The 57671-nt window shown below is 47.1% G+C and carries 51 protein-coding genes and 1 rRNA gene (1 of these 52 running past the window's edge); 29 read left to right on the forward strand and 23 right to left on the reverse strand.

Translation table 11 applies throughout. The features are described from left to right. Positions 1–175 precede the first annotated feature (175 nt). The 11 genes from rrf (at position 176) to BLU47_RS11275 (ending at position 13856) form a co-directional block, all read left to right on the forward strand. Positions 176–288 (forward strand): 5S ribosomal RNA (rrf, locus tag BLU47_RS11220). 185 nt (positions 289–473) lie between these two features. Continuing rightward, a complete protein-coding gene (locus BLU47_RS11225; protein WP_091962619.1) occupies positions 474–2090 on the forward strand; it encodes a hypothetical protein in 1617 nt (538 codons plus the stop codon). A gap of 158 nt (positions 2091–2248) precedes the next feature. Then, positions 2249–2605: a hypothetical protein gene (locus BLU47_RS11230; RefSeq protein WP_091962622.1), complete on the forward strand. Its 357-nt coding sequence runs from the start codon at positions 2249–2251 to the stop codon at positions 2603–2605. Between the two features lie 33 nt (positions 2606–2638). Next, on the forward strand, positions 2639–3796 hold the full coding sequence (locus tag BLU47_RS11235; protein WP_091962625.1) for a hypothetical protein: 1158 nt from the start codon (positions 2639–2641) through the stop codon (positions 3794–3796). A 9-nt stretch (positions 3797–3805) separates the two neighbouring features. Beyond that, positions 3806–6985 carry a hypothetical protein gene (locus BLU47_RS11240; RefSeq protein ID WP_091962627.1) on the forward strand — a complete coding sequence of 1060 codons (3180 nt, stop codon included), beginning with the start codon at positions 3806–3808 and terminating at the stop codon, positions 6983–6985. Continuing rightward, complete coding sequence (locus tag BLU47_RS11245; RefSeq protein WP_091962630.1) at positions 6982–10200, forward strand: DUF6443 domain-containing protein; 3219 nt, start codon at positions 6982–6984, stop codon at positions 10198–10200. Before BLU47_RS11240 ends, BLU47_RS11245 begins: the two co-directional genes overlap by 4 nt. After that, positions 10190–10540 (forward strand): hypothetical protein, encoded by a 351-nt coding sequence (locus BLU47_RS11250; RefSeq protein ID WP_091962633.1) that lies wholly within the window; start codon positions 10190–10192, stop codon positions 10538–10540. Before BLU47_RS11245 ends, BLU47_RS11250 begins: the two co-directional genes overlap by 11 nt. After that, positions 10537–10854: a hypothetical protein gene (locus tag BLU47_RS11255; RefSeq protein WP_091962635.1), complete on the forward strand. Its 318-nt coding sequence runs from the start codon at positions 10537–10539 to the stop codon at positions 10852–10854. The genes BLU47_RS11250 and BLU47_RS11255 overlap by 4 nt, the downstream gene beginning before the upstream one ends. A gap of 567 nt (positions 10855–11421) precedes the next feature. Then, a complete protein-coding gene (locus BLU47_RS11265) occupies positions 11422–12138 on the forward strand; it encodes a transposase (protein WP_176780565.1) in 717 nt (238 codons plus the stop codon). A gap of 160 nt (positions 12139–12298) precedes the next feature. Further along, the gene (locus BLU47_RS11270) at positions 12299–12814 is read left to right on the forward strand and encodes an NTF2 fold immunity protein (RefSeq protein WP_176780566.1); all 516 of its coding nucleotides are present in this window, start codon (positions 12299–12301) and stop codon (positions 12812–12814) included. A gap of 454 nt (positions 12815–13268) precedes the next feature. Then, positions 13269–13856 (forward strand): hypothetical protein, encoded by a 588-nt coding sequence (locus BLU47_RS11275; RefSeq protein WP_091962646.1) that lies wholly within the window; start codon positions 13269–13271, stop codon positions 13854–13856. 115 nt (positions 13857–13971) lie between these two features. Here BLU47_RS11275 and BLU47_RS11280 read toward each other — a convergent pair whose 3' ends face one another. Then, on the reverse strand, positions 13972–14475 hold the full coding sequence (locus tag BLU47_RS11280) for an LPD3 domain-containing protein (protein WP_091962648.1): 504 nt from the start codon (positions 14473–14475) through the stop codon (positions 13972–13974). 72 nt (positions 14476–14547) lie between these two features. Between BLU47_RS11280 and BLU47_RS11285 the strand changes: the two genes are divergently transcribed. The 5 genes from BLU47_RS11285 to BLU47_RS11305 all read left to right on the forward strand — a co-directional run bounded on the left by BLU47_RS11285 (position 14548) and on the right by BLU47_RS11305 (position 20552). Beyond that, positions 14548–15831: a VapE domain-containing protein gene (locus BLU47_RS11285; RefSeq protein WP_091962651.1), complete on the forward strand. Its 1284-nt coding sequence runs from the start codon at positions 14548–14550 to the stop codon at positions 15829–15831. Positions 15832–15945: 114 nt separating this feature from the next. After that, a complete protein-coding gene (locus BLU47_RS11290; protein ID WP_176780567.1) occupies positions 15946–16161 on the forward strand; it encodes a DUF4248 domain-containing protein in 216 nt (71 codons plus the stop codon). Positions 16162–16369: 208 nt separating this feature from the next. Then, complete coding sequence (locus BLU47_RS11295) at positions 16370–16687, forward strand: N-acetylmuramoyl-L-alanine amidase (RefSeq protein WP_091962656.1); 318 nt, start codon at positions 16370–16372, stop codon at positions 16685–16687. Positions 16688–17020: 333 nt separating this feature from the next. Further along, complete coding sequence (locus tag BLU47_RS11300; protein ID WP_255402172.1) at positions 17021–18283, forward strand: aldo/keto reductase; 1263 nt, start codon at positions 17021–17023, stop codon at positions 18281–18283. 64 nt (positions 18284–18347) lie between these two features. Beyond that, complete coding sequence (locus BLU47_RS11305) at positions 18348–20552, forward strand: S9 family peptidase (protein WP_091962661.1); 2205 nt, start codon at positions 18348–18350, stop codon at positions 20550–20552. A 17-nt stretch (positions 20553–20569) separates the two neighbouring features. Here the strand turns inward: BLU47_RS11305 and BLU47_RS11310 are convergent, their stop codons facing one another. Continuing rightward, positions 20570–23647, reverse strand: a complete 3078-nt coding sequence (locus BLU47_RS11310; RefSeq protein WP_091962664.1) for an ATP-binding protein — start codon at positions 23645–23647, stop codon at positions 20570–20572. A 10-nt stretch (positions 23648–23657) separates the two neighbouring features. After that, positions 23658–24608, reverse strand: a complete 951-nt coding sequence (locus BLU47_RS11315; RefSeq protein WP_091962666.1) for an ABC transporter substrate-binding protein — start codon at positions 24606–24608, stop codon at positions 23658–23660. 233 nt (positions 24609–24841) lie between these two features. On the opposite strand from BLU47_RS11315, the gene BLU47_RS11320 reads away from it, so the two are divergent. Beyond that, entirely contained in the window at positions 24842–25924 is a 1083-nt protein-coding gene (locus tag BLU47_RS11320; protein ID WP_218131545.1) for a helix-turn-helix transcriptional regulator, read from the forward strand. A gap of 86 nt (positions 25925–26010) precedes the next feature. Here the strand turns inward: BLU47_RS11320 and rbr are convergent, their stop codons facing one another. Both rbr and BLU47_RS11330 read right to left on the reverse strand, forming a co-directional pair. Beyond that, positions 26011–26553 (reverse strand): rubrerythrin, encoded by a 543-nt coding sequence (gene rbr, locus BLU47_RS11325; protein WP_091962673.1) that lies wholly within the window; start codon positions 26551–26553, stop codon positions 26011–26013. A gap of 42 nt (positions 26554–26595) precedes the next feature. Then, positions 26596–27630: an asparaginase gene (locus tag BLU47_RS11330; protein WP_091962677.1), complete on the reverse strand. Its 1035-nt coding sequence runs from the start codon at positions 27628–27630 to the stop codon at positions 26596–26598. Between the two features lie 143 nt (positions 27631–27773). On the opposite strand from BLU47_RS11330, the gene uxaC reads away from it, so the two are divergent. The 6 genes from uxaC (at position 27774) to BLU47_RS11360 (ending at position 38531) form a co-directional block, all read left to right on the forward strand. Beyond that, positions 27774–29180: a glucuronate isomerase gene (gene uxaC, locus BLU47_RS11335; RefSeq protein ID WP_091962681.1), complete on the forward strand. Its 1407-nt coding sequence runs from the start codon at positions 27774–27776 to the stop codon at positions 29178–29180. Between the two features lie 94 nt (positions 29181–29274). Further along, the gene (gene glmS, locus BLU47_RS11340) at positions 29275–31119 is read left to right on the forward strand and encodes a glutamine--fructose-6-phosphate transaminase (isomerizing) (RefSeq protein ID WP_091962685.1); all 1845 of its coding nucleotides are present in this window, start codon (positions 29275–29277) and stop codon (positions 31117–31119) included. Positions 31120–31170: 51 nt separating this feature from the next. Then, positions 31171–32988 carry an amidophosphoribosyltransferase gene (locus tag BLU47_RS11345; protein WP_091962688.1) on the forward strand — a complete coding sequence of 606 codons (1818 nt, stop codon included), beginning with the start codon at positions 31171–31173 and terminating at the stop codon, positions 32986–32988. Positions 32989–32997: 9 nt separating this feature from the next. Continuing rightward, positions 32998–34074 (forward strand): glutamine-hydrolyzing carbamoyl-phosphate synthase small subunit, encoded by a 1077-nt coding sequence (carA, locus tag BLU47_RS11350; protein ID WP_091962691.1) that lies wholly within the window; start codon positions 32998–33000, stop codon positions 34072–34074. 1 nt (position 34075) lies between these two features. Beyond that, positions 34076–37303: a carbamoyl-phosphate synthase (glutamine-hydrolyzing) large subunit gene (carB, locus tag BLU47_RS11355; protein ID WP_091962694.1), complete on the forward strand. Its 3228-nt coding sequence runs from the start codon at positions 34076–34078 to the stop codon at positions 37301–37303. 79 nt (positions 37304–37382) lie between these two features. After that, positions 37383–38531: a hybrid sensor histidine kinase/response regulator gene (locus BLU47_RS11360; RefSeq protein ID WP_091962698.1), complete on the forward strand. Its 1149-nt coding sequence runs from the start codon at positions 37383–37385 to the stop codon at positions 38529–38531. A 32-nt stretch (positions 38532–38563) separates the two neighbouring features. Here BLU47_RS11360 and BLU47_RS11365 read toward each other — a convergent pair whose 3' ends face one another. From BLU47_RS11365 to BLU47_RS11380, 4 genes are read right to left on the reverse strand one after another with little or no spacing between them, the layout of a single operon-like run. Then, positions 38564–39517, reverse strand: coding sequence for an SPFH domain-containing protein (locus BLU47_RS11365; RefSeq protein WP_091962701.1), 954 nt, complete (start codon positions 39515–39517; stop codon positions 38564–38566). Positions 39518–39550: 33 nt separating this feature from the next. Continuing rightward, positions 39551–40156: a DUF975 family protein gene (locus BLU47_RS11370; RefSeq protein WP_091962706.1), complete on the reverse strand. Its 606-nt coding sequence runs from the start codon at positions 40154–40156 to the stop codon at positions 39551–39553. Between the two features lie 40 nt (positions 40157–40196). Further along, entirely contained in the window at positions 40197–40643 is a 447-nt protein-coding gene (locus BLU47_RS11375) for an NfeD family protein (protein WP_091962709.1), read from the reverse strand. Positions 40644–40677: 34 nt separating this feature from the next. Continuing rightward, positions 40678–41199 carry a hypothetical protein gene (locus BLU47_RS11380; protein ID WP_091962713.1) on the reverse strand — a complete coding sequence of 174 codons (522 nt, stop codon included), beginning with the start codon at positions 41197–41199 and terminating at the stop codon, positions 40678–40680. A 164-nt stretch (positions 41200–41363) separates the two neighbouring features. On the opposite strand from BLU47_RS11380, the gene BLU47_RS11385 reads away from it, so the two are divergent. Further along, positions 41364–41954, forward strand: coding sequence for a hypothetical protein (locus BLU47_RS11385; RefSeq protein ID WP_091962716.1), 591 nt, complete (start codon positions 41364–41366; stop codon positions 41952–41954). Between the two features lie 14 nt (positions 41955–41968). Continuing rightward, positions 41969–43060, forward strand: coding sequence for a tryptophan--tRNA ligase (gene trpS, locus BLU47_RS11390; RefSeq protein ID WP_091962718.1), 1092 nt, complete (start codon positions 41969–41971; stop codon positions 43058–43060). Between the two features lie 918 nt (positions 43061–43978). Here trpS and BLU47_RS11395 read toward each other — a convergent pair. Genes BLU47_RS11395 through BLU47_RS14835 form a run of 8 tightly spaced genes read right to left on the reverse strand, consistent with a single transcriptional unit; the run spans position 43979 to position 47052 of the window. Beyond that, positions 43979–44215 (reverse strand): hypothetical protein, encoded by a 237-nt coding sequence (locus BLU47_RS11395; RefSeq protein WP_091962721.1) that lies wholly within the window; start codon positions 44213–44215, stop codon positions 43979–43981. Then, entirely contained in the window at positions 44212–44538 is a 327-nt protein-coding gene (locus BLU47_RS11400) for a thioredoxin family protein (RefSeq protein WP_091962722.1), read from the reverse strand. Before BLU47_RS11400 ends, BLU47_RS11395 begins: the two co-directional genes overlap by 4 nt. 23 nt (positions 44539–44561) lie before the next feature. Continuing rightward, the gene (locus tag BLU47_RS11405; protein WP_091962725.1) at positions 44562–45086 is read right to left on the reverse strand and encodes a P-loop nucleotide/nucleoside kinase family protein; all 525 of its coding nucleotides are present in this window, start codon (positions 45084–45086) and stop codon (positions 44562–44564) included. A 10-nt stretch (positions 45087–45096) separates the two neighbouring features. Then, the gene (locus BLU47_RS11410; RefSeq protein WP_176780569.1) at positions 45097–45744 is read right to left on the reverse strand and encodes a Vat family streptogramin A O-acetyltransferase; all 648 of its coding nucleotides are present in this window, start codon (positions 45742–45744) and stop codon (positions 45097–45099) included. A 10-nt stretch (positions 45745–45754) separates the two neighbouring features. Continuing rightward, positions 45755–46093: a hypothetical protein gene (locus tag BLU47_RS11415; protein ID WP_091962727.1), complete on the reverse strand. Its 339-nt coding sequence runs from the start codon at positions 46091–46093 to the stop codon at positions 45755–45757. Beyond that, complete coding sequence (locus tag BLU47_RS11420) at positions 46090–46488, reverse strand: FKBP-type peptidyl-prolyl cis-trans isomerase (protein ID WP_091962729.1); 399 nt, start codon at positions 46486–46488, stop codon at positions 46090–46092. Before BLU47_RS11420 ends, BLU47_RS11415 begins: the two co-directional genes overlap by 4 nt. 1 nt (position 46489) lies before the next feature. Then, a complete protein-coding gene (locus tag BLU47_RS11425; protein WP_091962732.1) occupies positions 46490–46903 on the reverse strand; it encodes a secondary thiamine-phosphate synthase enzyme YjbQ in 414 nt (137 codons plus the stop codon). 5 nt (positions 46904–46908) lie between these two features. Next, positions 46909–47052: a hypothetical protein gene (locus tag BLU47_RS14835; RefSeq protein ID WP_176780570.1), complete on the reverse strand. Its 144-nt coding sequence runs from the start codon at positions 47050–47052 to the stop codon at positions 46909–46911. A 568-nt stretch (positions 47053–47620) separates the two neighbouring features. On the opposite strand from BLU47_RS14835, the gene BLU47_RS11430 reads away from it, so the two are divergent. The 3 genes from BLU47_RS11430 to BLU47_RS11440 all read left to right on the forward strand — a co-directional run bounded on the left by BLU47_RS11430 (position 47621) and on the right by BLU47_RS11440 (position 50192). Next, positions 47621–48103, forward strand: a complete 483-nt coding sequence (locus BLU47_RS11430; protein WP_091962734.1) for an RNA polymerase sigma factor — start codon at positions 47621–47623, stop codon at positions 48101–48103. 13 nt (positions 48104–48116) lie between these two features. After that, positions 48117–48779, forward strand: a complete 663-nt coding sequence (locus BLU47_RS11435; protein ID WP_091962737.1) for a hypothetical protein — start codon at positions 48117–48119, stop codon at positions 48777–48779. A gap of 87 nt (positions 48780–48866) precedes the next feature. Continuing rightward, positions 48867–50192 (forward strand): anaerobic C4-dicarboxylate transporter family protein, encoded by a 1326-nt coding sequence (locus BLU47_RS11440; RefSeq protein WP_091962740.1) that lies wholly within the window; start codon positions 48867–48869, stop codon positions 50190–50192. A 72-nt stretch (positions 50193–50264) separates the two neighbouring features. Here the strand turns inward: BLU47_RS11440 and BLU47_RS11445 are convergent, their stop codons facing one another. Genes BLU47_RS11445 through BLU47_RS11470 form a run of 6 tightly spaced genes read right to left on the reverse strand, consistent with a single transcriptional unit; the run spans position 50265 to position 57338 of the window. Further along, positions 50265–51761, reverse strand: a complete 1497-nt coding sequence (locus BLU47_RS11445; protein WP_091962743.1) for an L-fucose/L-arabinose isomerase family protein — start codon at positions 51759–51761, stop codon at positions 50265–50267. 53 nt (positions 51762–51814) lie between these two features. Further along, the gene (locus BLU47_RS11450; protein ID WP_091962745.1) at positions 51815–52306 is read right to left on the reverse strand and encodes a hypothetical protein; all 492 of its coding nucleotides are present in this window, start codon (positions 52304–52306) and stop codon (positions 51815–51817) included. Position 52307: 1 nt separating this feature from the next. Continuing rightward, positions 52308–53591, reverse strand: coding sequence for an O-acetylhomoserine aminocarboxypropyltransferase/cysteine synthase family protein (locus BLU47_RS11455; protein WP_091962748.1), 1284 nt, complete (start codon positions 53589–53591; stop codon positions 52308–52310). After that, positions 53588–55594: an NAD-dependent DNA ligase LigA gene (ligA, locus tag BLU47_RS11460; RefSeq protein WP_255402174.1), complete on the reverse strand. Its 2007-nt coding sequence runs from the start codon at positions 55592–55594 to the stop codon at positions 53588–53590. Before ligA ends, BLU47_RS11455 begins: the two co-directional genes overlap by 4 nt. 5 nt (positions 55595–55599) lie before the next feature. Continuing rightward, complete coding sequence (gene hisB / locus BLU47_RS11465) at positions 55600–56658, reverse strand: bifunctional histidinol-phosphatase/imidazoleglycerol-phosphate dehydratase HisB (protein ID WP_091962750.1); 1059 nt, start codon at positions 56656–56658, stop codon at positions 55600–55602. Next, positions 56655–57338, reverse strand: a complete 684-nt coding sequence (locus BLU47_RS11470) for a hypothetical protein (RefSeq protein WP_091962754.1) — start codon at positions 57336–57338, stop codon at positions 56655–56657. Before BLU47_RS11470 ends, hisB begins: the two co-directional genes overlap by 4 nt. A gap of 80 nt (positions 57339–57418) precedes the next feature. Here BLU47_RS11470 and BLU47_RS11475 point away from each other — a divergent pair, with 80 nt between their 5' ends. After that, positions 57419–57671 carry the 5' portion of a Gfo/Idh/MocA family protein gene (locus BLU47_RS11475; protein ID WP_091962757.1) on the forward strand. The gene runs 731 nt beyond the window's last position, so the window shows 253 of its 984 coding nt (coding positions 1–253); the start codon lies at positions 57419–57421; its stop codon lies beyond the right edge, outside the window.

A 57671-nucleotide genomic window follows, 5' to 3' on the forward strand; every position in this document is an offset into this window, starting at 1 on the left:
CCTTACTAATTGCCCGATAGCTTTTGCCGCAGTCATCTTTTCAGGTGTTGGTAACGAATCGACATCTCTGGCTTGCTTGTGAAGATTGTCACCTATACGGTTAGGAGGACATGTGATGGGATTGGGTAATCATAATTACTCATTACTCATTACTAATTCCTAATTCGAAGATTTATCAGGTGGTTATTGCGGCGGGGTCCCACCTCTTCCCATTCCGAACAGAGAAGTTAAGCCCGCTTGCGCCGATGGTACTGCAATGCAATGCGGGAGAGTAGGAGGCCGCCACTTTTTTCCTTGAGCACCCTGTTTCAGCAATGAGACAGGGTGCTTTCTTGTTTCCATGCCCTAACTGTCGGGGATGTCGTAATAATTTCGTACCTTTGACATCTGTGATATCGAAGTTACTGCGTCTCGGCAATAAAAACAAGTAAATTTGTTTTGTATTGCTCTCGACTTTTTGTAACTTTGCATCCATGAGACGGTTGGTAGTATATCTATTTGGATTGCTGTTGGTGCTGATGGGATGCACCACGGCAGGCGAGCGGGCGCGGATGCGTGCAGGGCTCGACAGTATTAATGTACTCAACCGTACCGACCAGCCCTTTACCATGCAGGACGTGGAACCCCTCGTGCATTTCTTCGACGACCACGGCACCCCTAACGACCAGGTGTTAGCCCACTATCTCCTTGGCCGTGCCTACTATAAGCATGGCGAGGCTCCCATGGCTCTAAAGTGCTATCAGGATGCAGTGGAATTGGCCGATACCACCGCTGCTGACTGCGATTATAATCAGTTGAGTAGAGTCTATGGGCAGATGGCGAATATTTTCTATTATCAGGGATTATATAGACAGCAGATAGTCCATAGTAAACATGCTGAGAAGTTTGCTTGGAAAGGGAAAGACACGCTTGCTGCACTAATGTGTTACGAACAACAACGTTTTGCATATCAGAGATTGGAGATTATTGACTCTGCCATATTTATTACAGAAAATGTAGCACATCAATACAAAAAATATGGGTATTATAATCGCGCAGCAGTAGCACTTGGAACCAATGTCAGAGATTTGATAGAGAAAGGAGAATTTGCAAAAGCTAAGAGTTACATGAATCAATATGAGTCTAAGTCTGGCTATTTTGATTCTATGGGAAATATCGTACCTGGTCGTGAAATCTATTATAAGTCTAAAGGCCTTTACTATTTAAATACGAACGCCTTGGATTCTGCTGAATATTATTTCCGCAAGGAACTGCATGACGGTCGTGATTTTAACAACCAGAATGCGGCTGCAAAAGGATTAACAATGTTATATCAAAAGCGATATCGTCCAGATTCCATAGCTAAATATGCCGTTTATGCCTATGACATGAGTGACTCTTTATATGCTCAAAAAAACGTGAAAGAGGTTAAACGAATCCAGGCGATGTATGACTATAGCCGCCAACAAGAAATAGCCCGACAAGAAACAGAGAAGACCACCCAAGCAAATAGGATGCTCTTATTTAGCCTTATTGCCCTTTTAACCATATCTCTGATAGCATCATGGCTTTACTTCGCACGCGTACAATTAATAAAAAAACTTCAGCAGGTTTCTATAGAATTAACTGCTGCCAGAGAGGAATTGGCAGAACTCCAGCAAGACAGTTCAGTCAATCATCAGTCTATCATGGAGAAAGAAGAGAGAATAAAACAACTGGAACGTAAATTAGGCAAGTACGGCAAAATAGTCTATTTTGGAGCTGAAAAGATAGAAAACGACTTGCAATTATCTCCCAACTATCAAAAGATAAAAGATTTAGCTTATAAAGGACGAGAACTGCAACAACATGATTGGGATATTATATACCAACTGATAAACGAATATCTCCCAGGCTATCATGACTTTTTAACTTCAAAACTCAAGATAAATACTGCAGACTATCAAGTCTGCTTGTTACTTCGTCTACATTTCAAAGCTGGAGAGATTGCCAACATGCTCGGTGTGAGTCCTCCTTACATATCCAAAATTTGCACAACCATTTTTGCCGTTCTCTTCAACAAAAAGGGAAGTTCAAGAGAACTGGCAAAAGAATTAGCCAAAATAAATTAGGCACTTTGTGCTTAAGCCTTTCTAAATTTATAGCGGAAACATTCTGATTGTCAGCCACTTATATTTGGTTAACTTTTGGTTAATTCTTAATTCTGCTTTTTATTCCCTGTTTCACTTTTTTCTCATAATTTTGCCGTTACAATTTTATTTAATGAATTATGAGAAAAGTATTGTTTTTATTTTTATGTGCTTTCATGATGAGCACAAGTGTCTATGCGTGGGACATTATTCCTTTCACAGTAAGTATTGATGATGACGACATGCCAATAGGGAATGGCTACCCCAAAGCTCCTATGCAGGCACCTACTGTTTACATTGAGGATTATTCTCTTTCTTTTGTGGCAGATCATCCAGAGTATATCCTTAATATAAAGGATGAAGATGGTGAGGTGGTTTACTCTACTGTGGTTTATTCTACTTTGACACAGGTTACGTTGCCGTCAATTCTCTCTGGTGAATATGTCATCGAACTTAGAATGGGTTACTGGTTGTTCACTGGTTGGATAGAATTATAATCAATTATAACAACCCGATTCCGTGGAACGAATATGGCAAAGGATTTAATAACGGGTTTGGCATTGGCGGTTATAAGCATAACTGCCAATGCTCAGAATATCCAAGGTTCATACCAGCCGAAAGCTGACGGGCAGGTAAAGAAGCAGCAAGTGGAATACCTTGACACGAAGGTTACTGGTGAGAACATGGTATGGGACATCAGTACGATAGAGCTGCCAGATGCTGACTACACAGTGAGATATGAATTGGCAGTGCCAGATAGTAGCAGCGATATTGTGGCTGGCACGGAACAGCGTACCCGTTCCTATTATCGTTCAACAGTGGATTCCATCATGCTGTGCGGATACGAGAACAACCTGACCAAAGTACAATATGACCGTCCTGAATTGCTTTTGCACCTACCATTGAGGTTTGGTAACCGTCACGAAGGACTATTTCACGGAATTATGACCTATTGCGAGAAGATGTTCATGCGCATCTATGGCTCGTACCTGGTAGAGGTGGATGGAACGGGCGATTTGATTCTGCCTTCTGGTGATACTCTTCGTCACGTCAGCAGAGTACACATCCGTAAACTGACTGTACAACACCTCTATCCGCAAATCCAGACCGAGAAAGAACTGAAAATGTATGTGGACAGCGTAGCCCCATTTACCACGGACAGCATCCGTCAGCATCTGATTACAGACTCTTTGCAGACGGTGACCAACACCTACCGTTGGTATGCTACAGGCTACCGTCATCCTATATTGGAATGCACCTCCACCAGCCTGAAGGGCAGCAAGCCCTACTATTCAGCAACCTACTATTGCAGTCCGGAAGAGCAGAACCTGGTTAGTGACGAGGAAAACGAGCAAATACGCCATCTCTTAGCGGAAGCTGACAAAGCAGGAGACAACGGAAATCGGCAGGGTAACGGAAATGGCAGTCATGGCAATTTTTCCATTCAAAACTTAGACATCAACGTGAACGGCTCTTCCGTTATAGTCAACTATGATTTGGCGGAAGACGCAACGGTAAAAGCACTGGTGTGCAGTGTATCGGGTATAGTCTTTCGCCACAATGCCCAGTCAGGGCAGAAAGGCCAGATGCAGCAACTTACGGTTGATTGCAATGGTCTGCATCATGGTCAGTACGTGCTTTACCTGAATGTCAACGGACAGGTTTCCAGTCAAGTCATCAATCTATAAAGAACAAATATGAAGACACATCGTTTTTTATATTTTCTCATTCTCTTTCTGTTCTTATCACTCAACGGCAGAGCTCAGACGAGTCAGAAGGACACTATAACGGCAGATACACCTATAGATACACTGCCGGAAACTAGGTTAAGCCCCAATATTCCAATCGTAGCACCTTCAATCCCGACCTCTCCCCAGGCTCAGGCTTTCCAGCGGCTGGGTGATTTCACGGTAGAGAATGCGTATGGTATCCCCGACATCAGCATACCCTTATTTGAGATCAACCATCACGGCTACAAGATACCCATTGCGATGCGTTATGAGGCAAGACCGCTCAAGCAGGGATATAACTATGACGTCTATGGTCATGGCTGGGCATTGACAGGAAGCTCCTGTATCTCCAGGACTACCGAAACCGCCCCAGATGAACGGACAAACTTCCAGCTCAGCACCAATATGTTCGATTATCTGTATGATAGTAATGTGGCAAGTTCATTGTATCTTCACAATTTTCAGCACGACAGGTTTTCTGCCACGTTGCCCGACGGCTCCTCATTTACATTCTTTATCGATAACGACCAGTATCAGGGTTTCCGCTATATTGTCTCAGACGGCAGACAGGTGAAGATTACCTGTAACTATAACAGCAGTGACATCTACGGCTTTACCGTGATTGACGAGGCGGGTGTTAAATATGTTTTCGATGTCGCTGACCAAGCGATGGTGAGTGCTGTCAATCCGTTCAATATGTATAACGTAGCTTGGTATCTTGGGAGCATTACTCTCCCCAATTCCACCACTCCGATATATTTTTCCTACGGACCAACTATTGCCCAGTATAATACCGTGGGAATAAAGGAACCGCGTGTGAGCCTTATCCGTACGTATTATGCTGATGCTTCTTATTATACCACCAACCCTTTGTATGTGGATCTTAAGGAGAGCGACCCCCACACCAATTATAAAATGAAGTTACTTTCTGCCATCCATGCCGGAGGAACAACTGTCTATTTTGATTATGATAATAATAGCGGAGAGTCAGAGTATAACCATCTAAAACGGCTTACGCTCAGCGGAGGTCCTAGCCGTGAGTATAGTTTTTCTTATAATGAGCACTCAGTCAACGGCAATCCTGTATATAATCTGAAAAAGATGATTGTCAAAGGGGGTGCTAACTCGTCGGACTCTCTGGTGTATAAATTTGAGAATTACTCTGTTAGCAGTAACATGCAAGGTACCGACCATTGGGGCAATTGTAATTTTGACGGTCATAGCTACCCAAACTGTGCAAATATCAATTTCTATATAGAATGCGATGATGACATGACCGATAATGCCCTGAATCCCTCCGGCTTATTTAAACACATTGCCAAAGACCCGGGTGAACTCAATCCTTACCGTAAAATAAAGATGCAAGGACAGAACACCGTGTCTGAAATTCGTCAAGCTACAAGTCCTAACTACCATGGTGTCCTGAAATCGATAACCTATCCTAATGGTGGCAAGACCACTTTCTCGTTCGAGAATCACCGATTTGTCACTGCCACGGATGCCAATGGCAACTATGTAAAGGCAAAGAGACTGCGCAGAGTGATTGAAGGCGGCGGGTTCCGCATCAGGAGCATTACCAACTACACCGCAGACGGACAGGTTGCCGATGTCAAGGAATACCGTTACGGTCCCACTTTTCGTGAAGCCAATATCAATCAGCTGAACCTTCCAAACCTGACAAATAACAATTCGCTACAGCATATTGGCTTTGGCGAACCCGTTGTCGATCCCAACGTTCAGACCTATGCCGGCTATTCCAACTCCCAGTCTATCCCCAGTGATATCAGGCAAATGTTTTTAGGGGAACATCCCTATGGACAAAACACGTCATTTAATAATCCTTTTGAATCAGCGGGTTCATTAAGTTCGGCATGGCATTGGGAACTGCACTTCAGTCCATTGACATTCCGTAACCTTCTGCATGGCCGTGAGGCAGTCATCTATCCAGAGATTACCGTCTATCACGGTGACATTGGCTATTATGACGATCAGCCCGAGAATACTACAGGCAAGACTGTCTATAAGTTTGACATATACAGTCATCCGGATGGAGACTCGTGCTATGTTGAGCCTCTCAGATGGTATCAGAACGTGTATCTTTGTGAGGAAAGTCTGTACAAAAAAGACCTGCCAACCTCAAAAACTGTCTATGCCGCACAAGACGTTGCACCGGACGTACATTGGAAGAGCAAGAACCAAGAAACCTATAGTTATAATAAGGTATCTTCCTATATGTCTGACTATTTCTATCATGAGGCCTATTCACCAGGGTGGGAACCCGCCTATACTCATGTTTCAGAATACTATCTGAGTAAGGGGATGTCGATCTGTGATAAACGACAGTCTTCCAAGTATGTCTATACCTATACGGATAACGGAACCCACAATGAATATGAGTTGCTGACCTTTAATAACCGGCGTCAGGTGGTCACTCGTCAAGTCAGCAGTGACAGAAATAATGTTACGACTTACACGTATCCTGAGGTCAGTGGTGATTCCACTGACGTCGCAAGCCAGATGGCCTTGAACAACATGATTTCTCCTGTCCTGACCTGCAGAACCCAAGTCAATGACGTGATACAGCGTGATGCCGAGGGCTATAAGGTTGACTACAAAGAATATGAGTTTGGTAATCGGACACTCTTCCTCCCTTCCCGTATCTACGAACTGTCTTCCGGTTCTGTTCATACAGGCTTTGTACCGACCGATAGCGTTCTTGTGTATTCCTCTAACGGCAATCCGATTGAAGTCATGGACAGAAGTGGTGAGCATACTGTCTATCTCTGGGGTAACGGTGACAATCATGTGATAGCGGAAATCAAGAACACCACATTGAGTCAGGTGGAGAGTGCTGTCAATGCGGTATTCGGATGCAGCATACAGTCGCTGGCAAACATATATCCGACCCTCTCACAGCTTAACAGCCTGCGCCAGCATGCCAGTCTGGCCGGATCGCTCATATCCACATGGACCTATAGGACAAATGTGGGCATCACTTCTGCCACAGACCCTTCTGGTAAGACAATCTGCTACAGCTATGATGACCTTGACCGTCTGTGCGAGAAATACTATTATGAAGGCAATGTCGTTTCATCTGGGAATAAAAGGATTTTGGAACAATACACCTATCAAACCATTACACAATGAACATGAACATACATTATAGACTGTCTTATCTCCTGCTGACGCTTCTGTCCGTCAGCATACATGCACAGGATGCCAACTGGAGCTATGTCAAGACACGGACGATGACGAACGCGGTCGGTACTGCCTATCTTGACCGCATCAGCTACGACAACGGGCTGGGACAGGTTTATCAGGACGTACAGGCCGGTATCACCCCATCCCATAAGAACCTGGTGACGCTGCATGAGTACGATGCCTTCCGCCGTCCGGAGTATGTCTGGCTGCCAGGCATCTCCGAGTCCGCTTCCTGTCAGACAGTATCTGTCCTCAAGACCTCAAGCCGCTCGGTCAATGCCGACAACGACCCCTATACCCGCCATACCTACGAGCCCTCCCCGCTGGACTTCGCCACTAAGGAGGAGCTGCCCGGCACGGCCTGGCGACAGCAGTCGAAGAGCGTACGCCACTACCTGAACTCCAACCAGACCTCCGGCGACTATGGCGTGAAGCACACGCTGGGACTTGTCCCGCCGGGATCGGCCTGTTTCGTAAATGCAACCTATAATGCCAATGCCATGCTGGTCAACGAGATGGTTGACGAGGACGGCCTGCGCCATCTGTCGTTTGTCAACAAGGACGGACAAATCATCGCCGAGCGCAGGATAAAGGGGACTGAGAGACTGACTACCAACTATGCCTACGATCATGCGGGGAATCTTGTCATGGTGCTCCCTCCCGCGCTGTCGGACATGGTGGAAGGCAACTATTACCTTGCCCCCTCAGATGAAGAAGTAAAGCAGTATGGCTACGAATACCGCTATGACGGTCTGCACCACTGTATCTACAAGCGTCTGCCGGGGTGCGAGCCCGTCTATTATATCTACGACAAGGCAGGACGGCTCATCCTGTCGCAGGATGGTGTACAGCGCAGCAACAGCAGCAACCTGTGGAGCTTCAGCATCCCCGACGCCTTCGGGCGCACCGTGCTGACGGGGGAATGCAGCTATTCGGGCAACTACAGCACGGAGCCGCTCTTCAATACGGTGGTGAAGGCCACGCGGACTACGACGGGAGGCACCTATGGCTATACCGTCAGCGGCATCCAGCTCAGCAATGCCGTGGTGCATACCGTCAGCTACTACGATGACTACAGTTTCATCGGAACCAACAACATCCCCTCGGCACTTTCCTATGCCACACCGCCGGACAATGACTGCGGTACGCAGGGACTGGCTTCGCCCAAAGGGCTGCTGACAGGCAGCGTCACGGCACGGCTGACACCGGCGGGAGTCGTTGGCTATAATTACTCAGCCCTGTACTATGACGACCGCGGACGGGTGATACAGACCCGCAGCACTAACCATCTGGGTGGCTACGACTGCGTGTATACGGGCTATGACTTCACAGACCATGTGGTCAAGGAGTGCCACACCCATCAGGGAAATAACAATACCGTGACGACGGAGACCGTCACCAGCACCTACGACCATGCGGGACGGCTGCTGACCAAGACGCACAGGCTTAATAACGGCAGCGTGATAACCCTGCAGGCTAACCAGTATGACGAACTGGGACGGCTGGAGCACTGTACCCGCAACGGCAGCAATACGCTGAAGACGGACTATACCTACAACGTGCGCAGCTGGATGACAAGTATAGACAGTCCGCTGTTCAAGGAATACCTGTATTATCATACGTCGCACAACGGAAGTACGGCACAGTATGGTGGCAACATCTCGGCCATGGACTGGCAGACGGGCAGCCTGCTTCGGGGCTACACCTTCCAGTATGACAGTTTCTCCCGTCTGACACAGGCCAGCTACAAGGAGGGCGGTAATGCCAGCACGAAGTACGGCACCGCCTACAGCTATGACCGGATGGGCAATATGCTGACGATGGAACGCAGTGGCAGGCAGGACAACGGCAACTATGGGCTCATTGACGACGTCACCTTCACCTACGACGGCAACCAGATTGACAAGGCGGACGACGATTCCACGGACCCGACATACGCCGGAGCCTTCCACTTCCGGGACGGAGCCGATGAGGATACAGAGTACGAATACGACGAAAATGGCAACATGACGAAAGATTTAAATAAGAATATTTCGTCAATTCAATATAATTCGCTAAATTTGCCGACGAGTATCACATACTCCGACGGCAGGAGTGCCGCGTATATCTATGGTGCCGGTGGCAAGAAGCTGAGAGTCAGCTACAAGACGTCGCCTGTATCCACGGAGGTTCCGACGGACTACTGTGGCAACGTGATATACGAGAACAACGTATTGAAACAGATTCTTGTCGATGGCGGATATGTCACGTTCAGTGGCAGTACACCCGTGTACCATTTCTACCTGAAAGACCACCTTGGCAACAACCGCATCGTAGCCAGTGCCAGCGGTACGGCGGAGCAGGTGAACCACTACTATCCCTTCGGTGGCCTGATGGGAGAGAGCACCAATGGCGACACCCAGCGATTCAAGTACAACGGCAAGGAGCTCGACCGCATGCACGGCCTCGACTGGTACGACTATGGGGCAAGGCACTATGACGCTGCAAGGGGGTCCTTCACGAGCATCGACCCGCTGGCGGAGAAAGACTACAACATCAGTCCGTATACGTATTGCACGAATAACCCGATTAATGCATTTGATCCTGATGGTAGGAATCCTTTTATTGGCTTTGTCGTTGGAGCAGGTGTTGATTATGCAGCTCAAGTAATAGGTAATATTGCAAGTGGTAACACCTCATTTACCGAAGCATTTACCCATGATATTGATATGGGGAGTATTGCAGCAAGTGGCATGGTAGGTGCTGTATCTGGCGGAGCATCCTCTTTAAAAACAATAACAACAACTGCGAAAACATTCTCCACAATGATTAAAGTGGGAACTGACAAAAAAGGAAATTTAGATGTTCATGTAAGAGGAGGAAAGGAACTTGTTACTAATGCTACAGGAAATTTGGTGGGAAAAGGTGCCAATAGAATGTTAAATAAGATACCATCTCCTAAGATATCGTATGTTACAAAAAACCAAGTAAAAGCACAACTAAGAGCAGAAGGAGTTAAGAACGGTGGTATTAATTCAAAAGCAAGAAGTGTTGCTGCCCAGAAAAATTTAAGAGCAGACAAAGTAAATAAGCAAGTTGAAGCATCATTAAAGAAAACAAACGAATTGACATCCAAATCATTCGAAAATTATATTGTTAAGGAGAAAGATAATGGAAATTAAGAATGTCGCAATAGCCAAATTAATATATTTAATAGAGATTCTATTAGCAATCTCTGCTCCTATATTAATCTATAAAAACTGTGGTAAAACTTTACTGCTGAATAGTTCTTATGCAAAGGAGGTTCCTGCGAGAATCACAAAAAAAGTTGAGTCGACAAAACTATGGTCTAATAAAGGATACTATTGTTATGAATTCATACTTAGCAACAGGAGTTATGAAGGAACGACCTCCTTTACTTATGTCAACTGTGGTGATAGTGTTATCGTTAGATATTGGACATTTATGCCTTCTGTGAATGAATTGTATAACCCATTTATAAAAGACGATAGAAAGAGATGATAAATAAAAGAATAAGAGACATCATATTAATGGGTGTAGCTGCTATTCTATTCCCATGGTTCATTCTCTTTAATGTTACAAGTTGTATCAGATGGATTATCTTGGCAAATGCACATACAGAAAAGACGGAAGCCGTTATAGTTGGGTATGTTGCATACCCCAGAGCAGGCGGTTACGATCCGTATATGTTTGAGCTTAATGGCCATATTTATACGGGAAAAAAATTTAATGGACCTTCCGAGGTTGGCGATACTATTATCGTTGAATATTGGCCATTTATGCCAGAAGTGAATGCCGTATGGGGAACCCGATAAATGACGATGACATAGACATGAAACGACTTTTTTTTTATTTTTATAAGTTCCTGGAGACAAAGGGTATCAAGAATCCCTTTGGACTAAGCATCTCCTACCTGACGAGCCTATTCGTTGTCCCCTGGGTTTTGACGGCTGGTTTTATCAAGGAATGGAAGGGGCTAAGCGTTATGCAGACGGAAGTGCTTCTGCTGGGGGGTGTCGCATGCGGATTTGCAGGGCTGTATTATATGTTCAAGAAGAATGAAACGTATCTTATTAGATATAAATATAAGCACCGCAAACTTCTGACTGGCTGGAAAAAGGACTTGATACTGGCATCATTAGTCTGTTCTCTTTGTGTTGGCGCTTTCTTTTGTGTCCTTATTCACAAAGATGTCTTTCTAGACTTTTTTATCTATTGTTTCAGAATATCAACAATCTATTATTTTGGAGCATAATATGAAATTGTTAACAGAACAACGGATCATGGGGTCGGTTCTACTGATCATTTTTAGAGGATCAAATTTGTAAGTACGAAATATGTTATTACCTTTGCCTGTACAAAACAGCATAACAGAAACAGGAATGGCACGACAGATAAGAAAGAAGAGCGGAACGGGAATCTACCACGTGATGTTGCGTGGTATCAATCGACAAGACATCTTTGAGGATGAACGGGATTATCAACAGATGGTTTCCATACTCAGAGGGTTGATAGACAGGTGTGACGAACACAAGGTTCAGCTTCCGTCTCTTTGTACGTTCTATGCATATTGCCTGATGAGCAACCATGTTCATCTGTTGATACAGGAACGTGAAGAGAATATAAGCGATGTAGTAAAGATAATAGGAGTGACATATGCTCATTACTTCAACAAGAAGTACGAACGAAACGGCCATTTGTTCCAGGACCGATTCAGAAGTGAGCCAGTTAACACTATAGAATATTTCGTCACCCTACTCAGATATATTCACCAAAACCCATTGAAAGCGGGTATGGTGGAGAAGATAGAAGATTATCCCTGGAGCAGTTGGAGGGAGTATATTACTGAAAGCAGTACAGATACTTTCTGTTCAACAAAAGCGGTGTTTTCCAGAATCCCCCGTGAGGATCTGAAAGAATTGGTGTGTATGCCCTTAGAGGAATGTGATCAGATTTTGGATATTGACGCTGACGACTGCAAGTCTGTCAGTGACAGTGATGCGGATCATGGGGTCGGTTCTATTGATCACACGATGATATATCTTCTGCTAATGAAAGAGGAATTGACTCGTATCTTGTCACTCCCAATGGGAATTTAAAAAAATATGATCCCAAAACAGGAAAAATAAAGACGATTAGCAGTGATATTCCAAGTGATAAAAATGCTGGTGATAGAAGAGCAAATAATATAGATCCAGAAAAAGAGAGTGAACTCATTCAGTTTATTAATCGCATATTGTCTTATTTAAAATGATTTTTATGAAACGTTATCTGATAATAGCATTTCTGTTTATACTGTTCGTGTTTTCTATATACATATCTTTTTGGGTAGGCTATTGCTATGCAGGTCTATATCCAGAAGAAATAGTCCCTAAGGAGGAAAACCCTTTCTGTTGTCACACCATAACAGAGGATGATATAGTTTCGCTTTCAACAGCTAAACAGTTTTCTGGAAGGATGATGTATTCCTGTAATTATGATCCAAGTGATAGAGTTGTCATTCCCAATGAAACTCTTGCTGTAAAGATGGGCATGTTACTGTTAGAATCCCTATACGGTAAGGATGTATATGAAGAAAAACCTTATTACGTTGCATTATTGGATAGTGTATGGGTTGTGGAAACCTCTATACCAATTCCACCACCTCCCTCAAAAGAAGATAGTGTGAAATTGGGAACAGATATGGAATTTGCACCCTTGAGATTTGGAGGTGTGGGGCATGTCGAGATTAACAAACACAATGGAAAAGTATATACCATATATCATACTAAATAAAAAAAAACAATCAGTCAACAACGGATCATGGGCGGATCATGGGGTCGGTTCTACTGATCATTTTAGAGAATAAAATTTGTAAATATCGAAATATGTTATTATCTTTTACAAAAACAATATGAGCCCTTAAGATAATTTGCAAAAAGTGTCGGGATGTGAAGGAAAATAAGTATCTTTGCAACCGACAACATATAAAAAGAAAAAGCAACCGCAGCTTTTGTTAGTCTCCCGAACGGCAAATTCAATTAGACTTCATAGAAGCGATGGCTGCCTGCTCACGACTCCTACAACGGAGACGTGGGCTTTTGGCAGTAGCAGCATCTATGAAAGGTTTGCCTACCTGGGAGCTTGCTGTGACCCCAAATTAACCCGCCCACGTCTTCCGTTGTTTTCTCTCTCGCCTTACGGCGTATTATATGTGTTTACTATCAATAATTAAACGGAAAACGTAAATATGGAATTCAACGACGACGAAATAGTCGCATTACTAAACCGTCTGCCTGAGAAGCTGCACCAGGCAGACAGTAACAACCAAGGCAGCACAGTCATCAATATCTATGGAAAAGGCAGTCTCCACGTGGATCATGTGGACAACCAGAACTTCTATGGCGACGCATGTCCCAAAGCGAAGAAAGAGAAAAGGAACGAAGACACACCCACCCTACCATTATCCTCGGAACTGAGTACACTTGAAGCAATAAAGCAAAGCATTATATTGCTCATGGAAGAACGTTATGAGGATAAACTACTATTCAATCGGCAAGCCCATTGGCAAGCAATCTACCGTATATTGGTGGATAAGGGCTATTGTCGGGAATCAGACTTTGACGGCTTCGATGCCTTCATTCGGCGGGTGATGCCTGAGGAGGTGAACAAACCGTATAAGAAGGAGTCGGTGAAACAAATTAGCAAGACAGATTTCGCCCTTCCATTTGACCGTTGGCATTATGACCCGCAGACCTCTACGACTCGCAAACCGTACGATCGTATGGTAGCAGTTACCGGTCGCTTTAAAGAGATTTTGGAACAAAAAGGACTGTAAAGAACAAAAAAAGACCTATTTATTTGGAAGTTTCAAAAATAATGTCTATCTTTGCAGTAGAAAAACAACAGGGCTTCAGAATACCGCGTCGGATTGCAGTTTCGGAGGGAAGGGTTCAGAGGTCCTGTTCTTTGTTTACATAAGGTATGTTGTCTGATATGCTGTGAACTAGATACTCTCCCCAAATACTTTCGTTTATAATAATCCAACTGTCACTGTCTGCTATTATTGTCTTGAAAAGGTGACTGGCCATAATGTAGTCTCTTCCTTTGGGGTCGGGAACAGCATCAATATACTCTGCATCATTTAGTAGTTCGGGAAGTCTCAACAAAGCTTCATTCTTTTCCGAATAATGCCTATGAGGTTGATTCAACCATTCTTTGATACCTGACATATTGATATATATATCATGAGGGAAATAAGGATGCGAAAGCACTTGTCCTACTAATAGAGTTTTTGCTTCCTCTTTTATTTCCTTTCTGCGTTTCTTCATTTCCGCAGTTATCAATATGTTTGTTTTTTCCATACAGCCTGCAAAATTACTAAAAACTATCTGAATAGACAAATATTTTTCCCTCACGTTTTCCCCCACGCTTTCACTTTCCCCCCACGTTTTCATTCAACACTGATTGTTTTGCAAAATACTAGTGAATTGTCTATCTTTGCGCCGCAAAACCTAAGGATTAAACTTATGGAGGAAGAAACGCCCAAGAAGACGAAAAAGGACACGAAAGGTCCTAAGGAACACAAGAAGAACTGGCAGGAACAGATGGCGACGGTGGCTGACATCCGGGCATTTCTGGACGAGCGCATCCTGCTGCGCCATAATGTGGTGACAGGGCGCGTGGAGTGCTGTTGGCCGACGGAGTATCCCGACGACCCTCCGTCGGCATGGGAGCCGATTACCGACCGGGCGGTGAACTCGCTGTGGTCGGAGATGTCGAAACAAAAAACGGTGCGTGTGCAGGACATGCAGCGCGTGATAGAGTCGGACTATGTTGCCGACTTCGACCCATTCCGCTTCTACCTGACGCGCCTGCCGCCGTGGAACGACGACAAGGACGACTATATCATGGAACTGGCGATGTCGGTCGTGGTGAAGGGTGGTGCGGAGGAACAGCTGCTGTTCTGCCAGTGTCTGAAGAAATGGCTGGTGGGTATGGTGGCAGGGTGGATTGACGCACAGGTGGTGAACAACGTGATACTGGTCTTAATCGGTGCGCAGGGCTTGTACAAGACGACGTGGTTCTCCTACCTGTTGCCGCCCGAGCTGCGCCCTTACTTCCGCATCAAGACGAACGCCAGCCGCATGACGAAAGACGACCTGCTGTCGCTGACACAGTACGGGCTGCTATGCTATGAGGAGCTGGACACCATGACGTCGCGCGAGCTGAACGAGTTGAAGTCGGTGGTGACGATGCCCTCTGTCGACGAGCGCCCTGCCTACGGCCGCTACCATGAGCACCGACGGCACCTTGCCTCGTTCTGCGGCACGGGCAATAACATGCAGTTTCTCTCCGACGCCACGGGAAACCGGCGGTGGCTGCCCTTTGAAGTGGACAGCATCTCCAGTCCGCGCCAGTTCCCCCTGAACTATGCCGGCATCTATGCTCAGGCATACCGCCTGTATCGTGACGGTTTCCAATATTGGTTCTCACAGGCAGAGATCCAGCGGCTCAGCACGCACAATGAGCAGTTTGAGACGCCGCGCCTGGAGACGGAGCTGGTAGACATCTATTTCCGCAAGCCCCATGAGCATGAATCAGGAGAGTTCATGCCGACCAGCCGTGCCCTGCAGCTAATCGGTGGCAACACGACGCAGAAGCTAAGCCCCGTCATGGTGGGGCGTGCCTTTGTCGAGCTGGGCTTTACGCCCCGGCGCTTAGCCCATACGCGCGGCTACGTGGTGGTGCAGCGGTCAGGCATGGAAATCAAGGAGCGTATGCAGGCATTAGCCGTGACGGATGACAGATGACGGATGGGAAACGGGAAACTCCATGCGTACCGCGCGCATGCGGTACGCGTAATAATTCCAATTATCTATCTGTCATCCGTCATCTGTCATCTTAAAGGTAAAAAAGTAAAAAGCATGATAGAAGAACGTAGATATAGCAAACGGGAGCTGGCGCGCCTCTACTGGCCAGAGACGCAGAACATCAAGTCGGCGCTGAAGAACCTGCGCCAAGACATCAAGGGCTGTCCTGAACTGGTGGAGGCGCTGTCGCACACCCATTGGAACATCAACCGCCATTCTTATTCTGCGGAGCAAGTACGGTTGATTGTGAAGTTTCTTTGTGAGCCGTAGGGGGGGCGGATTGCAGCCATTAATACTTACATTTGCGGAGATTAATACTTACACTTGCGCCCATTAATACTTACACTTGCGGAGATTAATACTTGCAAAAAGGGCTTCCTCAGACGACAGAACTAACTTATTATTAACTTTTTAAAAACAACAGTTATGGCAATTAAAGTGATCTGACAGCCATCAGTTCAACGGTGTTGGTACAGTCATGCGCACAATAACCCTCATCGTGATTCATTGTTCGGCAGTAAAGCCCGACCAGCAGTCGTCAGCCGCCCAGATAGATACGTGGCATCGCCAGCGAGGTTTCCACCTCGGCATCGGCTACCACTACGTCATCCGTCGTAACGGAGTCATTGAGGCAGGCAGACCAGAATGGATGGTGGGTGCCCACTGCCAACATCACAACCAGCACTCGATAGGCATCTGCTACGAGGGAGGGCTGGACATCCGAGGAGCTTCGTTTATTTCTACTGTTAGATTTCTTAAAATTTACACACCTAATTCTGAGATATTAAACAACTAACACGTATTTTTTACACTAAATATAGAGATGATTTTTTAATTTTGCACTCAGAAATCAAATGAAGACGCATATATATTATTCAACGCATAAACCATTAAATGAGGAGAAGAATTCTCCAGAACAGTCAACGCAGAAATTAAATAATCTGCGTTGATGTTTTTTATAATTGTTTTGTTATTTGAAGAATAATAATTATCTTTGCATGCGTTAGTACCATACATCGAAAGCTAAAACTAAAAGGGCATGAATAAGAATAGTGAATTAAACCACGGAAGACGAGATTTCTTACGACGTCTAGGATTAGGTGCTGGAACTGCGGTTGCGATGACAATAATGGATCCGTTACAGGTGTTTGCTCAGGAGCAACATAGTTCTAGTGATACTCCTAATCGTATGACCTATCGTGTTCAGCATGGTTCTGGTGAGCAGATATCATTGTTAGGCTTTGGTATGATGCGACTACCGAGGAGTCAGGATGAAGTGAATGAGTTGGTTGACTATGCCATCAATCATGGCGTGAACTATTTCGATACTGCTCCAATGTATATGGGTGGACTCTCGGAGGTGCTGACAGGTGAGGCATTAAGCCGACATCCGCGTGAAAAATATTATGTAGCCACGAAAATGTCTAATCAGAATCGAAGATTGTGGAGCTTTAGTGAATCGAAACGATTGTATGAGCAATCGTTCGAACGGCTGAAAGTAGACAAGATAGACTATTATCTGTTGCATAGCATAGGCGGTGGAGGAATGGACACATTAAGAGGCCGCTTTTTGGATAATGGTGTGTTGGATTTCCTGATGAAGGAGCGTGAAGCTGGTAGAATCAGGCATCTTGGTTTCTCCTATCATGGTGATGTCAGGGTGTTCGATTGGTTGTTAGACCGTCAGAAAGAATACCATTGGGATTTTGTACAGATACAGATGAATTTCTTGGACTGGCGCCATGCATCAAGTGGACGTCGTGGGGATGCCGATGCAGAATACCTCTATAATAAATGTGACAAGACAGGTGTTCAGTGTGTTGTTATGGAGCCTCTCCGTGGAGGTGCTTTTGGAAGAATGGCCAGCGAGTTAGCAAGCCAGTTACAGGCGGTACGCCCAGGCGATAGTACGGCGCGTTGGGCTTTTAGGTGGGTTGGATCACATCCGAACATCCTGACAACGCTTAGTGGTATGAATCGTATGGATCATCTTAAGGATAATTTACAGACCTTTTCTCCATTGGAAACTTGCACGGAGATAGAGAATAGGCTTTTGGCCGATATCGCAGACCAAATGGCAGGATTCCCGACAATTCCTTGCACAACATGTGGCTATTGTATGCCATGTCCCTATGGCGTGGATATCCCTGGCAACTTTGCCTTTTATAATGATGCTGTTAATGAGCATGTGTTGCCATTACCTGGCAAGGAATCACATGACTACGCAACCCGAAAGCAACAATTTTCCGACGGTCTTCGCAAAGCGCTTCCCGACATACAGAAATGGGCGCGTAGTTGTCAGGACTGTGAGGAATGCTTGCCGAAGTGTCCCCAGCAAATTCGTATACCAAACCAAATGTCCCGTATCGTCGAAATATTGCGTAAAAGGTAAGTAAAATGGTGAGACGGAGCATAAAAGTTTGGTAGATTAAATATAAATTCCTACCTTTGCGGACATGAAACGATTCATGATGATTGCGCTGGGGCTGATCTTGAGCTTAGTAGCCTTAGCTGGAAAGAGAATGGAGATAAAAGACTTGACCAGCAGCAAATTCCAAGCTGCATCAATAGGTCGTGTAAGACCGCTTGCTGATGGAGAGACGTATGCACGAATGGGGGAGGGGGCTAAACGTATAGAAGTTTACTCTTTCAAGACGGGGAAACAGATTGGTGTACTGTTAGATGTTGACGATATCAAGGATGATCGGGTTGCAAGTATAGAAGGTTTTGAGGTCAGTCCTCAAGGAAAGTATTTACTTATTCAAACTAATACTCAACCCATCTATCGCCACTCAAAGACCGCCACCTATTATATATATAGTGTGGCAGACCATCGATTGGCGCCGTTGTCAGATATAGGCGACCAACAGACACCCTTGTTCTCGCCGGATGGTAAGTATATAGCCTTTGTGCGAGATAATGATATCTATCTGAAAAACTATCTGAATGCTCTTGAGGAAACTCGTGTGACGACAGACGGGCGACGTAATGAAGTCATCAACGGCATACCTGATTGGGTAAATGAGGAAGAATTTGGCAACGACCGTGCGATGGTCTTTACAGCTGATGGTCGCTATGTGGTCTGGGTTCGTTATGATGAAACAGCTGTAAAGCAATACTCGATGCCCCTGTTTAAAGGACTTCGTCCAGAACGAAAGGAGTTTGCTGACTATCCAGGCTTCTACACCTATAAATATCCGATAGCTGGCGAGCAAAACTCTATGGTGACGGTATGGAGCTACGATGTAATAACCCATACTAAAAGGCAGTTGCAAGTTCCATTGGATAGAGACGGCTATATCCCTCGCATCCTCATGACAAGCGATGCAGGAAAAGTGGCTATTTATACAATGAATCGCCATCAAGATTGTTTACGCATTTATATGGCTAATCCTGCAACGGGGCAAGTTCAGCTGACGATTGAGGAGAAGGTAGACAAATACGTGCGCGAGGAAGCCATGAGCAATATCCAACTGACTAAGCACCATATCTTACTACCCAGTGACCGTAATGGTTACATGCATCTGTACCTTTATGATCTTAACGGAAAACTCATCCGACAGATAGAAGATGGAACCTATGAGGTCAGCGAAGTCTATGGATACGATGAGAAGAGTGGCGACACTTTCTATGCATCGCACGAAAAAGGTGCTACAGAGCAACAAGTGTGGGTGGCCCATAAAAGCGGAAAGCGTGAGTGTCTTACAAAGAAAGCAGGATGGAATACAGCTTTGTTCAGTGTGAATTTTCAGTTTTTTATCAATGGCTGGAGTGACTTGAATACACCTCCGCTTTATACGCTCTGCAATCGTAAGGGTGTGGTACTGGAGACGCTGATTGATAATCATGAGTTATCCGACAGATGGAAAGAATATGACTCAGGAAAACGAGAACTGTTCACATTAACCACAGCCGATGGCGTGCAATTGAATGGCTGGATGGTAAAGCCTTATGATTTTAATCCGGCGAAGCGTTATCCTGTGATAATGTACCAATATGGAGGTCCTGGCAACCAGCAAGTCAAAAATGCATGGGATATCGGTCAAGCCCGTTGCGGTGCATTGTTGGAACAATACCTATGTCAACAAGGCTTCCTGTGTGTATGTGTAGACAATCGAGGCACAGGTGGGCGAGGTGCTGACTTCGAAAAATGCACCTATCTGAGATTAGGCCAGCTAGAATCACATGATCAAGTGGAAACTGCCATTTGGTTAGGTCAACAGACCTTTGTCGATAAAGACCATATTGCCATCTGGGGATGGTCATTTGGAGGTTTTAATACGTTGATGTCGCTTTCTGAGGGGCGTGGCGTATTCCGTTGTGGCATAGCCATTGCCCCGCCTACTTCTTGGCGATATTATGACACCATCTATACCGAGCGCTATATGCGTACTCCCCAAGAAAATGCTTCGGGATATGATGATAGTCCTCTTACAAGAGTGGAAAAGTTGAGTGGAGCTCTGTTGATATGTCATGGAATGGCTGATGACAACGTACATTTTCGTAATACGTCAGAGTACACAGAAGCTCTAGTTCAGGCAGACAAAGACTTCAGTCAACTAGTATATACTAATCGTAATCATGGCATATACGGTGGAAATACGCGCCTTCATCTTTATCGCCAATGTATCCAGTTTTTCGAACGGGAACTGAAAAAATAGCATGATTACGAGGCTGCTTATATAGTCTCAACCTCAGTGTCTGTATCCTCCTTAGCTAGAGGGAGAATATAGATGAAACGAGCACCACCGGAGTAGGTGGGGTCGAGCCAGATGTCACCACCAAGGCGCCGTGCTTGAGAGCGTGCAACAGTAAGCCCAATACCCGTTCCATTGTAGTATTCATCCAATTGTACGAACTCGTTGAAAATACGTTCAGCCTCATCTGAGGGTACACCGATGCCGTTATCCTCTATGCAGAACCTAAGATATTCTGCATCAGTATAAACTCGCAAGGTCGCCTTCTTCTGCTCTCCATCATGGTTGTCATGATAATGCGCTTCTGATGGGTCTGTAAATTTGCGGGCATTGTCGAGCAATAACGATAGTGCACGGGTTGCAGCTCGCCTATTGGTATGAATCGTCGTGTTGAACGCCTCTTCTGTTATCTGCAGGTCGAATTGTAAGTGCTGGGCAGTGGCAATGCCCGATGCATCTATGGCATCGGTTGCTATTAGTTCAGCGCTGACATCGTCTTGACGTTTGATGACTTTCTGGCTGTTGGCATCCGAAAGTTCCAACATTTTGTTGACGAGTCCCGTTATCCGGTTCGTGTTCTCGATAATCTGCCGGTTGATGTCTTCCTGCATCTCTTCGTCAATCTCCATGTCTGGCGAAGTGATAATCTGTGTGAAGCCAGAAAGCACGTTCAATGGTGTGCGTATCTCATGAGAGATCTGCTGGATAAAGTCGCTTTTCATTCGTGATGATTCTTCAGCACGGGCATTGGCCATCTCCAGATGATGGTAGGCTTTCTTCAGTCGTTTGGAAGACTGGTGTCGGAAATATATGAAGAGACCGAAGCCAAAAATGACCAGTACAAGGATGATTGCAGTGCTTAGGAAGCGTTGCTGCGAGAGCGAGGCCTGCTGTTCGATAATCTCTGTTTCCTTCTGCTGCATATCGTAGAGCGTAGCTAATTCAAGTGCATTATTCTGTCGCTCCTTTACAATGGCAGAGTCCAGTGCGTGACAAATCCATTTACCAGTTACTAAGGCTGTGTCTGTTCTCAAGGCACTAGCATTTGCCATGAATTTGGGTATCAGGAACGTGCGGATGTTATCCAACGTCATTTGCATATTATAACGCTGTAGTTGTCTTTCCAGAACGGTGAATTTATCTGCAGCTTCATTCCATCGCCCAGCTTCCATCAGATAGCTTGTTGCCTCGATTTGTCCATCGCTTGTCTTGGCATATTTTGTCGTTAGAGCCACCTGATATGCTTTCTGCGCTTCAACTCTTTCGTTCTGCCTTTCCAGAATACAAGCTCTATAGAAATTCAGTCTGGCCCATTGTTTGTCAATGAAATTGTCGTCGGCTTGTGGGTGTTGACGATAGCGCAGCAGCATGCTGTCGAAGCGGTCGGTCCAGTCCTTGGCTTCTTGGTCATGCCCCGTTTGGATGTAAGTGTCCGTAATGGTGACGATACCGATGATGGCACTGGTGTAGTTGGCGATGTCATCACTGGATTCTGTGGCTTGCAGGAAGTGCTGCCATGCCAAAGCGAAACTGTTTGCTGCGTCTTCCTTATGTCCTAGTCTCAGTTGGCAGCAGCCTAGGAATGTCTGCAGGTTGGCATAGTCAGTACTCATGGTAAACTCCTTCTCCTGAAGCAGTTTCATGGCAGGCACTGCAATCCGTATCGTTCCCTCATAGTCGAATTTCATGTAGAGTAGTCCTGCTAGTCGGTTGGTCGATTTGGAATAGTACTTCAGATCGTCGTCGTCATTGATGTCCAGAGCTACAGCCTTTTTCCATTCTCTCTCTGCCAGTCGCATCTTACGCAGTCTTGAATAGGCGTATCCTCGCCAGTAGTGTGCTTTCATCGGTGAAAGAGCATGAGTTGATTCGTGCAGGTCTGCCAATGACAACAAACGGTCGTAGTCGTGCATCTTGTAGGCTGCGTTCATAAGGCTGTCTGCCTCAATCTTCTGATGTGCAACTTGCTGATGCTGTTCACAGGCTGTAAAGAACAAGGTGGTTCCTAGTATGAAAAGCGTTAGCAGCAATGAGGCTTTCTGACTAGAAGAGGACATATCCGCTTTGACAACAAACCGTGTCCATATCGGGGCCAGCATCATGATGATCGCCACAGCAATCAGTACAATCAGTATCCACGATAGAATATAGTAATCGTGCAATAGTACTTCGTCCGGACAAACCAATGCCAGGCTCCATCCTGTTCGAGCGAAAGGCATATAGAAGACGTGACTATTCACCCCGTCCAAAGCTAGCGAAACTGTTCCCGTCTCACCAGCAATCATGGCTCTTCCCAAGGTTTTCAGTTCAGGGAAGTCTCCGTCTAGAGTAGGAGTTAAAATAGTTTCATACAACAATTTTGTGCTATCAGGATGAACGATATAAGTACCACCTCGGCCCAGCAGCATGCAATAGGACTTGGGGAAAGGATGGTGCGACAGAATGAAGTCAGACAGCCATTTTAGTGGTAAGTCAGTTGAGAGGACGCCGATGACATTACCATCTTTATCATGCAGAGGCTGACAAAAAGACGTCATGACTTCCTTGACGATAATGCCATCTTCGTTGAACTCAGCATACGGCTCAATCCAGTAGTTCTTGTCAAGCAAACGTGGAATTTGGTACCAGTCCATCCGGAAATACTGGTAGCCGTCATCACCCTCTTGCTCTGTGGCTATGCTGTCACCGTTGTTATAGGAATAACATGAGAAATATTTTCCTTTCTCCTTAAAAAAATAAGGTTCGAAAGAAACGCTGCATCCCTTTAGCAGTTTGTTCTCCTCCAAAACCTCCCTGCTTAGACTGAACATCACGTCGGGAGTGTCTAGTTGATGCTCAATCTTCGGAACCATTTTGTTTGCTGTCGATTCGATTTTGTTGACCATCATGAAGGAATCCGATACGATACTCTTCAGCGACTGTACGGCAGTAGCCTTTGCTTTTTCCAGTACATAGGCCTGGCTGTGGTATAAAGCCATTCCGAATCCAATTGTCATCAGGATGCCTATCGTCATGAGTAGCCACTGATGCTTTTTTGCAAACTTAAGTATTCTCATCATCCATTTATTTTCATTTGCCTATTAACTCGTGGTATGTCACTCTGCGCTTAATCATGCCACAGTCCTTCATTATCGTGCTGGCTTTTCTCACCATGTCTGCTCGCACACGGAACTCACGCTGCTTCGACTCGCGGTCCACTTGCAGACGCAAGACCTCCTTCAACATGAGTTTCTGCTTGACACGGTTTGTTGATACTTTTTGTTCTTTCACGTATTTCATAACGATGTCCAGCGCTTCATCGGGGTGTGCAGCCGTCCATTCCCAACCTTTCCGGCTGGCAGCTGCAAACTTTTCTACCTCTTGTTTGTGTGCCATGAAATAAGACCGCTTTACATAGACACCATTCTCCTGAATGTTATATCCATGTTCACTAAACCGGTAGATGTATTCTTTTGGCATGTTGAAGCCGGCCTGCAGCAATTCAATATATTCATTATAACTTACCACCATTGTAGCATCAACAGCACCAGAGAGAAACAAGTTGATGCCACTGATGAAAGGCACCAGTTCAAAGTCTAATCCCTGCATCTTGCTCAATGCAAACAACAGGAAACTAGGGTCTGAATTGAATATGGCAACTTTTTTCCCTTTCATCTGAAGTGGGTCCGTACACCAGCGCGACACCAGGATGTTGCTACTGTTCATTGAGTCTTGGAATATGTTAACCAAAGGAAAACCTTGCGAAATAAAGTAGATGGCAGACATCATCGAGAACATGGCTGCGTCACACTGGTCGGTCTGCAAACGCTTCATTGACGAACTGGTTAGCGATGGGTGTTGGATAGTCACGTCTAGTCCTGCCTCGCGATAAAACCCTTTTTCTTTGGCTACGTAATAGCCGGCAAATTCAGCTTGAGCAGTCCATGATGTGGTGAAGACAAACTTGTTTGCCCACAGTCGCAGCGGAATCAACATTATGATGATAAGGCCGATAGTTGACAGTTTTATGGTCTCTCTCATAGTTACTGGTTAGGATATTGTTTTTGCAAAGATAAGCATTTCGTTTGAAAAAAAAGAGTTTTTGGAGATTTTTTTTTGAAATATTATATCTGGCGTGGTGTTAAAAAAATGCGAATTCTAACATTTTTTTGTTTATATTTCTTGCATCTTTCACGAAATAGTTATACTTTTGTAGCTGCAATAACTAAAAGTCGAATAAAATGGGAGAAGCACAGTTTAGTGCAATGGTTCTTATGGCGGTTTTGACAATAACACTCTCCGTGTTGTTACCGCGTAAAGTGTCGGGCGATCAGATGCTGAATCGTTCAAGATGGATGATGGCTGGCGGAACAGCCCTGATGTCCATTCAGTTTCTATTGCAATATTTGTTGAAGCTTCGCATGATGGGTGTTACGCAAGCTGTTATGGTCAATCTCCTTTTCTTTATTCCCTGTTCTTGGCTGTTCACGCTTTCTATCTTCAATCTGCAGCACGAAGGCCAAATACGTCGAAGCATCTGGTGGAATGGTATTGTCACCTGGCTGTTGGTGGTCATCGTATTGATTGTTGCCGCATTCATCAGTGGGAAGTCGTTGCTCATTGATACTCCTGAGATGCGTATTGCCGAATACATATCGGCATTGGCCTATTGTGTCATGCAGGTAAACTACACCTTTGCGCTTCATCGTGGCAATCAGCAGCTGACACAAGCTTTGAGTAACTACTATGACTATGATACGGGCGACATGTTGCGTTGGATGAAGCGAAGCGTGTTTTTGTTAGCACTGGTCGCTGTCGGTGCACCTTTCCTGATATTCAGTAAAGGTTTACTGTTGTTTGGCTATGCGTTGATTATTTTCTTTACCCTTTATTATCTGGTATTCTGTTTTATCTGCTATTGTGTAAGCAACGACTCCCGTCGTGTCTCGGAAGCTAAAGCCAATGCCGATGAGACAAAGATGGAAGAAGAACGTAGTCAGGTGCATACAATGACAGAAGAAGAACGTCGCCGTATTGGTCTGATCGTGGACGACTGGATACAAAAGAAAGGTCATCTACATAGTGGCATCACGATGCAGGAAGCAGTCCGCGAGATGCAGATTCCTCGCTATCAGCTTGCCGCATGGTTGAAAACCACCGAGTGGGAACTTTTCAATCCATGGCTTACCCATCTTCGTATCGAAGAGGCAAAACGCCAGCTGAAGGCTCATCCCGACTGGAGTAACGACACTATAGCCCAGCAGTGTGGATTTGCTAGTCGAAGTTACTTCCAGCAGGTATTCAAGAAACAGACGGACATGACTCCCGCTCAGTATGTTCGTGAATGCAAAATATAAATAAATTCACGCCCAACAGAGTCGGAAAAGGTTCCCATTTTGTGAAAAAAGAGGCTGAATTCAGAAGATTCAGCCTCTTAGTACGTTTAATAGTTCTCTGCCTTAATTTGGAAATAAGCCTGAGGATGGTCGCAGACGGGGCATACATCAGGAGCCTTCTTGCCGATGACGATGTGCCCACAGTTAGCACATTGCCAAATAACATCGCCGTCCTTTGAGAAGACGCGCTCCTTGCGGACGTTGTCCAACAGCTTGAGGTAACGTTCTTCGTGGGCTTTCTCTATCTTGGCAACTCCCTCGAATTTCTCTGCAATCTCGTCGAAGCCTTCTTCGCGGGCTTCACGGGCCATACGCGCATACATGTCAGTCCACTCGAAGTTCTCACCGCCAGCAGCTGCTTCCAAATTGCTTGCAGTATCCTTGATAGCACCACCCTCCAACAACTTAAACCACATTTTGGCGTGTTCCTTTTCGTTAGCGGCAGTTTCCTCAAAGATAGCAGCTATCTGTACGAAGCCGTCCTTCTTGGCTTTGGAAGCCCAGTAACTATACTTGTTACGAGCCATTGACTCACCTGCAAAAGCTTCTTGTAGGTTTTTCTCTGTTTTTGTACCTTTTAACTCTTTCATAATTTAAATTTTGTTTAGTTAGTAATATGGGTTTAATGGAGGTTACTGAACGACAGAAATCTCACCACGGATACTTTGTTTCATCATTTCGCGTACCTTATCAGGGTCGTTGTAGTGTGACTGCAGAAACATCAGTTTGGTAACGGCACTCTCGACGGTGGAGTCATAACCGCTGACGACGCCTGCTTCTTGCAGGTGAAACCCGGTGTCGTAGCGACTCATCTCGACGGCTCCCTGCATGCATTGGCTGATGTTGACGATGACTTTCCCATTCTGTGTGCCTTCCTTCAGGGCTTTTAGCAACCATGGATTTTGGGGTGCATTGCCAGAACCGAAGGTGCGCATAACGATGCTTTTCAGGTTGGGGGTGTGTATGATGTGGCGTATCAGGTCTTCGCGGACACCAGGGAATAGAGAGAAGATGATTACGTTATTGTCCAGTCGAAAGTGAGGCTTCATCGGTTTGTTGAAATCCGGTTTTAGAATGCGGTCGTTGTGATAGATGATATTTACACCTGCCTCGACAAGATGCGGATAGTTGAATGACTCGAAGGCATTGAATTCCTCGGCGCTTTGCTTGGTGGTACGGTTTCCACGCAAGAGATGTCCTCCGAAGTAGATGCCCACCTCGGGTACGCGTGCGCGACCATTCTCATCTTTGGACATCGCAATCTCAATCGAAGTGATGAGGTTCTCTTTCCCGTCAGTGCGAAGCTGTCCGATGGGGAGTTGTGAACCCGTGAAAATGACGGGTTTGGTCAAGTTCTCCAGCATATAGGAGAGGGCAGAGGCGGTGTAAGCCATGGTGTCAGTGCCGTGCAGCACGACGAATCCGTCATATTGGTCGTAGTTGTCTGCAATGACATGAGACAGGTCTGTCCACAGCCGTGGTGACATATCGCTGGAGTCGATAGGTGGATTAAACTGATAGGTGGCAATCTGTGTGTCGAACTGTTTCAGTTCGGGTACATTGTTCAGAAGGTGCTCGAAATCGAAAGGTTCTAGCGCCCCAGTGAGCGGATTACGGTTCATACCGATGGTACCGCCAGTATAAATAAGCAGAACTTTGTTTTGCATGGCACAAAGATACGTAAAAAAAATGAGAGCAAGGAAACGTTTACGTTAATTTTTCTTCAAAAAAAGGAAAATGTTGCTGAAGATTGAATTAATTTCGTTATCTTTGCATCCAATTGGACAAATAAACTAAAACAAACCAAAGTATGAAACAGTTTAACGACAAGAATTTTGTTCTCGACAACGAGGTTGCACAAGACCTGTTCCACAACCATGCGGCAAAGATGCCCATTATTGACTATCACTGTCACTTGATTCCCGAGATGGTGGCTAACGACCATCGTTTTAAGAGTATTACCGAGCTGTGGCTGGGTGGCGACCATTATAAATGGCGTGCCATGCGTACCAATGGTGTCGATGAGCGATTCTGTACGGGCAAGGATACAAGCGACTGGGAGAAATTTGAGAAATGGGCAGAAACAGTGCCCTATACACTGCGCAATCCGCTGTATCACTGGACTCACCTTGAGTTGAAGACCGCTTTTGGTATTGAGAAACTGCTCAGCCCCAAGACGGCTCGTGAGATTTTCGATGAGTGTAATGAGAAGCTTAAGCAGCCAGAGTTCTCGGCCCGTGGTTTGATGAAGCATTATCACGTAGAGTGTGTCTGTACGACTGACGACCCCGTTGATGACTTGCACAACCACATTGAGTATGCCAAGCACAAGGCGGCTGACGATCCCATGATGATTCCCGCATGGCGTCCTGACAAGGCTATGAACATCGAGGCTCCGGAGTTCTCGGCTTATGTTCATCAGTTGGAGGAAGTAAGCGGAGTGACCATCACCAAGTTCTCCGATATGGTAGATGCTCTTCAGAAGCGTCATGACTTCTTTGCAGCCAATGGCTGTAAGTTATCAGACCATGGTATCGAGGAATTCTATGATGAGGACTATACTGACTCGCAAATTGAAACTATCTTCGAGAAAGCTATGCGTGGCCAGCAACTTTCCAACATGGAAACCCGTCAGTATAAGCATTGTTTCCTGACCGTAATGGCTGAGATGGATGCTGATGCAGATTGGACACAGCAGTTCCACTATGGTGCTATCCGCAATAATAACACCAAGATGTTCAACCAATTGGGTGCAGATACCGGTTTCGACTCAATCGGAGAATTCAACACTGCTAAGGCTATGTCGAAGTTCCTGAACAAGTTGAATATGGAAGACAAGCTCACGCGTACCATATTATATACATTGAACCCATGCGCCAACGAGGTAATAGCCACGATGCTGGGTAACTTCCAGGGTGGAGAGCCAGGTAAGATACAGTTTGGTTCTGGCTGGTGGTTCAATGATCAAAAGGATGGCATGGAGCGCCAGATGAACGCTCTTTCTGTTCTGGGTCTGCTGAGTCGTTTCGTTGGCATGCTGACCGATAGTCGTTCGTTCCTCAGTTATCCACGTCATGAGTACTTCCGTCGCATCCTTTGCAATATGTTGGGTAATGACGTTGAGAAAGGTCTGTTGCCTGACGATCGTGAACTGCTTGGTAAGATGGTTGAAGACATCTCTTACAACAACGCTCGTAGATATTTCAAGTTCTATTGATAAAAAAATCGGCTGTCCTTGCATTGGATAGCCGATTTTTTTGTACTTTTGCACCCGAAATTAATCAGACACAAAGACAAGTGATTAAAAGATTATGTGTGGAATAGTAGGATATATAGGTAAAAAAGAGGCTTTCCCCATTCTGATAAAGGGACTTCGCAGACTGGAGTATCGTGGTTATGATTCAGCAGGAGTTGCCTTGATAAATGACAATGGTAACCTGAATGTCTACAAGTCGAAAGGAAAAGTTGATAATCTTTGTGAATACTGTAGCGACAAGGATGTCAGTGGAACGATAGGCATCGCTCACACCCGTTGGGCCACCCATGGTGAGCCGTCGTCCCGTAATGCCCATCCTCACTATTCACAGAGTCATAATCTTGCCATCATCCATAATGGTATTATAGAGAACTATGCAGATATCAAGGAGAAACTGAAGGCCAAGGGCGTCCAGTTTGTCAGCGATACGGATACAGAGGTGTTGGTTCAGTTGATAGAGTATATCATGACGAAGAAGAACCTGTCGCTGTTGGAGTCCGTTCAGGTGGCTCTCTATCAAGTGATTGGTGCCTATGCCATTGCTGTACTTGACAAGCGTGATCCCAATCAGATTGTAGCAGCCCGAAAGCAGAGCCCGTTAGTTGTCGGTATCGGTGAAGACGAGTTCTTTCTTGGTAGCGACGCCAGTCCTATTGTGGAGTATACCGACAAGGTGGTCTATCTGGAGGATGGAAATATCGCCCTGATACGTCGTGGTGAGGATATTCATGTGATGAGCATTCTGGGTGAAGAGCAAGAACTGAAGGTAAAGACCGTAGATATAGACCTTGGTCAGATAGAGAAAGGTGGTTACGACCACTTTATGCTGAAGGAGATTTTTGAGCAACCCGAGTGCCTGACTAATTGTATGCGTGGACGCGTGAATATAGAAGCCAATCATGTGACTCTTTCAGCACTGATAGACTACCGTCGTCAAATGCTTGAAGCCAAGCGTGTAGTCATCGTAGCTTGCGGAACATCATGGCATGCAGGACTGATAGGAAAACAACTGATTGAAACCTATTGTCGCATACCAGTGGAAGTAGAATATGCTTCCGAATTCCGCTATCGCAATCCTGTAGTCGGCAAAGGCGATGTGGTAATCGCCATCTCACAAAGTGGTGAGACGGCCGACACCCTGGCAGCAGTACAGTTGGCGAAGGAGCGGGGCGCGTTTATTTATGGAGTATGTAATGCGATAGGCAGCAGCATCCCCCGCAATACCGATACTGGAACCTATATCCATGTGGGTCCGGAGATTGGTGTAGCCTCGACAAAAGCTTTCACTGGTCAGGTGACGGTACTTACCATGATTGCACTGGCCATGGGTGAGGCTAAGGGTACTATCAGTCGTAATGAATATATGGAAATTGTCAAGGGACTGAGTGAAATTCCTGATAAGATCCGTGAGGTGCTGAATACTAACGACAAGGTGAAGGACTTGGCACGCACATTTACCTATGCACATAATTTCCTCTATTTAGGACGCGGATATTCTTATCCGGTGGCGCTGGAAGGTGCCTTGAAGCTGAAGGAGATATCCTATATCCACGCGGAAGGCTATCCTGCTGCTGAGATGAAACACGGCCCTATTGCCCTTATCGATTCTGATATGCCTGTCGTGGTGATTGCTACACACAATGCGATGTACGAGAAGGTATTGTCGAATATCCAAGAGATAAAAGCTCGCCAGGGTAGGGTGATAGCTCTCGTTTCCAGAGGTGACGATACTATTTCGAAGATTGCGGATGAAACCATTGAACTACCAGACGTCCTTGAGTGTTTGGAACCATTGGTGGCTACGATACCCCTGCAGTTGCTGGCTTATCATGTGGCTGTCTGCAAAGGTAAGAATGTTGACCAACCACGTAACCTGGCTAAGAGTGTTACTGTTGAATGATATCAAGGGCGAATCGTCAATGACGGTTCGCTTTTTTTATAAAAGAAAGATATGGAAGAATTGAAGCATGAGTGTGGTGTGGCGATGATCCGCCTGTTGAAGCCACTGGAGTATTACGAGCAGAAATATGGTTCGTGGGCCTATGGGTTGAACAAACTCTATCTGATGATGGAGAAACAGCACAATCGTGGCCAAGAAGGTGCTGGTATTGCCAGTGTCAAACTTGGTACCGAGCCAGGTCGTGAATATATGTTCCGTGAGAAGGCTGAAGGTAAGGATGCTATTACAGAGATTTTCTCACGCGTCAATAGCGACTTTGCCGGTGAACTGTATATGGGGCATCTGCGCTATTCTACCACAGGAAAGAGTGGCCTGACCTATGTGCATCCTTTCCTGCGTCGAAACAATTGGAAAGCCAAGAACCTCTGCCTTTGTGGAAACTTCAATATGACCAATATCAATGAGGTTTTCCAAAAGATAACATCACAAGGACAATGCCCCCGCATTTACAGCGATTCGTATATCATGCTGGAGTGGATGGGGCACCGTCTGGACCGTGAGGTGGAACGTAACTATGTGGAAGCACAACAGCAAGGACTGACAGGATGCGACATTACTTCCTACATTGATGACCATGTCGATATGGGCAATGTGTTGCGAACGACGATGCCTGATTTCGACGGAGGCTATGTGGTTTGTGGATTAACAGGCTCCGGTGAGTTGTTCTCCATGCGCGACCCTTGGGGCATCCGTCCTGCATTCTACTATCAAGACGATGAGGTCGTAGCGTTGGCTTCTGAGCGTCCTGTACTGCAAACGACCTTTAATCTGAACGCCACTGATATACGTGAATTACAACCAGGCCAGGCGCTGCTTGTCAACAGTCGTGGTCAGATGCATCTCGAACAGATCATTCCCCAACGAGAATATGCGGCATGCTCCTTCGAACGTATCTATTTCAGTCGAGGCAACGACAGTGACATCTATCAGGAGCGAAAGAAATTGGGAGAACAGCTGACCGAATCCATCCTCAAAGCTGTCGATTACGATGTCGACCACACCGTATTCTCGTTCATCCCTAATACTGCCGAGGTTGCCTACTATGGTATGCTGGGCGGATTTAAGCGCTATCTGAACGAATGTAAGATTGATCGCATTGAGCGTCTGGGACATATCCCTACCCGTGAGGAACTGGAAACAATCTTGAACGACTATGTACGTTCGGAGAAAGCCGCATGGAAGGATATCAAGTTGCGCACCTTCATTACAGAGGGCAACCAGCGCAATGATCTGGCCTCGCATGTCTATGATATTACTTACGATGTGCTGGAAGAAGGAGTAGACAACCTGGTAGTCATTGACGACAGCATCGTACGAGGAACGACACTGAAAGAGAGTATCATCAAGATTCTGGATCGCCTGCATCCCAAGAAAATCGTGCTGGTGTCCAGTGCTCCACAAATACGCTATCCTGACTATTATGGTATCGACATGGCACGTCTGGAGGAATTCATCGCCTTCCGGGCATGTATCGAACTGCTGAAGGAGCGTGGTATGCATAAGTTGATAGATGAAGTCTACCGTCAGTGTAAAAGTGGTGGAGCAGAAGCCTATGTGCAACAGCTATATAAGCCGTTCTCCGTGGAAGAGTTGAACCGGAAGATGGTGGAAATGCTTCGCCCTGACGAGGTGACGACGCCTATCGAACTGGTCTTCCAGTCCATAGAAGGGCTCCATACCGCCTGTCCTAATCATCCTGGCGACTGGTATTTCACAGGTCGTTATCCGACGCCAGGCGGTGTGCGCCTCTGCAATCAGGCATTTGTCAACTACATAGAGAAAGTATATAATCAAGAGCAAAAGTTTTAATCAGGATATATGAAGAAAGTAACCCTTGTCTTGGATGACGGAACCAAGTTTGATGGATACTCATTCGGCTATGAGAAACCCGTAGCTGGTGAGGTAGTATTTAACACAGCCATGATGGGCTATCCGGAGAGTCTGACCGATCCCTCCTATGCAGGTCAGATGCTGGTCATGACCTTCCCCTTGGTGGGAAACTATGGAGTGCCTAAGTTCAGTATTGAACCTGACGGCCTGCCTACTTTTATGGAGAGTGACCGCATCTACGCTACTGCTATCATCGTTAGCGACTATTCACAGCAGTTCAGCCATTGGAATGCCTCAGAGAGCTTGGCCGACTGGCTGAAACGCGAACAAGTTCCCGGCATTACAGGCATAGATACCCGTCAACTGACTAAGTTACTGCGTGAGCGTGGTGTGATGATGGGACAATTGGTCTTCTCCGACAGTTCTGAGGTCGTTGAGAACCCCGAAAGCTATGATAGCATTAACTGGGTAGAGCGAGTCTCTTGTAAGGAGGTTATCCGATATAATGAAGGTGCAGGCAAGAAGGTAGTGCTTGTCGACTGCGGTGTGAAAGCCAACATCATTCGCTGTCTTGTCCGTCGAGGATGCGAGGTGATTCGTGTTCCCTGGAATTACGACTATACAGATATGCAGTTTGATGGCCTTTTCCTTGCAAATGGTCCTGGTGATCCTGACAAGTGTGGTGCAGCTGTCGACATTTTGAAGAAACAGATGTCTCAGTCACGCAAGCCTATCTGTGGCATCTGCATGGGTAACCAGTTACTGGCGAAGGCTGCAGGTGCAACGATCTATAAGTTGAAATACGGTCATCGCTCCCATAACCAACCCGTTCGTGAAGTAGGTACCAATCGCTGCTATGTCACGTCTCAAAACCATGGCTATGCCGTTGACGCTTCTACCCTGGGCAACGAATGGCGTGAGTTGTTTGTGAATATGAATGACGGTTCCAATGAGGGCATCCGTCATCAGACTAATCCCTGGTTTTCCAGCCAGTTCCACCCTGAGGCCTGTTCAGGCCCTGTTGACACAGAATTTATGTTTGACCGTTTTATAGAGACTTTGTAAGATGAAATACGATAATATCAAGAAAGTATTGCTCCTGGGAAGCGGAGCATTGAAGATTGGTGAGGCCGGTGAGTTCGACTATTCTGGTAGCCAGGCACTGAAAGCCTTGCGCGAAGAGGGCATCAAGACGGTGCTCATCAACCCCAACATTGCCACTGTCCAGACCTCAGAGGGCGTTGCCGATGAGATTTATTTCCTGCCTGTGCAGCCTTATTTCGTCGAGAAGGTCATCCGTAAGGAACGTCCTGATGGTATTCTGTTGGCTTTTGGTGGACAGACAGCCCTCAACTGCGGTGTGGAATTGTATAAGAGCGGTGTGCTCGAGAAATATGGCGTCCGTGTGCTTGGCACTCCCGTACAGGCTATCATCGATACCGAGGATCGCGAGTTGTTCGTCAAGAAACTCGACGAGATAGACGTAAAAACCATCAAGAGCGAGGCCTGCGAGACCATCGAACAGGCGCGTAAAGCTGCCAAAGAACTGGGCTATCCCGTCATTCTTCGTGCTGCCTATGCACTTGGCGGATTAGGCTCCGGTTTTTGTGATAATGAGGACGAACTAAATAAACTTGCCGAGAAAGCCTTCTCTTTCTCTCCTCAGGTGCTCGTTGAGAAGTCCTTGAAGGGTTGGAAGGAAATCGAGTATGAAGTGGTACGCGACCGTTATGACAATTGTATCACGGTCTGCAATATGGAAAACTTCGACCCGCTGGGTATTCATACAGGAGAGAGTATTGTCATTGCCCCGTCACAGACACTGACTAATTCAGAATACCATAAGTTGCGTGCCCTTGCCATCAAGATTATCCGTCATATTGGCATCGTGGGCGAGTGCAATGTGCAGTACGCCTTCGACCCACAGTCAGAAGACTATCGTGTCATTGAAGTCAATGCCCGTTTGTCCCGTTCTTCAGCGTTGGCTTCTAAGGCTACAGGCTATCCTTTGGCCTTCGTAGCGGCTAAGTTGGGTATGGGCTATGGCCTGTTTGAGTTGAAGAACTCGGTGACGAAGACTACATCAGCCTTCTTCGAACCAGCCCTCGACTATGTGGTGTGCAAGATTCCACGTTGGGATCTCTCCAAGTTCCACGGCGTCGACAAAGAGCTTGGCTCCTCGATGAAATCAGTCGGCGAGGTAATGGCTATCGGTCGCAATTTTGAGGAGGCCATCCAGAAAGGACTGCGCATGATAGGGCAGGGGATGCATGGCTTCGTAGAGAACAAGGAACTGCAGATTCCCGATATTGATGCTGCCTTGCGTGAACCCACCGACAAGCGTGTGTTCATCATCTCGAAAGCGATGCACCTGCCAGAATACGATATCGACAAGATTCACGAACTGACGAAGATAGACAAGTGGTTCCTTTATAAGTTGAAGCATATCATTGATATCGATGAAGCATTGAAGCGACAGCAGGTCAATACACTTGATGCTGACTTGTTGCGCGAAGCAAAGGTCTATGGATTTACCGATTTCCAGATAGCTCGTGCCATCGGTCTGGAGTCAGAGCTCGACAATATGCACAAGGCTGTGCTCGTCGTGCGTAATCGTCGTAAACAGCTGGGCATCATGCCTGTTGTCAAGCAGATTGATACGTTGGCAGCTGAGTACCCTGCCCAGACCAATTACCTTTACGTCACATATTCAGGGACACAGAGCGATATTCCTTATGAGCACGACCACCGTTCCATTATCGTATTGGGTTCAGGAGCCTATCGCATCGGCAGTAGTGTCGAGTTCGACTGGTGTGGTGTACAGGCGTTGAACACGATTCGCAAGGAGGGATGGCGCTCCGTGATGATTAACTACAACCCAGAGACCGTTTCTACGGACTACGACATGTGCGACCGTCTCTATTTTGATGAACTTACTTTCGAGCGTGTGCTCGACATCATTGATATGGAGCAACCCTATGGCGTTATCGTTTCCACCGGAGGTCAGATTCCTAACAACCTGGCAGTTTATCTCGATGAGGCTGGTGTGCGTATTTTGGGAACACAGGCCTCCGACATTGACGGTGCTGAGGATCGTGCCAAATTCTCACAGATGCTCAACGAGTTGGGTGTCAACCAGCCGGAATGGAGCGCCTTGACCTCGATGGATGAAATTGGTCAGTTTGTCGACCGTGTCGGCTTCCCTGTCTTGGTTCGTCCGTCGTATGTGTTAAGCGGTGCAGCCATGAATGTCTGCTCCAACAAAGACGAACTGGAACGTTTCCTCCAATTGGCAGCCAACGTGTCCGAAGACCACCCCGTCGTCGTATCGAAATTTATCGAGCATGCCAAGGAGATAGAGATGGATGCAGTGGCCAAGGATGGTGAGATACTGGCCTATGCCATCAGCGAGCACATCGAGTTTGCCGGAGTCCACTCTGGCGACGCCACCATTCAGTTCCCTCCGCAGAAATTGTATGTGGAGACCGTGAGACGTATCAAGCGCATTTCGCGTCAGATAGCCAAGGCGTTGCATATCAACGGACCGTTTAACATCCAGTATATGGCGCGCGAGAACGATATCCTTGTTATCGAGTGTAACCTGCGAGCCTCACGCTCCTTCCCCTTCGTTTCGAAAGTGCTCAAATTGAATCTCATTGAACTGGCAACGAAGGTCATGCTGGGACTGCCCGTTGAGAAACCCTCTAAGAATCTCTTTGACCTCGACTATGTGGGCATCAAGGCCTCGCAGTTCTCCTTCAACCGATTGCAGAAGGCCGACCCTGTGCTGGGTGTCGATATGGCATCAACTGGTGAGGTGGGCTGTATTGGTGACAATACCCATACGGCACTGCTGAAAGCCATGTTGAGCGTAGGACATCGCATTCCCAGGAAGACGGTGCTGCTCTCTACAGGTGGTGCCAAGCAGAAGGCTGAGATGCTTGATGCTGCTCGCATGTTGGAGTCGCACGGCTATGAGTTGTATGCTACGGGTGGTACGTCGAAGTATCTCACCGACAATGGTATACAGAATACGCTTGTCCACTGGCCTTCTGATGCCGGACAGCCTCAGGCCCTCGACCTGTTGCATCAGCATAAGATAGATATGGTGGTTAACATCCCGAAAGATCTGACCACCCACGAGTTGACTAATGGTTATAAGATACGTCGTGCCGCTATCGACCTCAATGTGCCTCTGATAACCAATGCCCGACTGGCTTCTGCCTTCATTCAGGCATTCTGTACAGTTCCTCTTGATGCGATAGGAATTAAGTCTTGGAATGAATATAAGTAAAAAAGTGCGCAAATATTTGGCGAAAAGCCAAATATTTGCTACTTTTGCAACTTGAAAGTACTAAAGACCTGATTACGAGATGGAGCTTAACGATACATTTGAATCCCAAATCAACCGAAGCGACTATAAAATACTCATTGTCGATGATGTTGTCAGCAACGTATTGCTGCTGAAAATCCTGTTGACCAATGAGAAATTCCAAGTGTGTACGGCCAACTGTGGCAATATGTGTATAGAGCAGGCCAAGAAGGAGAAGCCCGACTTGATACTGCTTGACGTGATGATGCCTGATATCAATGGCTTCGACACCGCTGTTATCTTGAAGAAAGACCCTGAGACACAGGATATTCCCATCATCTTCCTTACGGCGCTCAACAACCCTTCCGACCTGGTACATGGTTTCCAGGTAGGCGCCAACGACTTCCTGACAAAACCTTTTAATAAAGAGGAACTGGTCATGCGTGTGATGCACCAGATACAACTTGTTGCTGCTAAGCGAATCATTGTCAGACAGAACGACGAGTTGCGACGCACCATCAACAACCGCGACAAGATGTACTCGGTTATTGCCCACGACTTGCGTTCTCCTATGGCATCTATCCGTATGGTGCTCAACCTGGCAGTCAATGTCGTTTCACCCGATACGGTAGGTCCGGAAATCTTTGAACTGCTTGACAAAGCCAACCGTGAGTCAGAAGAGACACATGACCTGTTGGACAACCTGCTGAAATGGACGAAGAGCCAGACTGGCCGACTGAATGTCGTCTATCAGGATTTCGACCTCGAAGAGGTTGTGCCCGGTGTGGTTGACATCTTCACCATGATTGCCGAGATGAAGAAAATCACGCTTCAATATATTCCTTCCGAGGAGAAAATCACCGTTCATGCTGATAATGATATGGTCAAGACCGTCATCCGAAACTTCCTGTCGAACGCTATCAAGTTCACACCCGAAGGGAAGGGTATTGAGGTGTTCTTCAAACGTGAAGGTGACTTCGCTCGTATCAGCGTCCGTGACCATGGTGTCGGTATTGCAGCAGACCGCGTGGAAACCATTTTCCATAAAGGTGAGACAACTTACGGAACAGGTGGTGAGGAAGGTTCCGGATTGGGCTTGCAGCTCTGTCAGGATTTTGCTCGCAAGAATGGCGGTGATGCCTACGTAGAGTCCGTCGAGGGCGAGGGCTCAACCTTCTCGTTCACGATACCCATAAAAAAAGAGGCCTGAGCCTCTTTTTTTTGTTGTTATGTGTAGTTTCGTTATTCGGTCTTGAACAGGTCCTTGATGCCACCTATAGAGCCGAGCAGGTTAGTGGCTTCATAGGGCAGGTATACCGTCTTCGTCTTGTCACCCTGAGCCAGTTCCTGCATCATCTGGATGTACTTCTGAGCCAGCAGATAGTTGGCAGGATTCGTCGACTTGCCCACAGCCTCCGTGATCAGTTCGATAGCCTTGGCTTCAGCTTCTGCCTTGCGGATGCGTGCTTGTGCCTCACCTTCAGCGTGTAGGATGGCTTGTTGCTTCTGGGCGTCAGCACGGTTGATGATGGCAGTCTTCTCACCCTCTGATGCCAGGATTTCAGCAGCCTTTTCACCCTCTGAGGTCAGAATCTGTGCACGCTTGTTGCGCTCGGCCTGCATCTGCTTCTCCATCGCGTTCAGCACCGTTGCAGGAGGCACAATGTCTTGCAGTTCAACACGGTTTACTTTCACACCCCATTTGTCGGTGGCATCGTCCAGCACGGCGCGCAGTTTGGTGTTGATGGTGTCGCGCGAAGTCAGCGTCTCGTCCAGTTCCAGTTCACCGATGATGTTACGCAGGGTGGTCTGTGTCAGTTTCTCGATGGCGTTGGGCAGGTTCGAAATCTCATACACCGCCTTGAACGGATCAACAATCTGGAAGTACAGCAGGGCGTTGATTTCCATCTGGATGTTATCTTTCGTAATCACGTTCTGCGAGGGGAAGTCGTAAACCTGCTCACGGAGATCAATCGAGTTGGAGTAAGCGTAGCGTCCACGGTTCAGCACGACAATCTCCTTGGCACGGTCGATGAAGGGGATGATGATGTTGATACCAGGGTTCAGCGTGGCATAGTAACGTCCTAAGCGCTCAATGATACGGGTTTCAGACTGAGGGATGATGACTAATGCCATTTTGGCAAAGATGACCACCAGTACGATGATGGCAATTAATACATAACTCATAATGTCCATATTGTTTATTGTTTAATGTTTAATCTTTAATCTTTATTGTTTTGCCTTCAAGTCCTCGTAGAAATGGGCGTGAGCCGTATAGTTGTACGGCATCAGGAAAAGTAATCCGATACCCAGTGTGAGGAAAGACAGGATAAGCCAGCCAATCATGCTGAGGTCAAGCAGGAAGAGCTGCATCTTGTGGCCCTGCATCAGTCGCATACTCTCGCAGATAGCTTCCTCGCCGCTCATCTCGGGGTTGTCTTTCAGGATAAATTCCGTCATGGCGTAGGAATACTCTTTGATGAGGCCCGGAATGATGAGCAACAGTGCCCAGAGCAGGATGTAGATGCCTTTCAGCAACTCAGCCAGGAAGATGCGGAAATACTGGTTGAAACCATCGAACAGGTGTCCGTAATCGAGGTTCTCATCGCGGATTAATCTCAGGAAGAAAATGAAGTGACCCCATGCCAGAGGCAACAACAGCAACGAGAAGACTCCCTGTAAGACCATACTGGGAATGGGATCCATAAAGAATGATGGCGAAGAGCCGAATAACTCCAGGATGATGAATGCGATGAGCGTGGCTATGGCAGCCTTTCCCCATTTTCCCTCCAATGACTGAAGGGCCATGTCTTTGTACTCCGAAATAGTTTTCATAATCTTTAATATTTTATTGTTTATTGGCTATTGTTTATTGTTACAACGTTTCCACCGTAATGATGGTGCTCTCACGTCCGATGACGCGCACGGAAGTTCCTTCGGGAATATCCGTCTCACTGACGGCCTTCCACAAGTCTCCGTCTATTTGTACGTATCCACTGTTGCCAGCCTTGATCGCCTCAGTCACACGACCTGTGCGGCCTAACAGGGCGTCCGCATTGCTCACGCGTTTGTCCTCCCCTTTGTGCAACCATTTTTTGGCAGCTGGACGCACATAGAGCAGTGCAGCCAGTGATATGACGACAAAACAGAGGATTTGTACCGTGATGCTGTCGCTAAACAGTGCGGCTACAATGGCAGCTCCAACGGCACCGATAGAGAAACAGATGATAAAGAAATCACCCGACGACAGTTCCATAATCAGGCAAAGCACGGCTACGATGGCCCACACCTGCCACATGTTTTGTAAGATGTACTCAATCATATGCTTTAATCTTTAATGTTTAATCTTTAATGTATCAAATCGATAAGATAAAATCGTCCCAATCCTTCGTGCTCCCTTTCTTGCCAAACACCTTTTGGTAGAGTCGGCTACGCGTGGTGGCTATACTTTCCTTCGAGTGAGCCGTCAGCGTAGCGATGTCTTTTGGCTGCAGTCGCATCTTGATGAGCAGGCTGACGTGTAAATCCTGTTCGCTCATGCGATAAAGACTGTACAACTTGTCGGTAAATCCTGCATAGGTCGTGTCAACCGCCTCCGTCAGTTCTGTCCAGTCGCTCTCCGTCATGCTGCGCCCCTCGTTCAGATACTGTTTGATGCGAAGGTAGATGGGCGAGCTCATCAGTGTACTCTTGTCGCTGACCCGTTGCTCCATCACAGCCATCTTCTGCATGGCGTGTATGTTGTCCAGTCGGCTTTGCAACAGCTGAATCTTCCTGCGGTTACTTTGTATCACCAATATAAATAAGGTGACATAGAACACCGTGCAAATCATCAGCAGGAACAGTTCGCGGTTGGTCAGGATAGTTGTCATATTCATTTTCTTGTTTTCTGTGATGCAAAGTTATGAAAAAATCACTAACCAACCAAGAAAAAAGGTTTGCAAAAGTTCACAAAGGGTCATTTGCACACTTTTGCAAAGGAATTATGCCACAGTTTGCAATAATTTTCTTACCTTTGCATGCGATTATTAAAACTGAGGATATGAGAAGACAGCTTTTCGGGCTTTTGGTGGTTCTTTTGTTGACAGCTAGCGTGGCGATAAGTGCTCAGACAAGCCTTGCCGGCCGTACCTATCATCATCCCAATGTCTTGGCTGGCATGATGAACGAGGCGACTAAGGATGTAGACAAGAAAGTAGCCGAGGCTCGTGGTAAGTTTATTGCCAAGGCCGAGAAAAAGAAAGGCCGCAAACTGACTGATGAGGAAGTCGCTAAGTTGGATGCCGAAATCAAGAAGAAGTTGGCTGATATGGAGATTATGAAGAAGGGCATGAAAATGGCGATTACTGTCGAGTTCAAGGACGATAAGAATGTCGTGCTAAAACAAGATACGAAAGTCAGTGACGATGCCTTGAAAGCTGCTGGTTACGGCTGGCTGAAGCGCAAGGCCATGAAGGCTGCTCTGGCTGTGGCTCCCTCATCGCAGAAAGGCACCTATATCGTCAAGGACAACATGGTTATCATGGCCGATAAGGACAACGAGAAGGATACCATGTTCATCAGCCAGGACGGCAAGGTCCTCACGATTAAAGAGGAAAAAGGCAAAATCTTCAAACTGACAAGAACAAAATAAAATAACACAAAAATATGGGAAAGATTATACTGACAGGTGACCGTCCTACGGGCAAGCTCCACTTGGGACACTATATTGGTTCACTGCGTCGTCGCGTAGAGTTGCAGAACGCAGGCGACTATGACAAGATGTTCGTTTTCATGGCCGATGTACAGGCCCTTACTGATAATGCCGACAATCCGGAGAAGATTCGCCAGAGCATCGTCAATGTGGCGCTCGACTATCTGGCTGCAGGCCTCGACCCCGAGAAGTGTGTGCTGTTCATCCAGAGTCAGATACCTGAGTTGGCTGAGCTGACCACCTATCTCATGAACCTTGTCTCCGTTTCGCGTGTGCAACGCAATCCGACTGTGAAGACCGAGGTGAAGATGCGTGGCTTCGAGGGCGAGAGCATCCCCTTGGGCTTCTTCTGCTACCCAGTGTCACAGGCTGCTGATATCACGCTCTTCAAGGCTACTACCGTGCCTGCTGGCGAAGACCAGGAACCCATGCTTGAGGTGACACGCGAACTGGTGCGCCGTTTCAACCAGATTTATGCTCCCGTGTTGGTCGAGCCCAACATCATGCTGCCTGAGAATGCCACTGCACGTCGTCTGCCTGGCACCGATGGCAAGGAGAAGATGTCCAAGTCGCTGGGTAACTGCATCTACCTCTCCGACGATGCTGACACCGTTTGGCAGAAGGTTCGCTCGATGTACACCGACCCCACTCACATCAATCTGAACGACCCTGGCCATGTGGAGGGCAACGCCGTGTTCACCTATCTCGACGCCTTCTCGCGTCCTGAACACTTTGCACAGTACTGGCCTGAATACCAGAACCTCGACGAGCTGAAAGACCACTACCGCCGTGGTGGCTTGGGCGATATGAAGTGCAAGAAGTTCCTCAACCAGATTCTCAACGAGTTCTTGGAGCCCATGCGTCAGCGTCGCCACGAGTTCGAGCAGGACATCCCCGAGATCTACAACATCCTGCGCCGAGGCACTGAGAAAGCCCGTGAGACTGCTGCTCAGACCATGAGTGAGGTGCGCCAGGCCATGCAGATCAACTATTTCGACGATGAAGAACTGATTCGCTCACAAGCCGAGGCCTTCCGCCAGAAGTAACCCGCGAATCGTTAAATACTCCAAGGGGATTGCGTCTGTCCAGATGTGGTTCCCTTTTTCTTTTTTCGTAGCATGCCCATTCCTCCTTGTCTCCTCTTGATTTTAATTCGTTGCTCGCCTCTCGGTTTGCTTAGTCCCTTCTCAGGTTCTCTTGTTTGTTAAATTTTTTTTGATGTTTGTTTGTTGTTTGTCGTTTCCGTTAAGGTTAGCGTTATCGGCATCGGTTTTTTACTCCCTGGGCAGGCCGTAAATTTTCGCAGGCCTAAACGCAAATTCCAGCTGCCCTGAGCGTATCATCGCTACCTTTCGTTTGACCATGCAAAGGTACGAAATTTTCAAAGGGCTTGCAAATAAAATCCCGAAAAACCACATTTTTTGAGGGCTAATTTTCGCCCTAATTTTGCAAGAAATTAAAATGTATGAAATATAGACAACTCGATTGTTACGTTGTTATTTGTTACTTGTTACTTTAAGCGGTTTTCAAAAATACAGGAAATAATAAATACTTATATAATATATTATATTATATAAGTATTAAATAAATTAACAATTAATTCTTTACACCATCTTCTTTTGCCCCTTCTTTCCTTGCAAACAAAAATATATGGCTTAAAATAACAAATAACAAATAACAAAGTAACAAAATCGCAATCTGCGTGGGAGAAAGTTACAGGGCTGAAATTTCAGCTCTGTGTAGCATTTTCACATTATATAACAATCAGGGGGTCAGAACTTTGATTCACGCTAAGGAGTTGTATCAGTTGACCTGTCCCTCGTGATTCAGAGGCAGCACCACAAGCTCCTCCTATTACACCAATTGGTACTACACCAATATTGCCAGCATGGAGAAACTTGACAAATGGCCAAAATGCCTTTCAAAAGGACACGGGGAATTCTCAGAAATGAGAGTTCCCTTTTTTACATGTAAAACACGAACTTTGTTCCTTTAGAGCCTACACCGTCATAGTCTGCAGGTACAGGAAACTGGTTGATAAGCATGTCAACCTCTTCTTCCTCCGGACACTTGGTAATCTCCAGCTCAATGGCCATCCGTCGTTCATTATAGATCAGATTCCAGATACATTCACCCAGAACGGCATTTACTACCGTTCTTATCTCGTCCTGAGTGCGCCAAACGGAATCGAAGTCAGTCATTGTTCTGAAAGCGTAAGAAATCGGTTAATGTTGTATTCCAATTCCTCCAAGTCAATGAACTGAGAACCACGATATACTTCCTTACCATCCATCAGAAGCAAAACTGTTGGCCCTGAATAGACCAGGAATTGTCCTGCTATCAAAGGCTCTTCTGTGATGTCAGTATAGAAAGAAGCCAGAGATGCGAACTGGTCTGCCAACTTCCCCACTTTATCAAGCATGACGTTGCAGACTCCACAATCTGGAGCCTTGATGTAGAAAAGGCACAAGCAGTTATCCGCTATTGTCCGTTCTATATCTATTATGCTTGTCAAGTGTTTCATCGATTATATCTACAAATTGGAATTTATAAATCTATAATAGACTGTATCATTTGTTCATAGTCAGCCCTTATTAAAAAGACCTTTTCTCCTGCAGTCTTAAAACCATCGATGTACCTCCTATTGTCATCCTTCAGACTCGCGATGGTGCAATTGCCGTCATCTTGCCGAGCCTCGATATCAGAACGATGTTCTCTTATTTCATCGAAGTGAGTGTCAATGTATTCATCAGAGAAGGCGAGACAAATAAAGCGGATGGAGTCTAAATACTGTTCACGAAAACTATCCTTCCAGTTGATGGGAATGTAGCCACCTTCCACAATGAGATTCTGATGATTCTCAATTGCTGTCTTTATCATTTCACGCACAATCGGCCAAAGCTCATCCGTAAGGGCATCGTCGTCTTCTGGAGTAAGATTTGTCTTACAGCTTCGGATCATACCCATTTTCAAGTGATCTATCGACAGATATGGATACTTGTATTTCTCAAGCATACGCTGTGCAAGAAGCGTCTTACCCGTATGTGAAGCACCTGTTATCAGTATAACCATATATGTAAAACTAATCTTTAATCTCTTTGATTAATGACAAATCACCACTTGTCAAGGCTTTGAAATTTGCCTCAATCTTCTTTATATCCCAATCCCACCATTTCAGTTGCAGCAGATAGGTGATAAATTCGTCGTCAAAACGCAACCTGACAACTCGGCAGGGATTCCCTACCGCAACAGCATAAGGTGGAATATCTGAGGCAACTACAGAGTTTGTTCCAATAATGGCTCCATCGCCAATATGAACGCCTGGCATAATGGTTACATTCTGACCAATCCAGACGTCATTGCCCACAACAGTATCTCCCTTCAGAGGCAATTCATCTTTCACAGGAGCAATGGCACTTCCCCAGTCGCCGCCAATGACGTAAAAAGGATAGGTTGTTACGCCGTCCATCCTATGGTTGGCACCATTCATGACAAACTCCACACCCTTGGCAATAGCGCAGAATTTGCCAATAATAAGCCGGTCACCTATGAAGTCATAGAAATGAGTGACATGCTTCTCGAACTGGTCAGCACCATCCACATCATCGTAATAGGTGTAGTCACCGATGATAATACGTGGGTTCTTCACCACGTTCTTGATGAAGCAGAGGCTTGGAATCTTCGGATTAGGAAAAGCCTCATTGGGATTTGGTCTGTTTTTTATTTCCATAAATACCGATTTATCTGATAATCTTTGCTTTCTGTAAATTGTCAAAGTCGCTCCAGAAATCAGATGCCTCAGAGTCGCTGAAGCCATTGGAGGATAGCTCATGTAGAATGGCATCGAGAAGCTGCACTTTGGATATGTTCAGGTCTGGATCTACGTCAATAGGATAAGTGATGATGTCACCCATCGAACCAACATGAACATTGGTAATAGCTATTTCGCCATCAACCAATTTCACTTGAATACGTTTGTTCGAACCGTATTCAGGCTTAGTCTCACGCAGTTTCTGATATAACGGCGATTCGTTGTATTGCTCAGAATCTACAGAGTTTATAAGTTCCCTTAGAGTCATCCTATGCCTAACAATTCAATTTCAAAGATAAGTGTAGAGCCACCAGGGATGCCCGGTTGAGAGAATTTGCCATAGCCCATTTCGGCAGGAATGTATATCTCCCACTTATCACCGATATGCATCTGTTGCATGGCGATGATCCAGCCCTCTATCAAGTCACAGAGTCTGCAAGCCAAAGGCACACCACCACGACTGCTGTCAAACGGTTTCCCGTCGATGGTCTTGCCTGTGTAATGGGCAGTGATGATACTGCGTGCCGTCGGCTTGGAGCTGTCCTGATTACCTTCACTCAACACTTTATAGTAGATGCCTTTGGGCAATGCCTTGACACCCTCTTCTTTGGCTTTCGCCTCTAACCAATCCTTGTTGGCCTTTATGTATTCTCGTTTATCCATATTACTCTCCAATAATCGTTACTACCAATTCTCTGGAACCGCCGTAATTTCGATATTCGCAGAAGTAGATACCCTGCCAAGTGCCAAGATTCAAACGACCGTCAGTTATGGGAATAGTAATACTGACACCGCTCAACGTGGACTTGGCATGAGCGGGCATATCATCGGCACCTTCCAAAGTATGCTCATACTCTGGGCGGTTCTCAGGAACCAGTCGGTTGAAGATGGTTTCCATATCCACACGAACATCTGGATCTGCATTCTCATTGATGCTCAGTCCGCAACTGGTATGCTTGCAGAATATATTGACGATACCCGTCTTAGGCAACTTGGGCAACTGACTCAGAATCTCACTCGTTACCAAGTGGAAACCTCTGCGTTTCGGCTTCAGGATTATCTCTATTTGCTGTACCATATCACTTAATTGTCATTGATATACGACTTCGTGGTCATGTCGTAGTATAGAGCTTCCAACTCTGCTAAAGTCAATTTCTCCACAGAATGCTCGATGATGCGTATCAGTTCTTCACGCCTGAAATCATCTGACTGTCCGAAATGCGCCATAGACAAATTTCCTAAACTATTTTAATAATTTGCTGCAAAAGTAGTGATTTTGCGGCAAATTAAGTAACTTTGCTCTTAGTTTTAATATGTTTTGTGATATGACAAACCAGATAATCGCATATTATCTACCTTGCACCATTAGGATATACAAGGAAAGATGCATGGCTATGTGACTTGCTGCCTGAAACGAGAATCAACTCCAGTCAGGCAAAGGTGATTAAAGAGAAATACAATCCCAAAATTGAGCAATAAATCAAGGGACGGTTCTCTGATTCGTTTTCAGAGGATTGTAACGGATCAAAGAACCGTCCCCTGATTCAAAAGCGAATGTGACCTCGTGTGTCTCACAGAAGAAACTGCAAAAAGTTATTTGTTATTTGTGACTTTGTGACTTTTTGCTGTTTTTTAGTGAAACACCACACATTATTTCTTAGTTTTTGGGGTAAAATGTGTACCTTTGCATCATGATAAATAAGCGGAAGAGTAGAAAAAAAATAAAATACTTGTAGTTTTTCATCATATAGCCGCGTCTAATGGGTGAATAAAGGATTCAAAACAGTACAAGACAATGAATGCATTAGACCAACAGTTTGCACAAACCGTTAAAGAGCACAAGAGCACCATCTACACCGTGTGCTACATGTTCTCAAAAGATGCTGACGAGGTGGACGACCTTTTCCAGGAGGTACTAGTCAATCTTTGGAAAGGCTTCGACAGCTTCGAGCATCGCTCCGACATCAGGACTTGGATTTACCGTGTTGCCCTCAACACCTGCATCTCTATCGACAGGAAAAAGAAGCGACGCTCGGCAGAAGTCCGTCTGACTATGGACATCAACCTCTTCAAAGACAACGACGAGGATACCCGTCAAGTGGACATGCTCCACAGGCGCATCTCCCGTTTGCAGCCTTTCGACCGTGCGATTGTCCTGCTCTGGCTCGAAAACCTTAGTTACGAGGAGATCGGACAGATTGTCGGTATCACGACTAAGAACGTCAGCGTCCGTCTGTTTAGAATCCGCGAGCAGTTAAAACAAATGTCAAACGATTAAAAACTTACCCATTATGAATGTTTCGAATAAGCGAGAGCAAAATGAGTTTACTCATTCTGCCGAGAGTGAGAAAGGTGCAACGAAGTTGAACAACGAGAACTTCGAATTAGAGAATATGCGCCTTCAGCTGAATACGCTCAAGAATAAGCTGAACCAACAAGAGATTGTCAACGACCGGCTCATCCGCCACTCGATGAAGCGTACTGCTGGCAACATCAAGCGCACGTACATTGGACTCATCTTCCTGTCTGTACTGATGGTTCCTTACGGCTACTGGGTCTTCGTCGTGCTGAGCAACTTCTCCATTGCCTTCTGGATTGCCACAAGCATCTTTATGCTGGTGTGTGCGGGTGCCACCTATTATAATAAAAGGAATCTGAGTGATAGTAACCTGATGACCAACAACCTGATGGAAGTAGGACGCCGCATGGCCCGTGCCAAGAAGTTCGATGCCGACTGGCTAATTATTGGAATTCCAGGCGTCATCCTGTGGCTAGCCTGGTTCTTCTACGAGGTTTACAAGCAGAACCATGACCTGCTGATGCACCCCTTGTTCTGGGCTGGTTGTATAGGTGGAGTCATCGGAGTCATTATAGGTTTCTCAATTCACTTTAAGACCCAGCGCCAATATCAGAACATCATCGAACAGATAGATGACCTGACGGCTAGCGAATAAATAGAACGCTCAAAGTAAAAAAAAGGCGAAATGTTTGAAGTTTCGCCTTTTTTTGTCTATATTTGCAACATCATAACTAATCATCCTATGACAACATTTATCATTCTCCTGCAACTGGCCATCGTATTGGCGATGATATTCATCGGTGCCAAGAAGGGTGGCATCGGACTGGGCATCTACGGAATGGTGGGCGTATTCATCTTGGTGTTTGTCTTCGGAGAGGAGCCAGGAGCGATTCCCATCGATGTGATGCTCATTATTGTGAGTGTCATCACGGCTTCGGCTTCCCTGCAGGCGGCGGGTGGACTGGACTATATGGTGAATGTAGCGGCACGCTTTCTGAAGAAGCACCCCAGTCGCATCACTTTCTACGCACCGCTTGTCACCTGGTTTCTCACCCTGTGCACGGGAACGGCGCACACGTGCTATGCGATGCTGCCTATCATTTCGGAGATTGCGCGCAAAGACAAGGTGCGCCCAGAACGTCCCCTGAGTGTGGCGACGATAGCGGCGTCGTTGGGGTGTACGGGCTCGCCCGTATCAGCTGCTACTGCTGCTATTGTGTCGGAAATGTTGTTGGGCGACAAGGGTATTGGTATGACGGAGATCATGGCGATTACCATTCCGGCCTCCCTCATCGCCATTCTGATAGCGTCGTTGGTGCAGAACTATGTGGGCAAGCCGCTGGAGAAAGATGCGGAATATCAGCGACGAATCCGTGAGGGACTGCTGAATGCGGAAGATGAGACTCGCGACGAGACCATGGCCAGCAACCCACAAGCCAAATGGGCCGTGCTGGCATTCATGCTGGGTGTGCTGTTGGTGGTGCTGTTTGGCGTATTCCCAGAATTGCGCCCTTCATTTAACGGTATTCGGCTGGCCATGAATACGACGATTGAAGTGGTGATGATGAGCATTGCTGCTCTGATTCTGCTGGTGGGAAAGGCTGATGTGCGCAAAGCCGCCAGCAGTAATGTCTTTGCTGCGGGAATGAACGCGATGGTCTCTATCTTTGGTGTGGCCTGGATGGGCAGCACTTTCTTTGAAGCTCACCACGAGGTGATACTGGGCGGTGTGGATAGCTTCTTTACCAGCTATCCGATGCTGTTTGCCATTCCGTTGTTCCTGTTCAGCATCATGCTTTTCTCGCAGGCCGCCACTGTCAAGACACTCTTCCCCGTTGGACTGGCGCTGGGTGTGCCTCCGATGGTGCTGCTGGTGCTGTTCCCTGCCGTGAATGGCTACTTCTTCTTGCCAAACTATCCTACAGAGGTGGCTGCTATCGGTTTCGACCGTACGGGTACGACGCGCATTGGCAAATATGTGGTGAACCACTCTTTCCAGTTGGCAGGTTTCATCACGACCTTCGTGAGCATCGGCGTGGGCTATCTGTTGATGATGCTTCTTTACTGAATCGGCGACATAAAAAATAAGAGCAGCCTCGATAAGCGGGGCTGCTCTTTATTATCATACGACCATTGCGGATTATGCAAACGGATTCTCGGTGGGGTAGAAGTCACCCTTCGGGAAGTTGTAGTCAATCTCGTCAACGGGGATGCCCATGTACTTGAGAACCTCCCACAAGTACTTACCCTGATGACCGAACATCACGGCGCAGTGGTGTGGGTAGTGCTTCTCGATGAGGACGTGACGATAGAAACGGCTCATGTTCTTGATACCGAAGATACCGATAGAACCGAATGAGCGGGTTGCTACAGGAATAACCTCGCCCTGTGCGATGTAAGCGCGGAGCTTGGTGTCAGCAGTTGACTGCAGACGATAAACAGTAGCCAGACCAGGCAGGATGTCACCTTCCAGTGTACCGTTGGTAACCTCAACAGGCAGGGCGCGAGCCATAATGCGCTGGAAGCACATCTGACAGTTGCAAACCTTGGTAGAAGCCGTGTTACCACAGTGGAAGCCCATGAAGATCTCCTTGTCGGTGTAGGTGTCGCAAGCGAATTTCTTGCCCTTGATGCTCTCCTCGTACATATCGTTAGGAACGGTGTTGTTGATGTCGAGCAGGGTAACAGCATCCTGGCTGATGCAGGTTCCGATATACTCTGACAGCGCGCCATAGATGTCGACCTCGCAAGCTACGGGAATGCCACGAGCAGTCAGACGGCTGTTGACATAGCAGGGAACGAAACCGAACATGGTCTGGAAGGCAGGCCAGCACTTGTTTGCCATAGCGACGAACTGACGAGAACCCTTGTGAGCCTCAATCCAGTCGGTCAGTGTCAGCTCGTACTGAGCGAGCTTAGGAAGCACCTGAGGAATCTTGTTGCCATGCCCCAGCTCAGCTGCCATATCCTTTACGACATCGTCGATGCGTGGGTCGTTAGCGTGCTTCTGGTAAGCCTCCAGCAGGTCGAGCTCTGAGTTCTCCTCAATCTCAACATCGAGGTCATACAGGGCGCGGATAGGAGCGTTACAAGCCAGGAAGTTGTTAGGACGGGGACCGAAGCTGATGATCTTCAGGTTCTGCAGACCTACGATAGCGCGTGCGATGGGATGGAACTCGTGAATCATTTCAGCGCACTGTTCAGCAGTGCCAACGGGCTCCTCGGGAATGTATGCGCGAGTCTTGCGCAGGCTCAGAGCCTGGCTGGCGTTCAGCATACCGCAGTAGGCGTCACCACGACCATCGATGAGGTCGTTCTGTGTCTCCTCAGCAGCAGCGCAGAACATGGTGGGGCCCTGGAACCAGTCAGCAATCATGGTCTCAGAAATTTCAGGACCGAAGTTGCCAAGATAGACACAGAGTGCGTTACAGCCGGCCTTCTTCACGTCCTCAAGAGCCTGCTGAGCGTGAATCTCACTCTCAACGATGGTGATAGGACACTCGTAGATGCCTTCCTTACCGAATTTCTTTTCATACGCAGCGATAACGGCCTTACGACGGTTAACAGCCAATGACTCAGGGAAACAGTCGCGAGAAACGGCGACGATTCCAATCTTAATGTTAGGTACGTTGTTCATTTTCTTAAAAAGTATTTGTTTCGTAATGAATTAATTGCTGCAAAGATACACTATTATTGCGAACTGACCAAATTTTTCGACATTTGTTTTTGTAACATATTCTTTGTGTAGTGTGTATAGCGTTCAGCCAGTGACATTTGGGCGTAATGTTTCCATTCAACAGCCTGCTGCTGCCTTTGTAGATAGTGGATGTCGTGCATATGTCCGTAGGCTTCCAACTCGAAAGGGTTCAGCAAGTAGCCCGCATTAGGCAGGCGTCTGTAGTAGCGCGACGCGCATAGCCAATACCAACCATACAACAGATAGAAACAGGTCCACGAGTCGTGGGTAGCTCGCGCCTGATAAAGGTGTATCATCTCGTGGTTTTTCAGGAAGTCGAAACGCCTGTTGAACATTTCGGCTTCCTGAGTGGTATGTGTGATGATGGTGCCGAAGAAGGTCAGCGCCTCATAGCCTTGCTTAATCCAGCGTGGCTTGGCAATGGCCTTCATGTCTTCCGTACGACTGGGGCGTGCGGAGCGAAGCATCATCAACAGAATATTCATGCTAAATCTTATCCAGTGCCTGTTTGATGTCGGCCAAGATGTCATCGCAGTCCTCGATGCCAACACTTAGGCGGATGAGGTCAGGGGCCACTCCAGCCTCGCGCAGTTGCTCGTCGGAGAGCTGACGGTGAGTGTGTGATGCCGGATGGAGCACGCAGGTACGGGCGTCAGCCACATGGGTTACGATAGCAATCATTTGCAGGGAGTCCATAAACTGGACAGCTGTCTCACGCGTGCCTTTCAGTCCGAAGGCAATGACGCCACATGAGCCGTTGGGCAGGTATTTCTGAGCCAAAGCATGGTTCTTGTCGTTGGGCAGTCCGCTATAGTGAACCCACGCTACGCGCGGATCATTGTTCAGGAACTCGGCCACGCGTTGTGCATTCTCGCAATGACGGGGAACACGTAGGTGAAGCGTTTCCAGTCCGAGGTTCAACAGGAACGAGTTCTGAGGAGCAGGAATAGAGCCCAGGTCACGCATTAGCTGAGCCACCAGTTTGGTGGTATATGCCATCTTGCCGAAAGCCTTGGTATAGGTCAGTCCGTGATACGACTCATCGGGCGTGGTAAGCCCGGGGAACTTGTCAGCATGGGCATCCCAGTCGAAATTGCCGCTATCCACTACGCATCCTCCTACCTGAGTAGCATGACCGTCCATATACTTGGTGGTAGAGTGGGTGACAATGTCAGCGCCCCACTCAAAGGGACGACAGTTGATAGGAGTGGGGAAGGTGTTGTCGACAATCAGGGGCACACCGTGCTTATGCGCAATGCGTGCAAATTTCTCGATGTCGAGAATCTGACAACCCGGATTGGAAATAGTCTCGCCAAACAGAGCCTTGGTGTTAGGACGGAAAGCAGCAGAGATTTCCTCTTCCGAGGCTTCCTGAGATACGAAGGTACACTCGATACCTAGCTTCTTGAGTGTGACGCCAAACAAGTTATAGGTACCACCGTAGATCTCGTTGGAGGTGACGATATGGTCGCCAGCCTCGCAGATGTTGAAAACAGCATAGAAGTTAGCAGCCTGACCACTGGAGGTCAGTACGGCACCAACGCCGCCTTCGAGGGCTGCAATCTTGGAGGCAACAGCGTCATTGGTAGGGTTCTGCAGACGTGTGTAGAAATAGCCTTCCTTCTTCAGGTCGAAGAGGTCTGCCATCTCTTCCGTGTTGTCATACTTGAAAGTGGTACTTTGGATGATAGGCAGTACACGCGGATCGCCGTTCTTCGGCTTCCATCCTGCCTGTACGCAGAGCGTAGCGGTTTTCATTTTCTGAGTCATATCTGATAGTTTTCAATAAATTTTTCTTCTGAGATGATTGGGATGTTCAGCTCCTTTGCCTTCTTGTTCTTTCCGGAAGAGGAGGTGACATCGTTATTAATAAGGTAAGACGTGGAACCACTGACTGCCGAGGCCACCTTGCCACCCTGTGACTCGATATAGGCTTTCAGCTCGTTGCGATTCTTGTAATGGTGTACGTCGCCCGTGATGACGAAGGTCAGTCCCTCGCAACGGTTTCCCTTGGGCGAGTTGTCGGCCTGCGTCACGCTGATTTTCTCCATCAGGTGACGATAGCGCGTCAGGTTGTGCTCGTCGCGGAACCAGCGTACAAAGGATGCCGACTTCTCAGGACCAATGCCATTGACGTGGGCAAAAACCTCCTGAGGCTCGGCTTGGGGAGAGAAAAGGTCAGCACCAGCCTTTGTGGCCTCGAAGACCAAGTCTGCCAAGGGATAGGCTGACAGCAGCCGCTTGCAGACGTCCAGTCCACAAAGGGGAATGTTCAGGGCGTAAAGCAATCGGTGTGCCTCCACGTCGCGCGACTTGTCGATAGAGCGCATGATGTTGGAAGCCGACTTCTCGCCAAAGCCTTCCATCTGAGCCAGTTCGCGGATGTGGCTTCTCAGTTCGTAGATGTCGGCATACTCGCTGACCCATCCCAAGTTGATAAACTTCGAGAGTGTCTGTTCGGAGATGCCGTCGATGTTCATGCCCTCCTTCGACACGAAGCGGGCAAACTTACGAAGTTGTTTGGCAGGACATTCACCATTGGTGCAGTGGAGCGTCTTCGTACCACTGACCTCGCTTACCTTGACAACGGCAGGAGCGTGACATACCGGACACTCTTCAGGAATGCAGAATGAGCCAACAGCCGCTTCGACCTTAATGACCTTCGGGATAATCTTATTAGCCTTGATGACGCTGATGCGCGTTCCTGTGGCACCGATGCCCAGTCGTTCACACTCGCTGATGTTACACAGCGAGGCGCGCTTGACAGTAGTGCCCTCCAACTCAACGGGTTCGAAAATGGCGACAGGCGAGATGGTAGAGGCGGCACACGACCACTCTATCTCTTTGAGCGTGGTCTCTGCTGCTTCGTCTTGCCATTTGAAAGCCAGACCGGCTCGCGTGGCATGGTGTCCGGTGATGGAGCCTGTCTGCGCATAGACGGTGTCGTCGTAGCAGATAACGAGTCCGTCGACAGGGAAGGGATTCTGCTTTGTGGTAACTTCCTTGGTAAATGCCGTGATGCACTCTTCCACGGAACCGATGTCAGGCGTGTTGACTAACTGTCTCTCCACAGTGTTGAATCCTTGATGGTCGAGCCAGTCCATGCGTCCGCCCCAAGAGTTGATGTCCTCTTCGGTATATACTAAGGTGAATGGAATCCATTGGATATGTCGTTGTCGCACCTCCTCGACGTCTTTCAGCGTGAGTGATCCCGAGGCCAGGTTGCGTGGGTTGGCATAGTCCTCGCCGCTCTCCATGAGGAATCGGTCGAAGTCGTCGTAGGAGATGACTGCCTCGCCACGAATGACGGTATGTCCCTGAGCAGGAATTGTGGCAGGAATGCCGCTGATGGCAGAGGCCAGATGCGTGATATTGGTGCCGATATGTCCGTTGCCACGGGTGACCACCTTTGTCAGTTTGCCGTTGTCGTAGGTGACCACCAGCGTCAGACCATCCAGTTTCCACGAAATCCAGATGGGCTTCTGCTCGGCCCATTTCACCAAGTCAGTAGTCTTCTTGGTCTTAGCCAGTGAGAGTGCAGCAAACTCATGCTCCTCTTTCTGGCCGGCGATGCTGTCTTCCGAAACTTTCTGGGTAGGAGAATCGGGCAGGGTAGTGCCTGTCTCCTGTTCCAGGAGTCGCAGTTCGTCGAAACGGGCATCCCACTCGTAGTCCGTCATACGCTCGCCCAAACCGTTATAATAGGCTTCGCTGGCCTCGTTCAACTCGCGGACGAGTTGTTGCATTCTGAGTATCTTCTCGTCAGTATTCATAAAGATTATAACAATCCTTTGGTGGAAGGCAGCTCATAGTGATAGACATCACGGCGTACTGCCATTTTCAGTGCACGAGCCAATGCCTTGAAGATGCCTTCTATCTTGTGGTGCTCATTCTGTCCTTCGGCTTTGATGTTCAGATTCATCTTAGCGGCATCGCTGAGGCTCTTGAAGAAATGCAGGAACATCTCCGTAGGCATCTCGCCAATCTTCTCACGGTGGAACTCTGCGTCCCAAACCAGCCAGGGGCGACCACCGAAGTCCAGGCATACGGAACAGAGACAGTCGTCCATAGGCAAGGCATAGCCATAGCGCTCAATGCCTCGCTTGTCGCCCAATGCTCTGAGCAGACACTCGCCCAACGCCAAAGCAGTATCCTCGATGGTGTGGTGCTCGTCAACGTGCAGGTCGCCTTTCACGCGGATGGTCAGATCCATCATGCCGTGTTTGCCAATCTGTTCCAGCATGTGGTCGAAGAATCCCAGTCCCGTCTGAATGTCGCAGTGCCCGTTTCCGTCCAAGTCCACCTTGATATAGATGTCTGTTTCCTTGGTGGTGCGCTGAACTTCTGCCGTGCGTTCTCCGCCATAGGCAATGGCAGCCACCTTGTCCCAGTCGCCCACTTGTAGGAATCTGCATCCGATGTTCTCGGCAAACTGTCGGTCAGTCTCCCTGTCACCGATGACGTAGCTGTGTGCGATGTCGTATTCGGGATTGTTCATGTATTTCTCCACGAGTCCTGTGTTTGGCTTGCGCGTAGGAGCATTGTCCTCAGGGAAATGAGGGTCTATCAGAATGTCGTCAAACACGACACCCTCGCCCTTCAATGTGTCGAGGATGAAGTTGTGAACAGGCCAGAAAGTGTCCTCTGGGAAAGCATCGGTGCCCAGTCCGTCCTGATTGCTGACCATCACGAACAGGTAGTCCGTATGCTGTCGCAGGAATACGAGGCTACTGATGGCTCGCGGTACGAACTGCAGTTTCTCAAAGGCATCAATCTGCTCGTCGGCAGGTTCGCGGATAATGGTTCCGTCGCGGTCGATAAAAAGTATCTTTTTCATAAATTATTGAATGTTCTGTTTTGTTTCTCACGGTCACGTTGCCTGGTCTCTACGGAGCCGTATGCATAATAACCAACAACCAACAGGATGAGCAGGACGTAGACTTGTAGGAAGGCTGCCAACAGCCAGGTAGCGCCAGCCATCCACGGAAAACAGGTCGGCAATCCCAAGGGATCACCTATCAGAGTGCCCATCTGAGCCTGGATACATGCTGTTGTCAGGATAATGACTGGCAGGCTGAGCAACAGGCAGACGGGTACGAGGACGATAAATCCCAACAACAGGATGCCTAACGTCAAAGCCCAATGTCTGAGGGCAGCTCTTACTGCCTGTTTCATTCTTTGGAACAGTTGGAGGCGGCGCCCTGCGCTTCTGCCAATCATCACCAGCAAGGCAAGATTTACCACCATCAGGAGTACCACACCCCCAATGAGCGGCAAGTGCTCCTGCACCACCATCCACCGGTAGCCAGGCAATATCAACAACTGTAATCCTACCGGAATCAGGTAGGTGGTCAATAGCGCGCCGGTAATGGCAGCAATCAGGCAGAAGGCCAGTGTGAAGGGCCATGTGGCTTTGAAAATCTTGCGAAATGAGGACGTATAAAAGTGCAGTGCTGTCGTGATAACACTCCGATAGCCTCGCTCTTTCATCAGGGTTGTTTCTTTTTGTTTTTCCATCTTTTCGAACTATTTTTTCCTAAGAGTGTTGCAAAGGTAGGCATTTTTTCGTATCTTTGCACCATCTTTAAAGATAAATTATGAAAATATTACAATGGGGCTTCATTGGATGTGGTGAAGTGACGGAGAAGAAAAGTGGTCCTGCATTCTCGGATGTAGAGGGCTCGAGCGTGGTGGCAGTCGCCAGCAGACACGAGAAAAATGCGCGTAGCTATGCCGAGCGACACGGTATTCCCAAATGGTATACCGACGCTCAGGAACTGATTGACGATCCCGACGTCAACGCGATTTACATTGCCACGCCTCCCAGTAGCCACGCCACCTATGCCATCA

Source organism: Prevotella sp. tc2-28, from assembly GCF_900107705.1.
Lineage (GTDB): Bacteria > Bacteroidota > Bacteroidia > Bacteroidales > Bacteroidaceae > Prevotella.

What these genes read in the sequence shown, in the direction of transcription:
- BLU47_RS11225 (WP_091962619.1), top strand. Translation starts at nt 474, where the DNA reads ATGAGACGGTTGGTAGTATATCTATTTGGATTGCTGTTGGTGCTGATG.
- BLU47_RS11230 (WP_091962622.1), top strand. Translation starts at nt 2,249, where the DNA reads ATGAGAAAAGTATTGTTTTTATTTTTATGTGCTTTCATGATGAGCACA.
- BLU47_RS11235 (WP_091962625.1), top strand. Translation starts at nt 2,639, where the DNA reads ATGGCAAAGGATTTAATAACGGGTTTGGCATTGGCGGTTATAAGCATA.
- BLU47_RS11240 (WP_091962627.1), top strand. Translation starts at nt 3,806, where the DNA reads ATGAAGACACATCGTTTTTTATATTTTCTCATTCTCTTTCTGTTCTTA.
- BLU47_RS11245 (WP_091962630.1), top strand. Translation starts at nt 6,982, where the DNA reads ATGAACATGAACATACATTATAGACTGTCTTATCTCCTGCTGACGCTT.
- BLU47_RS11250 (WP_091962633.1), top strand. Translation starts at nt 10,190, where the DNA reads ATGGAAATTAAGAATGTCGCAATAGCCAAATTAATATATTTAATAGAG.
- BLU47_RS11255 (WP_091962635.1), top strand. Translation starts at nt 10,537, where the DNA reads ATGATAAATAAAAGAATAAGAGACATCATATTAATGGGTGTAGCTGCT.
- BLU47_RS11265 (WP_176780565.1), top strand. Translation starts at nt 11,422, where the DNA reads ATGGCACGACAGATAAGAAAGAAGAGCGGAACGGGAATCTACCACGTG.
- BLU47_RS11270 (WP_176780566.1), top strand. Translation starts at nt 12,299, where the DNA reads ATGAAACGTTATCTGATAATAGCATTTCTGTTTATACTGTTCGTGTTT.
- BLU47_RS11275 (WP_091962646.1), top strand. Translation starts at nt 13,269, where the DNA reads ATGGAATTCAACGACGACGAAATAGTCGCATTACTAAACCGTCTGCCT.
- BLU47_RS11280 (WP_091962648.1), bottom strand. Translation starts at nt 14,475, where the DNA reads ATGAAAACGTGGGGGGAAAGTGAAAGCGTGGGGGAAAACGTGAGGGAA.
- BLU47_RS11285 (WP_091962651.1), top strand. Translation starts at nt 14,548, where the DNA reads ATGGAGGAAGAAACGCCCAAGAAGACGAAAAAGGACACGAAAGGTCCT.
- BLU47_RS11290 (WP_176780567.1), top strand. Translation starts at nt 15,946, where the DNA reads ATGATAGAAGAACGTAGATATAGCAAACGGGAGCTGGCGCGCCTCTAC.
- BLU47_RS11295 (WP_091962656.1), top strand. Translation starts at nt 16,370, where the DNA reads ATGCGCACAATAACCCTCATCGTGATTCATTGTTCGGCAGTAAAGCCC.
- BLU47_RS11300 (WP_255402172.1), top strand. Translation starts at nt 17,021, where the DNA reads ATGGATCCGTTACAGGTGTTTGCTCAGGAGCAACATAGTTCTAGTGAT.
- BLU47_RS11305 (WP_091962661.1), top strand. Translation starts at nt 18,348, where the DNA reads ATGAAACGATTCATGATGATTGCGCTGGGGCTGATCTTGAGCTTAGTA.
- BLU47_RS11310 (WP_091962664.1), bottom strand. Translation starts at nt 23,647, where the DNA reads ATGATGAGAATACTTAAGTTTGCAAAAAAGCATCAGTGGCTACTCATG.
- BLU47_RS11315 (WP_091962666.1), bottom strand. Translation starts at nt 24,608, where the DNA reads ATGAGAGAGACCATAAAACTGTCAACTATCGGCCTTATCATCATAATG.
- BLU47_RS11320 (WP_218131545.1), top strand. Translation starts at nt 24,842, where the DNA reads ATGGCGGTTTTGACAATAACACTCTCCGTGTTGTTACCGCGTAAAGTG.
- rbr (WP_091962673.1), bottom strand. Translation starts at nt 26,553, where the DNA reads ATGAAAGAGTTAAAAGGTACAAAAACAGAGAAAAACCTACAAGAAGCT.
- BLU47_RS11330 (WP_091962677.1), bottom strand. Translation starts at nt 27,630, where the DNA reads ATGCAAAACAAAGTTCTGCTTATTTATACTGGCGGTACCATCGGTATG.
- uxaC (WP_091962681.1), top strand. Translation starts at nt 27,774, where the DNA reads ATGAAACAGTTTAACGACAAGAATTTTGTTCTCGACAACGAGGTTGCA.
- glmS (WP_091962685.1), top strand. Translation starts at nt 29,275, where the DNA reads ATGTGTGGAATAGTAGGATATATAGGTAAAAAAGAGGCTTTCCCCATT.
- BLU47_RS11345 (WP_091962688.1), top strand. Translation starts at nt 31,171, where the DNA reads ATGGAAGAATTGAAGCATGAGTGTGGTGTGGCGATGATCCGCCTGTTG.
- carA (WP_091962691.1), top strand. Translation starts at nt 32,998, where the DNA reads ATGAAGAAAGTAACCCTTGTCTTGGATGACGGAACCAAGTTTGATGGA.
- carB (WP_091962694.1), top strand. Translation starts at nt 34,076, where the DNA reads ATGAAATACGATAATATCAAGAAAGTATTGCTCCTGGGAAGCGGAGCA.
- BLU47_RS11360 (WP_091962698.1), top strand. Translation starts at nt 37,383, where the DNA reads ATGGAGCTTAACGATACATTTGAATCCCAAATCAACCGAAGCGACTAT.
- BLU47_RS11365 (WP_091962701.1), bottom strand. Translation starts at nt 39,517, where the DNA reads ATGGACATTATGAGTTATGTATTAATTGCCATCATCGTACTGGTGGTC.
- BLU47_RS11370 (WP_091962706.1), bottom strand. Translation starts at nt 40,156, where the DNA reads ATGAAAACTATTTCGGAGTACAAAGACATGGCCCTTCAGTCATTGGAG.
- BLU47_RS11375 (WP_091962709.1), bottom strand. Translation starts at nt 40,643, where the DNA reads ATGATTGAGTACATCTTACAAAACATGTGGCAGGTGTGGGCCATCGTA.
- BLU47_RS11380 (WP_091962713.1), bottom strand. Translation starts at nt 41,199, where the DNA reads ATGAATATGACAACTATCCTGACCAACCGCGAACTGTTCCTGCTGATG.
- BLU47_RS11385 (WP_091962716.1), top strand. Translation starts at nt 41,364, where the DNA reads ATGAGAAGACAGCTTTTCGGGCTTTTGGTGGTTCTTTTGTTGACAGCT.
- trpS (WP_091962718.1), top strand. Translation starts at nt 41,969, where the DNA reads ATGGGAAAGATTATACTGACAGGTGACCGTCCTACGGGCAAGCTCCAC.
- BLU47_RS11395 (WP_091962721.1), bottom strand. Translation starts at nt 44,215, where the DNA reads ATGACTGACTTCGATTCCGTTTGGCGCACTCAGGACGAGATAAGAACG.
- BLU47_RS11400 (WP_091962722.1), bottom strand. Translation starts at nt 44,538, where the DNA reads ATGAAACACTTGACAAGCATAATAGATATAGAACGGACAATAGCGGAT.
- BLU47_RS11405 (WP_091962725.1), bottom strand. Translation starts at nt 45,086, where the DNA reads ATGGTTATACTGATAACAGGTGCTTCACATACGGGTAAGACGCTTCTT.
- BLU47_RS11410 (WP_176780569.1), bottom strand. Translation starts at nt 45,744, where the DNA reads ATGGAAATAAAAAACAGACCAAATCCCAATGAGGCTTTTCCTAATCCG.
- BLU47_RS11415 (WP_091962727.1), bottom strand. Translation starts at nt 46,093, where the DNA reads ATGACTCTAAGGGAACTTATAAACTCTGTAGATTCTGAGCAATACAAC.
- BLU47_RS11420 (WP_091962729.1), bottom strand. Translation starts at nt 46,488, where the DNA reads ATGGATAAACGAGAATACATAAAGGCCAACAAGGATTGGTTAGAGGCG.
- BLU47_RS11425 (WP_091962732.1), bottom strand. Translation starts at nt 46,903, where the DNA reads ATGGTACAGCAAATAGAGATAATCCTGAAGCCGAAACGCAGAGGTTTC.
- BLU47_RS14835 (WP_176780570.1), bottom strand. Translation starts at nt 47,052, where the DNA reads ATGGCGCATTTCGGACAGTCAGATGATTTCAGGCGTGAAGAACTGATA.
- BLU47_RS11430 (WP_091962734.1), top strand. Translation starts at nt 47,621, where the DNA reads ATGAATGCATTAGACCAACAGTTTGCACAAACCGTTAAAGAGCACAAG.
- BLU47_RS11435 (WP_091962737.1), top strand. Translation starts at nt 48,117, where the DNA reads ATGAATGTTTCGAATAAGCGAGAGCAAAATGAGTTTACTCATTCTGCC.
- BLU47_RS11440 (WP_091962740.1), top strand. Translation starts at nt 48,867, where the DNA reads ATGACAACATTTATCATTCTCCTGCAACTGGCCATCGTATTGGCGATG.
- BLU47_RS11445 (WP_091962743.1), bottom strand. Translation starts at nt 51,761, where the DNA reads ATGAACAACGTACCTAACATTAAGATTGGAATCGTCGCCGTTTCTCGC.
- BLU47_RS11450 (WP_091962745.1), bottom strand. Translation starts at nt 52,306, where the DNA reads ATGAATATTCTGTTGATGATGCTTCGCTCCGCACGCCCCAGTCGTACG.
- BLU47_RS11455 (WP_091962748.1), bottom strand. Translation starts at nt 53,591, where the DNA reads ATGACTCAGAAAATGAAAACCGCTACGCTCTGCGTACAGGCAGGATGG.
- ligA (WP_255402174.1), bottom strand. Translation starts at nt 55,594, where the DNA reads ATGAATACTGACGAGAAGATACTCAGAATGCAACAACTCGTCCGCGAG.
- hisB (WP_091962750.1), bottom strand. Translation starts at nt 56,658, where the DNA reads ATGAAAAAGATACTTTTTATCGACCGCGACGGAACCATTATCCGCGAA.
- BLU47_RS11470 (WP_091962754.1), bottom strand. Translation starts at nt 57,338, where the DNA reads ATGGAAAAACAAAAAGAAACAACCCTGATGAAAGAGCGAGGCTATCGG.